Raw genomic sequence first — 57671 nt, 5'->3', positions numbered from 1 at the left:
TTTGAAATGAAAAATGGGGTTTCGGCCATTCTGAAAGTCGGCATGTAATTGAAATCGGCCGCTATATCTTCCTGAAATTCCTGATATTTTTCTATTGAAAATTGCTCGTTGAAAAGTTGTCTGTATTTAGGAATCATAGCGTTGACATTACAATAAAGTGAAACATTCGACAGCCATCGAAAAATGAAATTTAACTATGGAAAAGGAAATTAATTAGAAAGCATCTTCCTGGTCTTCATCAAATCATTGATGGCCATGCGAAGGAAATTCGGAATTAAAGTTTCGTTGGTTTTGTAGATTTTCTCTTCATCGAGCAAATCCTCAAGCATATTCCTGAATTTCTTTCTGCCTTTCATATTGATTATTTTCTCACGCGTTTCGGCTTTTTTGAGATTGGCGATAAAACTCAGTGGATCGGCTTCCGGATGGAATTGCGTTCCGACAAAATACTTCGTAAAACGAACCGCCATGATGGCTCTTTCAAACTGTACGTGATCACGAATTTTTTCCAAAGAAATAATCTTAGCACCTTTGTCAGCGAACACATTCAGATGCGGCTGCACTACTTGGTAATCGCGCGAATCAACAGCATAAAACGGATCATCAAGACCTTCAAGCAAAGGATCGTGGTTGCCTTCTTTGGTTTTATGAACGGTCATTACCCCGAAGGAAGTGTCGTTGCGTTTGGTGATTTCCGCCAAACCGAAATGTTTGCAGGCCATTTGAAACGAATGACAGATAAACAAAACGTGTTTTTTGATTTCGTTCTCGTTGTTCCAAGCGACCAATTCGTCGATGAAAGCGTAGTAACCCGTATCCCAAATGCCATCGCCTTCAAGCGGATTTCCGGGGCCGCCGGTAGAAATGTAGATATCAAAATCCTTCACCTTCGGCAATTCCGATTTTCTGCGGACGTCAAATATTTTGAAACTTACGATATTATTAAACCGGTTGACGATATCGATAATGCAGCGCATGCCTTGGTTCGGTTCGCCGTTATACATATCCAGAATGGCTATTTTTATAGTATGTTCGTTCATGATCTTGAGGTTAAAATCAGCATTTGGTCGTACAAATATATAATTATTCTGTTACAAACCTTTGGTAAATTCCGAGGTTATGAAATCGACCACTTTCGTCAGATCGTTTGTTTGGTTGAAAACACTGAGCTGTTTGTCGGCGCCGGTTCCGTTTTTCATGATCTCGTGCACATAATTGATTTGCTCCCGACTGCCCAATTCATCGACGACATCGTCAATAAAATCAAGCAATTCGCCAATCAGCAATTTGGTTTCGACTTCTTTCTGCAACCCGAAATCGATCATGTGATTGTCGATTCCGTAACGCGCGGCGCGGAATTTATTCTCTTTGATCAACGCCAAACGGTAAATGTTATAACTCATATTGTTTAAATTGAGTTTGTATAGTTTGGCCACAATCGCTTGAATGATCGCTACGATACACATCGTTTCATCAACCGTCAGACTCATATCGCAGATGCGGAATTCAATCGTATCATAAAACGGATGCAAACGCAAATCCCACCAGATTTTCTTCGGATTGTCAATGCAATTCGTTTTGACTAAAGTGTCAAGATAATTGTCGTACGAAGCTACCGAGTCAAAATATTCGGGCAAACCGGTTCTTGGAAACTTATCGAAAACTTTGGTTCGAAATGATTTGTAACCTGTTTGTCGGCCTTCCCAAAAAGGCGAGTTGGTCGATAACGCAAAAATATGCGGCAGAAAGTAACAAGCTTGGTTCATCAACTGCAAACCAATTTCGCGGTTTTCAATCCCGACGTGGCAATGCATTCCGAAAATTAGATTCGAACGTGCGGCGTCCTGCAATTCATTCACAATATTGTGATAGCGCGGATCATCAGTAATCGGCTGGTCTTGCCAACGCGAGAAAGGATGCGTTCCGGCACCGCCAACGACAAGGTTTTGCTTTGAAGCGAGTTCTACAATTTTACTGCGCAGGAACCTGATTTCATCCGAAGCTTCTTTGACATTCTTGCAGATGTTTGTGCCGACCTCGACAACCGATTGGTGCATTTCAGCCTTGACCTGTTCGTTCAGAATCACTTTCGCGCCATCGACAATTTTCGACAAATGCGAGCGTAGGTCACGGGTTTCAGGATCGATGATCTGATATTCTTCCTCAACGCCCAGCGTAAAAATGGGTAATTTTTTCATCACAATATTTTTTAGAAGCTAATCCGGCTATCATTCCAATCTTTTGCTTTTTAAAGAAAAAAGCAAAAGGATATTCCCTTCTATCCGGGCTAAACTCTGTCCTAAAATTTTAACTTTATCCTTAACATGAGCTTTTTTAAAACCGAATGTCCACTGGACATTCTCCTCTTAATATCAAATTATCGGGGCTAGAGCTATTCAATCTAAATCACATTTTTATTTTGCAGCGGCTGCGTCTTTTATAAACGTTCCCCAAGTTAGATTCATCTTACCCGGTTTCTGTTTCTTCGCAGCGGCTATGGCCATTTTGGCGGCGGCTTCTACGACCCATTCGAAATTGTCTGCTCCGACTGAAGTCAATTCAGCATCTGGCGCAGGGTTTCCGAAATCAATCGCGTAGGGTATACCGTCACGAACGGCGAATTCCACGGTATTAAAATCGTAACCTAAACCTTTACAAAGGCGCAGCGTATAATCTTTTACAGTCGCCAAGAGTTTTTTATCCACCGGTGGGCCGTCAATCACATAGCGCAAATGGTGCGGGTTTCTTGGCTCGTACTGCATAATATGGACGTCTTTTCCGCCCAGACAATACACACGGAAATATTCGGTGAATACGATTTCTTCCTGTAGTAACATTACAAGTTGTCCAGTTTCGCGGTGTTTTTCCCAGAATTCCTCTTTGTTTTCAAGACGGTAAACATTTTTCCAACCGCCGCCAGCATAAGGTTTCATATAAGCAGGAAAACCTACGTAGTCGAAAATACCGTCCCAATCCATCGGATATTTCAAATTGCGGAATGATTTTGAAGTCGTATCGGTCGGATGCTCCGCAGAAGGCAGGATTACCGTTTTCGGCAACGGAACGCCCAAAGTATCGGCGAGGCAATTGTTGAAGAACTTGTCATCAGCGCTCCACCAAAATGGATTGTTGATCACATTGGTTCCGGTCAGCGCAGCATTTTTAAGATAAGCGCGATAGAACGGAACATCCTGAGAAATCCTGTCGATGATGACGGCATATTCACCGCCTTTATTTTGCATCACTTTATCAATCGAGACGGCTTCGGCGATAATATCTTTTTCCTTTTTGGCATTGACCCTTTCAATAAAAGCTGCGGGGAAAGTGTCTTCCATTCCGAATAATATTCCTATTTTTTTCATATCGTTATTATTTTAGAAAAATTTGATTCTTGATAAATAATGCGGAAACATCTGACGCCAAACCGGCCAATCGTGTTGCTGATCCTGACGGATGTCGAGCCAATGCGGAATGTCGCGTTGTGCTAATACTCGGCTCAGCTTGAGATTCGAATCGAGACAAATATCCCAATTGGAAGTTCCGAGGATAATGTCCATATTCCATAATTCGTGGTCGTTGAGCCCGTGCAGGTAATCTTCAGGGCTATTATAAAACACGTTGTCGTCATGATAACCGTCCATAAAACTTTTGATATCGAAGGCGCCGCTCATCGAAAACATATGGCTCACATAACCCGGATGGCGAAACGCAAAATTGGCGGCATGATAACCGCCGAAACTGCAACCGGCTACGGCTACTTTTCCTGAATAAGTGTTGTTCTTAACGCGCTCCACAATTTCGTGGCAGATCATTTTGTCGTACCAAACGTGGTTCTGGATACGGTGGTAAGGATGTATATTTTTATTGTAGAAACTGTCTTTATCAATGCTGGCTGGGCAAAATATCTGAATCAAACCTTGCTCGATATACCAGCGCGCTGATTCAATTAAACCCTGATCTTTATTTTCGTGATAACTTCCCATGGAGGTCGGGAAAAGAATCACCGGATAACCCGAATGACCAAAAACAAGCATTTCAATTTCACGGCTAAGATTCGGTGAGTACCATTTGAAGTATTCTTCTTTCATAGATGGGCCTTTATGTATTTTTCTCCTGTGTTAATGTCAAAATTACGGTGGATAACTGAGCTACTTTTATAAAAACAAGTATAATAAAAATATTCAATAAATACGCCTGTTGGCGTGATTTTCTCAAACAATTACGAGAATACTTAATATAGTCTGAATAAATTAAGAAAACAGTAAAAAACAGTTTATATGACCAATCGGTTTTATGTAAACCTTAAAATGTAGCTGAAGTAAAATCGCTATAGGTGAAGCGAAAGGTTTAAGAAGCGGTATCAATAGCCTCAAAAAGTAACACTTGGCTCTTGAGACGCTCAATCAGCATGTTCATCATACGTTTGTTGAGCGAGGATGAATTCAATATATAAGTAGCATATTCGTCAATGGTAAACAATCCTATGACAATTCCTTTCAGCGCATTTCTGAATTTGATGTCTTTCTGAATCGTATTCTCAATGAACTGCAATTTCTTTGCTACGGAATAGTGATAAAAGTCGTTTTTGTGTTTGCTGATATGGTTTTTGAAAACTTCGACGAACAAATCGTTTTGCAGTTTCAGGATGGGGCGCAGGGTTTGGTTCTGGAATTTTTCGTCAGAGGATGAAGATTCACTTACTGATCCGATGGTTGTTCCTCTTAAGCTCGTAATAAAAGTATCGCGGGTTTCCATTTTTATTTTAAAGTTATAAAAAAACCTCTGCAACAATACAGAGGTTTTTTTTATTTATCAAGAATGAATTGTTAATTAGTCTTTCACTTTAAACGTTACTCTTCTTACGAGTCTTCTTGCATCTTTAGAGTCAACAGCCACTGATGCATCTTCACCCTCGCTGATGATATTCAGACGGGATTCAGGAATACCGGCTTTCATTAAAGTATTTTTTACCGTATTCGCTCTTGATGCTGCTAACTTATCATTGTAAGCCGATTTGCCAATTTCGTCAGCATGTCCAACGATATCGACAGAAGCGTTTGGATTGTTTTTGAGGTAAGTTCGAATGAAGTCGATGCCTTCGGTCGAAACATTCGTTGGTACTGTTTTGCCAGAATCGAAATAAGTCGTTACATAACCTTCATTAATCAATCGTTTGATCATGTCGGCATTGGCAGTTTCGAGGGTTTCTTTAATGTTGGATTTGTCAACATACGTGTTGGCCATAAATTTCTCCAATTCATCAGGAATTCCGTTTTTGTTGATGTCGACCATTCTTCCTTTAGTATCAACAGCAACTCCTGCGATAGAATTGTTCTCTACGTCAAGATAATCTGGAACGCCATCTTTATCAGTATCGTTCAACATACTTTCAAGATCACCAATTCTTTTGTCAAGTGCTTCAATTTCTTTAAGCTTACCTTCGTCAATGATTGCCCAATCACCATGAATGTTGTCATTACCAAAGGAATAAGTAAGACCCAATGTACTCATGATCATCTGACCTGACAAGTTATTGGCCTTGTCAGACACACGTCCGTCCCAGGTAAAATGCTGTCTGAAATTGGAAAGTGTACTGAAATCACCGATGATAGAGAATTTCTTAGAAACCCTAACTTCAGGGGAAATACCAAACATTACTCCCAGGTTTAATTCAGATTTGTTATAGAAATATCCTGGAACGCCTTCGTCCGGTTTGTATTTAGGAGTAGCTCTTGCCGCTTGTAAACCAGCGTGAATCAAAATACTTAATCTTCCGAGCTCTTGTTGGATGTTGAACAAACGGGATGCATTGACAACGCCTTGTAAACCGAATCGGTATTGCTGCAATTTAAAATCCTTACTGTCTGTATTTTTATTGTTGGTAAATAAATCTGAACTTATATCTGCTTTCAAACCAAATTTTGCACTAAACATATAACGCACACCGAGACTGAAAGTATTGAATTTAACAGAACCAAATAGTTTGTCAGGGTTACTTGAATAATAGCCTACGGTAAATGGCTTTGTACCTTTACTTTGTCCAGCCGTTAATTCGATAGTCCATTTATTGTAATCTTTCCTTTCACCGGTATCTTTTGCGTCTTTGATATCTTCCTGAGCATATCCAAAGTTAACCGTCAATAAAGTAAGGGATAACAGTAGTAAACAGTGTTTCATAGTTTTATAATTATTAACGTCTAATAGTCAGTTTTAACATATAATTTGCAAATATAGTAGTTTACTTTTAAAATTCAATCTTTATAAATAATAAATACTATTTTTACTTTTAATGAAATTTATTTAAGGCTTAAACATTTGTATCATGCGAGTTCCAACTGCTTTCGTTACTGTTGATGTACTGCTTTTTAAAGCGATTGAAAGTATCAATTATCTGCTGCTGATTGAAAGAAAGAACGAGCCCTTTAAAAACTGTTGGGCTTTACCTGGAGGCTTTGTAGAACAGCATGAAAATCTTGTGGATGCGGCCAAAAGAGAATTGCAAGAAGAAACCAATATAACGATTCATGACTTGCAACAACTAGGTGCGTTTGGAAAACCTTTTCGCGATCCTCGAGGCCATGTGATTTCCATCGCCTATTTTGGGTTTGTATCTAAAGAAACCGAAGCTGTTGCTGCTGACGATGCCAAAGCAGTCCGATGGTTTTCAGTGAATGAATTGCCTGAAATGGCTTTCGATCATTTGGAAATCATTAATTTAGCGCTGACAAAAATCTAACACGATGCGATTTCATACCAGAAAATGGGTTAAGCCCGAAGATTTAAACCCAAACAGCACTTTATTCGGCGGAAAATTATTAGCTTGGATTGACGAGGAAGTGGCACTTTATTCCATCATTCAACTTGAAAATTTCCGAATCGTGACCAAACACATGTCGGAAATCAATTTCAGGAGTTCAGCAAAACAGGGTGATATCGTTGAAATTGGTATTGATGTCGTGAAATTCGGACATACTTCATTGACAGTTCGCTGTGAAGCCCGCAACATCATGACACGTGAAACCATTATTACAATCGATTCGATTACGATGGTTAGCCTTGACATCAATGGTAAACCGCAACCGCACGGAAAAACGAAAGTAGAGTTTATCAACGACCGTTTTAAGACCTGAGTTATTGTTGGATTTCTTTTCCTGTAGACAATTCAAAAATTTCCAGATCGAAAAAGCCAATGGCTGCGATGATGTGGTCAAATATATCAGCCATGATGTATTCGTAATTCTCGAATTTCTTGTCTTTTGTAAAGGTGTAAATTTCTAAAGGAATGCCTTGAGCTGTCGGTTGTAATTGTCTGCAAAGCAATATCATATCTTTATTTAAACTAGGATAGTTTTCGAGATAACTTGTAATGTACTTTCGGTACAATCCGAAGTTGGTCAGGTTCCGTCCGTTAAGTGGCAACGACTTATCGATTTCGTGCATGTCATTGTATTGATCGATTTCCTTTTGGCGGCTGTCGATATAATCGCTGATGAGTTGAATCTGTTTCATTTTCTGCAGTTCTTCTGCATTCAGAAAACGGATGCTTTTCGCCCGGATCAACAGATGCCTTTTGATTCTTCGCCCATCGGAATTGAGCATGCCGCGCCAGTTTCGAAACGAATCTGATATCAAACTGTAAGTAGGAATCGTCGTGGTCGTATTGTCGAAATTGCGGACTTTCACTGTGGCGAGATTGATTTCAATGACATCACCGTCTGCACCAAACTTATCAAAGGTAATCCAGTCACCAATCCGAACCATATCATTTAACGAAACCTGAACGCTCGCCACGAAACCTAAAAGTGTATCGCGAAAAATCAAAAGTATAATCGCGGAAACGGCTCCCAATGTGGCTAACATCGTATTGGCTTTGACATCAAACACTTCCGAAATAATCACGGCAACTCCAATCATCCAAAGAATCAGCATGATAACCTGGATATAACTGTCTATCGGTTTGTCGCTGTATTCGGGTTTCATTTTGAGGTAATCGCGTAGCGCATTGAAGATGGTACGGACAATCCATAAAATCAACAGAATGATATAAACGCCGACAAGCTTACCGAAAACCGTTTCCCAATACACATAGTCATTGAGAATCACCGGAACCGATTTGTAGATAAAAAGCAACGGAATCAAATGAGAAATATATTTTGCTGTTTTATTGGAAATCAGCAAATCATCGAATTTCGTTCTGGTTTTTTTAGCCGCTACGGCCATTACTGTTACCAAAAAAAATCGGAAAATCATGTAAATGACATAAGTCAGAAAACTCAGTATTGCAACATTGATCAGTAAGCTCGAATAGGCCGCAATCGTGTCACCAATGCTCCATTTTCGGAACAAAGGATAACACCAGCCATATATATATTCGAGTGTTTTATGCATTTTTGAAATACTTTTTCTCAATGTAGAAGGTGCCGAAAGGAACTACCGAAGCCACACAAATCAAAACGAATTTTTTATTGTCCCATTGTTCTTCGATTTTGTTCATGATGGCCAATACAATATAGGTTATAAACAACAATCCATGCGCCATTCCGATGATTCTGACATAGATCGGAAGTTCAAAAATATATTTCATCGGCATAGCAAAAAACAACAATAGGAGTAAGGAGATTCCTTCTAAAAGGGCTATGGTTTTGAAAAATTTGATCATGTTTTGTGTGTTTTAAATTTGATTTGACTGTTGTGCCGCAAAATTAGCGAATCCGATTGATTATTATCCAAAAACTAAATTACTTTTGTTGTCATGAGCAAACGGGAATTAAAAAAATACCTTACCCAACTACCAAAAGAAGCTTTGGAAGAGCAAATCGTGGCTTTATACGAGAAGTTTGTTCCGGTGAAAACCTATTTCGATTTTGTGTTCAATCCGAAAGAAGAGCTGTTGGTCAACGATGCGAAAATGAAAATTTCGAATGAATATTTTCCTGTAAAACGCAAACGCCCTAAGTTGCGTCGTTCGATTGCTCAGAAATTCATCAAGCATTTTATGATTTTAGGTGTCGATGATTTTATAATCGCCGACCTTATGTTCTATGCGATTGAAGTTGCTCAGAAGTATTCGTCCAAAAGAAATGTCGTTTACGAATCGTTCTTCAAAAGCCTGTTGACTGCGTTCGATCAGGCCATTAAATTCATCATCGAGAAAGGAATTCACGCCGAATTTGAAAGTCGCGTCAATGCCATCAAGCAGGAAGTGATCCGTCAGGATTGGAGCAATAAGTTTGAATTCATCAATATTGCTGACCGGCTCGAATATTAAATTTTTCAAAAATGAACGGATAACTCTTTTTTAGGCGTACTTTTGCAAAATTCAAAAAAAGCAATATGTCCGAAAAGGAATCTGATATCGAAATCGAAGACAAAAAGGAGCTTTACAGCTACCAGCAAGGCGATATCAATGCTATTTTTGACCGCCTCGACAATGCGCCGCACAACCATCATTTGTTGTATCAGTTGCCGACAGGCGGAGGAAAAACCGTTATTTTTTCTGAAATCGTCCGCCGCTATTTATCCAAACACGACAAAAAAGTGTTGGTACTCACGCACCGCATTGAGCTTTGCAAGCAGACTTCAAAAATGCTCAAAGGCTTCGATGTCAAGAATAAAATCATCAACAGTAAAGTCAAGGAATTGCCGGACCAGAACGATTATTCGTGCTTTGTGGCGATGGTCGAAACCCTCAAAAACCGCATCAACGATAAGAAACTTCATTTAGACAATATTGGTTTGGTGATTATTGATGAAGCGCATTACAATTCATTTCGCAAGTTGTTGAGTTTCTTTAAGAACTCGTTTATTTTGGGCGTTACCGCAACGCCGTTGAGTTCCAATATCAAGCTGCCGATGAATGAAAACTACAACGAACTTATAGTAGGCGACACGATTTCTTCGCTAATTGAAAAAGGTTTTTTGGCTAAAGCCATTACTTATAGTTATGATGTTGGGTTGACTTCCTTAAAAGTGGGAATCAATGGCGATTATACCGTGAAATCTTCTGATGATTTGTATTCACAATTGGCGATGCAGGAGAAACTGATTCATGCCTACACCGAAAAATCGATGGGGAAGAAGACGCTGATTTTCAACAACGGAATCAATACTTCTTTATATGTCTATGAAACTTTTAGAGAAGCTGGAATTCCAATCCGACACCTGGATAATACGAGCAATCCTGAAGACCGCCGTGACATTTTGTCCTGGTTTAAACACACGCCAGACGCAGTATTAACTTCAGTAGGAATTCTAACCACCGGATTTGATGAACCTACTGTAGAAAGTATTATTCTGAATCGTGCCACGAAGTCCTTGACACTCTATTTTCAAATGATTGGACGTGGTTCCAGAAAACTACACAATAAAGACACTTTTACCGTTATCGATTTAGGTAATAATGCTGCACGTTTTGGCCTTTGGGACGAACCTGTTGATTGGCAGCACATCTTCAAATCACCGGAATATTACCTCGAGAACTTGCGTGATGATGCCGAGATCGAACTGCATTTTAAATATCAAATGCCGCCCGAATTACGCGCCAAATTTGCAAAAACCGAAGTCGTTACTTTCGATGTCGATGAAGCGCACAAACAAGCCATCGCCCAAAACTTAAGATCTAAAATTGTCATAGAGCGATCGCTCGAGCAACACGCGAATATGTGTGTCGATAATTCGGAAGATTTATACACGGCCAAACAACTCGCAAAAGAACTGCAGGAAGACATCGAATCGAGGATGAAACGCTATGCAAGTTGCCTGAGTCATTGCAGTAAAAACTACCGCGAATGGCTCATTGAAGATTACAAACTCAAACTGAATTTACTCATCGGAAAAAAGATCCGCGAAAAGTTGTTCTAGAATTCCCATATTTATTTTCAACTCGATGAAATACATCATTTTATCGATGTACTTTACTTCTTTTTTTTAACATTTTTTTTTGCCCGTCCGATATCGGTTAAAAAGTTGCACTTTATCGACTTTATGAGTGTCTACAACTGATTTCAGGCGTTTTTTTTTTTTATTAAACAAAGAGAAAATATCTTTGCTTCGAACAAATGTTAAAAAGTTAATGTTGTTTAATAGCTCCCAAAGCTTAAACCTTAAAAGATTATGATGAACAAATACGATGTAATGCTTATTTTAGAAGGTACGTACCCATTCAATGGCGGAGGCGTATCAACTTGGGCGCATATGCTTTGCAACAAAGTGAAGAATGTGAATTACACATTGTATTCTATCAACGCTGATTTTGAAGAAAAATCAAAATACGAATTAAGCGATAACGTTAAGAACGTAATTCAGGTTCCTTTATGGTCGCCTTTAGAACCGAAGGAATTATTGAGTTACGGAAAAAGATATTACAAAACGGTCAACAGGAAAGAGCAGGAAGACGAATCAGTAATCGCTGAGGAATTCATTCCTATTTTCAAAAGATTGTTGAACAGCATATACGATTCAAGCATGGACATTGAAGAAATTGATGATGTCATTTTCGACATGTGGCAGTTTTTTCAAAACCATGACTACAAAAAAACGATGAAAAGCCTTGTGGTTTGGAAATGTTTCTGTGAAACCGTTTCCGAAGTCATCAAAAAAGACAACCACTACGAAGCTACGTTATATGATTTTACAGTAGGTATGCGTTGGATTTATCGTTTTTTAATTCCGATTTCTATCGATGTTCCTAAAGTAGATGTTTCGCATCTGACACTTTCAGGTTTCCCCGTGATTCCTGCGTTGGTTTTGAAATACAAATACGGAACGCCGATCATTGCTACTGAGCACGGTGTTTTCATCAGAGAAAGACTCATTGCGATCAATTCGTCGGAATATTCGTTTTTCCTTAAAAACCTTTTGATTAAATTCTCAGAATGTATCACGAAATTGGTTTACTACAAATCAGATTTGATTTTATCGGTAAACAAATTCAACATGTCATGGGAAAAGAAATACGGCGCACATCCTAATAAAATTGATGTGATCTACAACGGTATCGATGCTGATTTATTTGTTCCGGGTAAAAAACCTGAGCATTTAGAAAACATCCCAACCGTAGTGGCAGCCGCAAGAATCTTTGAATTGAAAGATGTCATTACGATGATTAAATCATGCGAAGTGGCCAAAAGAAGTATTCCTAACGTACGTTATTTAGTATATGGCGATAACAAAGCCGTACCTACTTATACCAAAGAATGTATGGATTTGATCAAGGAATTGAAATTGGAAAACAATTTCTTCTTAGCCGGTTATCATGACAAACCACACCAGTTGTTCTGTGAAGGTGATATCTCGATACTGACTTCGATCTCTGAAGGTTTCCCGTATACCGTATTGGAATCTATGAGTTGTGGTGTTCCGGTGGTAGCTACCGATGTTGGTGGTGTGACCGAAGCACTAGACAATACTTGTGGTTTTATTTGCAAACCCAAAGATTTTGAATCTCTCGGACGTAGTGTTGTAACCCTACTGCAGGACGACGCCATGAGAGCCAGAATGGGAGCGAATGCCAGAAAGAAAGTCATCGACAATTTTACGATTGACAAATTTATCAAGGAATACGAAATGGCTTATGAGTTTATCATGAACAAAAAAGCCCAGGATCCTATATATTTGAATTCACATATGGAACAGGAAGCTATGGAAGCATCATAAATGTTCTTTACTTAACCAAAAATAGACCCCCAATCTACAATGGAAAATCACTTTACCAACATCAAGTCCTTAATTGAAAAGACCAAGGACAAAATCGGAAAGCCCGTCAGCAGTGAAGTTGTCGAGGCGACCATCGAATCTTTAGGCATCCGTGAAAAGGACACCAAAGACGATTTCGGTTTTAACTCTATCAAAGATTTAGCGGAACTCGTGTTCTACGAACTAACCACCGACAAATATTATATCGGCGCTAAAAACGAAAAAGAAATCGAGGTCGAAAGAACCCAGCCTAAAATTATTCAGCTTAAGGATTATTTGCGGGTGAAGACTCAGATTTTCTTCCAATACTATTCTTTGGGTATTTTTCACTTACTTCCCGTACTGATACAAATCGCAGCGATTGTTGTTTTCGGATACTCCTTATGGACGTTTGTCGGTTTTAATGAAATCCAGTCAACCGCTGTCGTTTTGGGCGTTGTCATTGGTCTGGTTTCTACGGGCGGCTTTGTACAAGTCATCGGAAAACAAGCCTCGTTTTATTGGAACTACGAAGATTACAGAATGACCAACAAAACGATAAACTATCTACACAAAGTGGGAATGTTGTCGATCTTCTTTGTACTGACTACAATCTTTTTGGTGAATTTCTTTTTTCACATTTATCCTTATGAAATTCTTTTTGTAGTATTTGCCTACGCCTTTTTGGTAGGAATGCTTTTATTGATGCTGGCGCCTTTACACACCATCAAACAACGTTGGGTCATCACTTTTTCTATATTTTTAGGAACTGCTGTAGCGATTTATCTCAAAGAAACTACACCTTTACTCATATTCGTAACACACTGGATCGGAATTGCCGTTGCCATTATCATCGCTAAACTATTTTTAGTAGCGTACTTTTGGCGACTGACCAAAAACAAAAAGTCGATTAGTGGCAACAACATCAAGGTTCCGGTATTGCTTTACCACAACTACCAGTATTTCTTTTACGGGATATTCATCTACGTTTTTATCTTCATCGATAGAATTCTGGCGTGGTCTTCAGGAATTGATAAAAACCTGCCTTTTTTAGTTTATTTTGAAAAAAATTATGAATTAGGGATGGATTTAGCTATTTTAGTTTTTTTATTGCTCGCTGGAGTCCTGGAATATAGTATAGCATCGTTTACAAGATTTATTGATATTGGACAAAAAATTACCGACCATAAAACACCCGAAGTGTTTAACAATCAACTCCGTAAGATGTATTGGCAACAGGTTTTATTACTGTTTGTTACCAGTGCATTCGCATTCGTATTGATCTATTATATCATCAATGCGTCCTGGGGATTTGAAGGTCAGTTCAACCAAACATTAGTTCAATTGAGTATTAAAGTTTGTGTAATCGGCGGAATAGGTTATGTTTTATTAGCCTGGGGAATGCTCAACTCATTGTATTTGTTTACTTTGGGCCAAGCTAAAAAACCTTTGAAAGCCATTATATATGCTTGTTTGCTGAATATATTTTTAGGTTTTATTTTAAGTAGGTTTTTTGCTTACGAATACAGCGTAGTGGGAATGCTTTTCGGGGCAGCTCTTTTTGTAGCGCTGACTCTGAAAGCGAACATCAACTATTTTAAAAACCTAGATTACTATTATTATGCAGCGTATTAAAATACTGTTTATAATTCTCCCACTCATTTTACTGTTTAATTCTTTTCAAGGCGATATGAAAAAAAGTACCGTGTTATTTTGCTATGGAAAAACCAACCCGGCACAAATAAAAGGTTATAAGTATGTCATTGTCGAATCAAAGCATTATACAGCAAAAGACGTTCGAGCTTTAAAATCGCAAAACGAGAAGGTATTTGCCTATATTAGCCTTGGCGAAATCAATGAGACTTCCATTCATTTTAAAGATTTTAAAAAACATACTTTGGGTAAAAATGACATTTGGAACAGCCACTATCTGGATTTGACCTCGAAGAAAACCAAAACATTGGTTGTTGAAATGGTTGATGAGATCTTTACACACGGATACGACGGTTTGTTTTTAGACAACATCGATAATTTCACCAGTTTCGGCCCGCAAAAAGAGCAAAAGGAAAAAGTGGTTGAGCTCATACAGATGATTAAGGAAAAATATCCTAAAAAGATGTTCATTCAGAATGCCGGGCTTGAGATGGCCGAAGAAACCTCAAAATATGTAGATGTCATTGCTGTCGAATCGGTGGCTTCTTCCTATAGCTTTAAAGATAAAAAGTACAGTTTAAGAGACAAAAAAGATTATGATTCCTATATGGAGCGCATCCACACGATCAGTGATACTTATTCCATTCCTTTTCTACTGGTGGAGTATGCCGATTCAAAAGCATTGGTAGATCAGATTGAAAAAAGAATCGACAGTTCGAAGTTTGATTATTTTATCGGCAATATCAACTTACAAACCGTACCGCAATTTAATTAGTACCGATTATGATGTTTTTAACAAGTTCAATATTATTAGGTTTTATAAGGCTATGCGTTATATTGCTGTTTTTATTCTACTTGAATAGAAAATTCATCAATGTATCCAATCATGTCAATTTCCTGGATTTCATTGTCACCAATTGGTTCCGTTATGCGGGCGTTTTGGTCGTGGTTATTTTCGCTTTGGTCGAATCCGATACTTACAACCTGTTCAACTGTTTTTTCATCTTCACCATACTCATTGGGATTGATGTGATTGGCATTGACAACCTTAAAAGACCAAAAGAATATTTCAGGACGCATATCCGCGCGAGCCTGTTGAATTTTTTGAGAAATATTGAAAATAAAAAATCATTCTGGTTCTGGTTTTCGTTAGACCGAAGCAAGAAAAACAAAAAGAAAAAAAACAATACTTTTATCTTGTTGCTTACGGTTATCCTTGGAGGAATCACGTTTTTGAGCCGTTATTATTTCATCATTTATGACAATTATTCGTTATCTGATGCTTGGATTAATGACCTCAATAAAGTGATTCAATTCGACAATCAATATTGGTTTACAATTGAATTGGCGACTGATGCCGAATTGGCCATTGTCAATTTCTACGGAAAAATAACCGATGTGAGTCCGGAAATTGCACTCCAGGTAATCGCGATTTTAGAATCGACCTTGCTGGCCATTATCATTTTCTGGGTCATCAACAAACTCACACCATCCAAATTTATTGCGCCCACGATTGCGGCACTCTTTTTTAGTTTGGTATACGTGCTGACGCCTTTGAATGTGTATTTTCTACTCAAAGGAAATCCTACTTTTCTGGCCTTGACTTTCGCGTTGCCTGCTTTTGCTTTTTTCATCAAGCCAACGATTTTGAAGCTTAATAAGACCAGTTACTTTTTTAGTTTTTTATTCATTTTCGTGACGATTGGGCTCACCGATTTGTTTACACTTTGCGTGCTGATTCCGCCATTTTTGATCATCGCTTTCGTGTTTACAAAAATGAAGTACAAAAAGCAAAACCTGTCGTTCATTTTGTCTTATTTGCTGGCTCTAGCCATATTATACGCAATTTATAGTTATGCCTGTTATTACCAAAGGGCCGATTTGCTAGAGTATATGCAGAACAATTTGCTTTCAGTAAGTTCTTATACTTATGTGCCGCAATTGGTGTTGCCTTACAGCGAAATTATCCGTTATGCTCAAATTTCTACAGGAGTTGGTTTTATATTGGTCATGCTCTTATTGATTTTCAAAAAAGAGAACTGGCGTGCGACCATCATTTTCTTTACTTATTTCAACTTTCTGATTCTGCTGACTTTCGTAAAAAGCGAATGGCTTGATATCGATATGCTCAACAATTCCATTTCTGTATTTTTACCCATCATTATTGGATTGAATGCGGCGATTGTGATGCGGATCTTAAATTTCGGATTGCACAGATTCGAGAGATTTAGCCCGGTTAGTGTATCTGTTTTGTTCATAGCGATGATTTACGCTTCGATTTATTACCAACAGAAAAGCATCAATTCGCTGACGGTTTCAGATCAGACGCCAAAACACATTCTCAATGCGTACGATAAAATCTCGCAAACCTTTTTCCGCCATTCTTATTGTGTCGTGAACGATCCGGCAACTCAGGTCATCAGTAACAATTCGCATTTTTTTATGAATTATGATTTTTTCATCAATGAATATCCAAAAATTGATTCTATCAATACCAAGCATCTCAAAGATCCGAATTTCCTGGTCAAAAACCCGCAATACTCTATTTCTAAAAGTGTTCTGATTTTTGTTCTAAAAGACGATGGTCCGGTGGAAAACAATATTTTTGCAGAAAATAAGCATTATCAGAAAGATTTGGTAAAGAAAATTAAACTCTTCAGAAAAAGAGGGCGAAAAGTCAATCTGTTTTATGACACCAGTGTTCTTAAAGTCTATGAAATCGTTAACAACCCAAGAGAAAGTAAAGTTTCTGATCTAATATTCTAAGTATGAAAATGATACAGACATCCAGATATATATACTATGGATTGGCAATAGTCCTTTCATGCTTCCTATTGAGTTGTGAAGGTTTGGACGATTGGTCTGATTTAAAAAGTATCGATTTATTCAACAACAAAGACGACGCTTCAAAACTCAAAGGTTTCAAACGCTATGAAACGCCTACGATGAGTTCGCAGCCTATTGTGCAATCGGTTTATGATCCTAATTCAAAATTTAGCAAGCTATACAATGCCGAAATCAGAAAAGTATGCGATTACACGAAGTTGCCTTTCTACTGTATGACCGTCACCACTTGGAATGCAACTTTAAAAATTGCCCCTTCCACAAGAGTGTTGATGCTTTATGACACCACAAAACTAAACGATGCATCGATAGAAGTTTTAATAGATTTCGCATCCAAAGGCGGAACCATTTTTATTCCATTTGCCAACGAAGACAAAAGAATGGGGTTTTTATATGGGTTTAAACCTGAAGCGGAATATGCTACGGATTCTAAATCTATCGGATGGTATTTTAATAAGCCAGTAATTCCTAATTTTAAAGGAAACGCTTATTCCCTGAAAATAAAATTCTTCGGATTTGCCGCCCAGAATTTCACCAATAAAATTAGAGTATTTGCGACCGCTTCCAACAATCCTAATTATCCGTCAATTATTGAAAACCCTATAGGAAACGGAAAAGTGCTGTTGTACAACACCTCCGGAGATTTCACCAAAATGGACCGCGGATTTCTTTTCTCGGGCATCTTAAAAGGATTGGAAGGAATCCCTTATCCGATCGCCAACACGGCTACGATTTTCCTCGATGACTTTCCGTCACCGCAGTATGATATCGTAGCAGAACCTATCAAAACCGAAATGAACATCACCACGGCTGAGTTTGTTCAAAAGTATTGGTGGCCCGATATGCGCGAGCTGGCTAAGGAATTTAAAATCCCATACGCGGCGATGTTGACTTTTGATTATCGCAACAAAATCATTCCTCCGTTTACGTTAGACCAATGGAATTCCAAAAAAATAAAATTCAAAGATAAAGTAATGCCGATGCCGGATTGGTTGGTGGAAGATGTCCGTAAAAATGGGCATGAGTTGGCTTTTCATGGCTACAATCACGTTTCCCTTCTCAAAGGATTATGGAAAAATCCTAAGTTTATCAGCACTTCGATGAACACCATTAAGAAGAAATGGGAAATCAGCAACTATGGGAAATTGCCGGTTACTTATGTTCCGCCATCGAATGATATCGATAGAATGGGGCTCAGAGAATTGCAACAAGCGATGCCTTCGATCAAATACATCTGTAGTTTGTATTTAGGACAGTTGGAAGATGGTGGAGACCGCGAATTCGATTACGATCCTTTTGAGAAGAACTTTTTCGATTACCCTAGAATTTCCAGCGGATTTAGTTTGAGCGATAATGATAAATACGCCATCCAATCGCTGTATTTATACACCGGAATCTGGACGCATTTCGTACACCCCGATGACGTTTACCAAATTCCAACTACGGGTGGAAAAACTGCAGGTGATTATCATTTGAGAAACGAATTGGGCTTAGGTTGGAGGAAATCAACCAATTCTAGCAAAGCCATGTTTCCCGATTTTAGAAACTTTGTCAAACAGTTTACTACTGCATATCCGCAAATGCGTTTTGTAAATGGTGATGTCGGCGGCAATATTGTTATGAATTGGCGCGCCTCGCGTTACAACCACAAAGCGGAAAAAGGATTGTATACCGTAAGTGAAATTAATCCATCAAACGACGGCAAGAAATATTGGTTCATGTATGGCAGCGCCGCCAATGCGGATAGGATAGAAGCTCAATTGAGAAGCCAAATGGTGTTGTTTTCCAAAACGCCTTTCATTGACGGATATCTCTATTCTGTTTATTCGAGCAAACCAAAACTGACGGTCATCGATTTGAACTATAAATCACCCAAAGAAAGAGCCCAACAGGCCGCCATCACTAATTTGGTCAGAGCGGATTTCGCTAAATTTAAAATTGATGTTCAGAATTTTCTTAAAGGAGGCATTCCGACTGAAGATCCGGATGTAAAGTTCAGAAAAGAAATGGAAGTTCTGAAAAACAAATTGCTCACCACGGCAGAAATCAATCCTGAAGATTGGAACAGATACGCCAAGTACATGGAATCGGAAGACAAAGTCGCCGAATTGTGGAAAATGTACGAAGCGCATGTTGCCAAATACAACACAAAGAACAACATCATGTATTCTAAAGAGTTAGACCGCATGATCGGTTATCTGGATGACGGCGAAAAGGAAAAATGGATGAGCGAACAAATCCGTGTTTCCCCAAAAGACAAGGCATTGTTGACAAGTTATTACAAGAATTTCGATTCTGAAGAATACAAAGACAAAATCAAGAACGTGCTCAAAACGCTGTATGAAATCGATCCTTCGGTTCAGAACTATAAAAATTACATCAAGCACCTGATTCAGTATTTCCCCGAGGAAGCGTTGGTGGAACTGAAAGACAAAAAACCGACAAAAGATCTTGCCGATATCGCCACTTCAATCGTTTGGCTGTTTGCCGATAACGCCGATTATAAGAAAGCCATTGAATGGTCAGATTACAGCACTGAAATCGATTTTGTGACTAAAATGAACTGGTATATTGAATCCGGTCAGTCGCAAGAACTCGAAGTAGTTTATAAAAAGTATATCGCCGAACACCCGGAAGATGAAATCGCCACGGTGCTCATGAGTAATGTTTATCACGAACAGGGAAGATTTAAGGATTCATGGGTATTGGCGAATTCGCTGAGCAACATCTATGAAAAAGAAGAACTCAGAAAAACCCTCAACCGCGATGTGCTTTATGAAAGTATTGATCTGCAGCAGGATCTGATTGCAAACCATTCCGAATTGTTCTATCCGGATGTGCTTGCAAAATTGAAGAAAGACATTCGTTTGGCGATTGGTGATTTCATCGATTTCAAAACCTATCTTGAAACCAACCAGAAAAATCCGGCCTTTCAGAAAAATGAAGTATCTTATAATCTATTCGATAAGAAAGGTTTTATTCATGGTATTGGCTTTACTTTTTCTAAGTATTATGAACTTGAAACAACCAATAAAGCTTATAAAGACAATGCTGACAATTATACCTTTGGATTGGAATATAAAATTACTTCACCAGCCAAAGAAAACAAACCGCAATATTGGAGTAGGGCAAGGGTAGAGCTTGACAAAGTCAACAATCCTTATTATCAGTTTGGTATCGGTATGAGTCGTTCGAATGAGAAAAATTTCAGATCCGCTGCCATCAACTTATATCCTGTAGAAACTGCTCCGGGTCTGAATCAGGGTATTTACCGATTGAAGACGAATCTTTATCAGGATTACCGCATCACTAAAAGGATCAATTCGAGCGTTTCGATTGAGGGCAGTTATTACACAGAAGGTTTCCTTTCGCGCGATACCATTGGGCCGGATATCAACCCTAATCGAATGGCGCGAACCGTATATACGGAACTCGCCAATGGCACTTTGCAGGTTGACGATATAGACGATGCCTATGATGTAGCACTAACATTGCGATTGATGCTTGATAAAGGTGACATAAAAAAATCGAAATTCATTCCTTTTGTCGAATCCCAGATTTCCTATGGTTCACATGATTTATCGGTTGGATATCCGTACTGGATTATCCGTCATCGATTATACGGTGGTGGAGGACTTGCCTGGCAATTTAACACGCCAATTTTCAATACCAGGATTGAAGCTGGTGCGTTCCTCGATGATTTCAGTGGCCATTTTGAACGTGTGAATGCGGAACTTTCGTACCAATTGTTTGACTTTACGGCATTGACCCTGAATTTAGAAATGTTTGAACAATCGAAGTTTTATTCGAATTCTATTCAGTTTGGCATCAAACACAATTTCAAAAAGAAATATATCAAAAGAAAATAAACCCAATAAAAATGGATGTTGAATTTCAGCATCCATTTTTTATTTAGGAATTCAATCAAGATTGTTTATTTCAAGTGAAGGTGATAAACGAAAATTATCAAAGGTTTACTTAAAACAAAACGGGATATTGAAAATTCAATATCCCGTTTTTATATTAATACATGCTAAGATTAATGTCTCACAAGAAATTTACGGGTGTCTTTAACCGGACCTTTTGTGAAATCTACGAAATAAAGTCCGTCGCTTAAAGTGCTTGTGTTGAAAGAAACTTTATTAAATTCTTTTGAAACAGCAGCAACTTTAATCTTTTGCCCGATAGCATTATAAAGCGTAATTTGATAGTCGTCAATATTATCCAATTCGATATTCAATTCGTCATTGGCCGGAACAGGAAAAATGGACATATTTAATTTTGCATTTTCAACAGTAGCCAAAGCAGCTGTTGTTACATTGAGTGTATGGTTTAAACTGTTATATCCGGTGATGTTTTCCCATACACTTTCGTTGGCAAAACGAATGGCATAATCCGGTCTTCCTGCTAACGTTGGAGCGCTATCCGGTAAATGCAAATACATTTTATAATTTCCTGTTGTAAGGTTTGCCGGCAATGTGAGGTTCTCTGTAATCGTAATTTCATTAGGACCAAGCCATAATCTCGGATCAGTGCTCATCAGGATTGGATATACCTGATTGGTGGCGAGGTTTTTCAAAACGATATAGGCTTTTCTTTGATTAAAAGGAGCTGCAAAACCTTGATTTACAATTTTTAAAGTAACCAGTAATGTACTTCCCAAGGCTACCGAAGTTGGTAGAGTAGCGGTTTTCAATTCGAAGCGATAACCTAGTTTTTTTTGAATATCTACAAAGCAATTTTGGGTTTGGAAACCATTAATAACATCCGGATAGTAATCAAGATTCATATACGACCAGTGAAATTTATTCATTTCAAACAAGGCGGTCGTACAATCTGTTCTTGGCGCATTAATGTCGCAGGTTTCTCCACCCATAGGCAAATATTTGGTTTCCTGAGCCAAGTATGGATATTCAGTAGTGACATTGTCATAAGTACCATTATCATCTGTTGTCGCAAGAAAACAGTCATTATGATGACCAAGTCGTGCTAAATTAGACTGACTAAATGCTTGTGAACTTGTCAAGGCCGTAGTACCATATAAATCCTGTTTGAAGGCGGGTTTTCTGAGCTGAATGGTTCTGTTTGCTGGCAAAGCTGCCAAAAAAGCATTGACCACTTCTTTTCGGTTGTTAAGATTGGTTGCGGTCAAATTGGTTTGATTGTAACCCCATCCACCAAATTCCTCCTGATCCGTATAAAACCATTCTCCCCAGGTTCCGATAAAACCAGCTTGAGCCGCCGCAATAACATCAGCGTTGAGCGTGAAAAGAGGTTTTAGTTGTGAGATATGGCCTAATATAATGGCTTTGGAAGCATCTTTTGGAGAATCCCCAGTATTATTAGAATAGGTGAAACGAATGATACATTTTATTCCCGCATTTCTCATTTTGTCGAAATCACTTTGCATGTTTGACAGATATGCGGCTGAAATCGGACCGGTTTTAAAATCATCCAATTTGAAGTTTCTGTAAATCAACGTAATATTGTTATTAAGTCGATAATTGGTGAGCTCCGTCTGATTTAGTGTAGAACTTGTGGAAGTATGCTTGTAAAATCCTCTTTCCGGATTAGAGATTACAGCACTCGAAGCTGTATAACTAATGGTTGTCGTTTGGGCACTTGCATATACATAAAGAAGTAATCCCAATAATGTTATATATTTCTTCATAGTTTTGTAGGTTATGCTTTTTTTAATTTCTTTTGAGTTTTTAAAGATGTTTAGTTTTGGGTCTTGACACGAACATCGCAAATTTATATAGATAAACGACACAAAACACCGTTTAAAATGTTAAATTAAGTAATTTCATCGACGAAATGCATTAATAGGCTTTTTTTGTAAGAAAATTTAGTTTAAATTATATGTATTTGTACGATTAAGTGTATTTTTAGTAAAATAAACTTTTTAACAATCTGCATTTTAGATGTTTATAACTATAATAATTACGGCAATCTTAATCCTTATTTTGTTTTTAGATATTATATTTAGAACCATTTATCGATGGTGTTGAATGGTTTATTTTAATACAAACCCAATTATATTATTAGAACTATAATTTATATTATGTAAAATAGAAAATTCGCGAAGATTAAAATGAACGCATCATATTTCCTGAATTTATAATCGCAATAAAAGATTTAATTTTTACTGCAAACGTAACAGTCTGCAACAATACGTTTCTTATTTTTGCAATACTTTATAGACAGTTAAGCTTAAAACCATATTATTATGAATGTTATCGCAGAACGTATTGCCGAATTCCTTAAAGAATATCCGCCTTTCAACAATCTGTCGATTGATGAATTGAAAATTGTAGCCACAAGCATTCGCGTCATTAATCTGGAAAAACATAAAGTATTGTTCAAGATTGACGATCCGTTGCATGATAGCTTCTATATGGTAGCTTCCGGTGTCATAAACTTATCGGTCATTTCCGATGCCGAGGAAACTTTACTCAACAAATGTGTTGAAGGCGACGTTTTTGGTTTGCGACCATTTTTTGCCAAGAACAATTACATGATGACCGCCAAAGCCCGCGAAGAATGCGTAATCTATGCTATTCCGATCGCTACTTTTCGCCCATTTGTGGTCCAAAATCCGGAAGTTTTGAATTTCTTATTGGAAAGTTTTGCCAACAATTCAAACAATCCAAATGATCAGAATCGTGGGAAATTATTGTCAGATAATGTTGTTTACACAGGGCAACAATCTGAAATTCAGTATTTTCAATCCTTATCATATAATAAAACGCCGCTAAAAGCAGCTCCTGCAAGCCTTGTTAAAGATGTCGCTCAAATGATGACTGACAATCTTACCAATAGCGTCATCATTACTGAAAATAACTTTCCTATTGGTATTGTGACCGATACCGATATGCGCTCCAAAATCGCCACGGGCCGCTTCCCGCTTTCCTCGACAATAGATAAAATTATGGCCACGCCGGTCATTACAGTTCCAGAAAACGTTTCACTCGCCGAAGCGCAATTATTGATGCTCAAAGGAAACGTCAGCCATCTTTGTGTCACTCAGGATGGTTCTGAAAAATCGGATATTAAAGGCGTTATTGCAGAACACGACCTGATTGTAGCCCAAGCAAGTAATCCCGGCATTTTGATTAAGGAGATCAAACGTTCTCAGGATGCTAAGGATTTAAAGAAAGTCAGGACAAAGCTGGCTGATATGATTCAGACTTCGATGGCTAAAAATATCCCCTTGACGCATATCAACAATATCGCAGGGGAAATCAATCTCGCTATTATCAAACGTTCCGTGGAGTTATCGATACTCGAGTTGGGTTCGCCTCCTGCCCGCTTTGCCTGGTTATCCATAGGCAGTCAGGGAAGAAAAGAACAATTATTGCTCACGGATCAGGACAGCATATTGGTCTTTGAAGATGTCGCCACCGAAAAATACCGTGAAGTCAAAGATTATTTCCTGAAACTGGCTAAGAAAACCATCAATAATCTTGAAAAGGTAGGTTATTTGCCTTGTCCAAACGGGCACATCGCCAGTAACATGCTTTGGTGTAAATCACTGACCGACTGGACCAAACAATACGAAAACTGGATGAACACGCCAGGGGAAGTCAGCAACGAAATCAGCAGTATTTTCTTTGATTACGAAATTGCTTTTGGGGAATCTAAAATTGAGGAAGCCATTACCAATGTCATCTTCAAAAATGTCAAAAAGAACAATTTGTTTTTCGATTATTTAGGAAACGATGCTTTAAGAAAACCGCCGCCATTGAGTTTCTTTAAAAAATTCAACCTTGAGGAAGATGGGATTAACAAGGATAAATTCGATATCAAGACGCGTGCACTGATGCCCTTAATCGATGGCGCAAGATTATTCACGATGAGCAATAATATCAAAGGGATTAATAATACTTACCTACGCTTTAAGCAATTGGCGATGGTCGACCCCAAGCATTCGGAAGTGTTTTTGAATTGTGCCGAAGCCTTTCTCGTACTGAGTAAATTCCGCGTCATGGAAGGTTTGAAGAACGACAACTCCGGACAATACATTAACATTGAGGAATTATCTAAAGCCGACCGAGAAATCCTTAAAAATGCCTTGAATCCGTTCAGAGATCTTGAGGAACTCATCAAAGATACTTTTCAACTGACCCAATTTTCTTAGATTATGTTCGATTGGATTAAAAATATCAATAAGGAATATCCCGAATTTTGGAAAAATTATGTTTCAAAGTTCGAGAAAAGAACCTCGCGCTTTGTCGTCATCAGTACAGAAACTACGGGTTTAAACCCATCTAAAGACGTGATTTTGTCGATTGGTGCCCTGGCGGTCGAGAACAACAGCATCGTCGTTCAGGATTATTTTGAAGTCGTTTTATTGCAATACAAATACCTTCACGACAACGGATTATCCAACGAATTCATCATCGAAAGTAGCCTTCCGAAACTTGGCGAACCTGAAGCCATGCAAGCGTTCATAGATTTTATAGGCAATGCGATTTTGGTCGGTCACCGCATTCATTTTGATGTAGAGATGATCAATGAAGCGTTGTATAAAATGGGTTGCAGCCGGCTTAAAAATGAAGCGCTCGATATCGAAATTATGTACCGTAAACTCAACGATATCACCGACAAACAATTCTCTGTCGATGATTTGTGTAAAATATTCAAAGTCACCAAAAGCGACCGTCATGCCTCGTCTGAAGATGCGTACACAATTGCACTGCTATTCCTCAAATTGAAATCCAGACTCAACATCAACATTTAATCTGGATGTATTTTTCAAAACGTCCGTGATGGGTTTTTGAAACCGGATTATTATTCTGATGATGAAATGGAAATCCATTGATATCCTTTGCAACATCGATAGCATTTACAGTTTGAATGTGATTGAAATCCTCTGGATAAACTACAGCCGTACTATAAATATATTCCGAAGTAACCTCTGTTTTGGTGTAATATACATTTCCATAGACCGTCACTTTTCCATAACCATCGATAGTTGAGCAGCCTAAGCATTCGAGTTGTTTCGGAATAAATGCCCTGATCTTGGTCTGGCGGTTGTAAATTTTATAAGCGGCTTCTTTTCTGCTCCATAAATTCCAAATCATGATTTCAGCATCATCAGCTTGCCAAATGAATTTTTGCTCTAAAGGCGTAAAGAGTTTTTCCAGAAAACCTTTGCGTTTCCAGTTGCTTTCCTTTCTTGCCAAAGCCAAGTCGATGATGTCATTGCCTATCATTGCTGCTGCAGTTTGTCTTTGATGATGTTCAATGTAGCTTCTACAGTCAGCATTTTAGCCATTGATTCGTTGTCTATATCGATTTTAAATTCCTCTTCAACATCAAGCACAATATCCACAAGATTGGCCGAATTGATTTTGAGATCATTGATGAAATCCGTGTTTTCGTTTAGGTTTTCCATCGCATCGGCATCATTCACATAAGGTTTGATGATGCGTTTGAGCTTTTCAGTAATTTCAGTATTTTCCATATTTTACTTGTATTTTTTTAAAATGATGCAACCGTTGACATCGCCAAAACCAAAACTGGCTTTCGCTATAATGTTGAGTTCTTTTTCAATCAATTTTTGCGGAATTTTATGGATGTCAACCAACGAAGCGATCTCAGGATGAAGGTCTTCGCAATTGATGTTCGGGAATATAAATCCATGATGCAGCTGCAGTACTGACGCCACACTTTCAATACTTCCTGCTCCTGACAAACAATGCCCAACCATCGATTTCAGCGAATTGATATAAGGAAAGTCTTTCTCTTTTCTGCCCAAAGCCTTCGTCCAGTTTGAGATTTCCAATCCGTCTTTTGCCGTTGCTGTCAAATGCCCATTGATAACATCGATTTCCGAAGCCGATATTCCTGCATTTTTGAGCGCATCCTGAATACATTTCTGCACCGCAATGGAATTCGGAGCGGTCATCGTGCCCTCGCCTCTTTGCCCACCGGAATTGCAGTTTCCGCCCAAAACTTCCGCATAAATTGTAGCATTTCGACCTAAGGCTGTTTCCAAATCTTCTAGCAACAATGCTCCTGCCCCACTTCCGGGAACGAATCCAGAAGCACTTGCACTCATGGGTCTCGAGCCTTTTTCGGGTTGCTCGTTATGTCTGAACGTACAGACTTTCATCGCGTCGAATCCGCCCCAGATGTAAGGTCCGGAATCGCTTGTACTTCCGGCCAATATTCGTTTGGCTTGGCCTGAAACAATACGGTCATAAGCCATAAGAATGCTCTCTGCTCCTGTAGTGCAGGCTGATGAATTGGTTGTGACCTGATTGCCCAGTCCGAGTTTGCCGCCCAAATAAGCGCTCACGCCACTGTTCATGGTCTGTGCCACAGCGGTACTGCCAAGTTTCCTAGTCTGAAAATCGTCAATCTTATAAATGCTTTCGCGGAATTTTTCGATGCCCGAAGTGCCGGTTCCGAATATGGTTCCTGAATCCCAATCGGGTTCGTTATTGTTTTCTATTGATAATCCTGCGTCTTTCCAGGCTTCCATTCCGGCCATGACGCCGTATAAAATTCCTGTCGAATTGAAATTTCGCAATTCCAGAGGTGTAAAATACTCTTCCTTCATCAACTCGGAAATCTCAGGCGTTCCGGATATCTGACACGAAAATTGCAATCGTTCGAGTTCCGGATTGAATTTGATTCCCGAAATCCCGTTTCGTATCGCATTCAAAAAAGCGGCAACTCCTACTCCATTCGGAGCAACAACGCCTAATCCGGTAATGACGACTCTTTTTTTCATGCTACTTATTCAAAATCATTCCTGCTATTGTGCCGCTGCAAACTATTTCATTGCACTGGTTTTTCATCATCACTTTACATTTTAATTTACCAAATCTGAAGTAGATTTTCTCTGAAATTACGGTTACTTTTTCGTTAGGAAAAACAGGTTTTGTAAATTCTATATCCGTTGACGTTAAGCTAATTAAACTATTTGAAGTCAATGTATCATTCATTAAATAAACACCCAAACAAACCAAACCAATCTGCGCCATAACTTCCGTCAAAATTACTCCGGGCGTCATTGGATTGTCTTTGAAATGGCCTTGATAAAAATCTAAATTCTCATCAAAGGTAAAGTGGCCTTCCACCCCATCTTCATCGATATAAATGAGTTCATCGACAAACAGAAACGGTTTGGAATAAGGCAATTTTGCTAAAATGTCATTCTTATCCATAAAAAAACAAACCTTAATTTATATAATTTATCCGCGAAATCTGTCAAATCCGCGTGCCATTAAAATTCCAACAATATCCGCTGCGCTGAAAATCCCGGCCCGAAACTCAGCATCAATCCTTTTTCTCCGGGTTTCGGCTTGTTATCCATAATGGCTTCAAGTACGTATAACACCGTCGCGCTCGACATATTGCCGTAAGATCGCAAAACCTCTTTGGTCGCATCAATGTTTTTGCCCAATCCTGAAAAAAGTGCTTCCACGGTTTGTATGATTTTTTTTCCACCGGGATGAAAAATCAGATGGTCAATCGCTTCGATATTCAAATTATTCTTCGCCAAAAAAGGATGGATGATATCGGGAAAATGCGCCGCAATCGTATTAGGAACTTCAATGTCAAGAATCATTTGCAATCCCGAATTGGTCAGTTTGAAACCCATCATATGCTCGTTGTCATAAAAGTGATACATTTCATCATCAATGATTTTTGGTCCATGATCCACATCGACTGATGAAACCAAAATACATGCGGCACCATCGCCAAAAATAGCGGCACTCACGATATTCGCCATTGAGAAATCGTCAAGCTGAAACGTAGCTGTTGGTGCTTCTACGGCAATCACGGCGGCGCGTTTTCCGGGATTCGCTTTTAGAAAATTTCTGGCGTAAATAATTCCTGAAATTCCCGCGGCACAACCCATTTCAGTGACTGGCAACCTCACGATATCTTGTCTAAGTTTCAATTTATTAATCAGATAAGCATCAAGCGACGGAATCATAATACCTGTGCAGCTTACCGTAATAATATAATCCAGATTTTCAGGTTTCCAATGGGCTTTATCAAGTGCTTTTTGCAACACTTTTTCACCCAAATCTATGACTTCACGAACATAAATATCATTCTTATCCTGAAACGAAGTCGCGGTAAAAACTTCAATAGGATCCATAATCGAGTAACGTTTATCAACCGCCGCACCTTCGAAAATTTTTTTCACTTTTCGGATGAAACGCTCGTCCTGCCCGAGGAGCCATTGGTCTAAAAACGGAATGATCTCAGCGGTTTCCCTCGAATATTTCGGCAATTGCTTAGCAACAGTAATAATTTTTACGCTCATGGTTTGTAAATGATCCATTGGTAGCGGAAGGCCCATTTCCAATCGATGGTATAGTGGGTTAGATTTAATTGTTTTGAAAACGCGACCAATTCTTCTTTTTTGAAACCTCTTAAAATGGAAGTCAATCCGTCTTCTTTGGACATCGGATTGAGTCGGAATAAAAAGCAAATCAGTTGAAACAGCCGGTAAGCTATTTTGCTGCGATGCAAATCATTGACAACAATTCCGATTTTCGCATTTTGATTCAGGGTTTGCATCAGTTGCAGGATTTCTTGGTCTTTAAAATGATGCAAAGTCAACGTACACAAAACAATATCAATCGGATCCTTTTTATAATCAAAGCTAAAAATATCTTCGGTAAGATACTCGATATCGGGATCGTTTTTCGAAGATTCTTTTGCATAATTCACGGTAAACGGATTGGCGTCAATACCTATTAATCGAAAGTTTCTTTGGTTTTTCTTGGCATAATCTGCAAGACTTCTGAGCATATCGCCATTCCCGCAGCCCAAATCGACAATACAAATTTGCGTTTCTTTTGGAATATGCCGAATCAATGTTTCGACGCCTTTTAAAGTCAACGCATTGCCGCCAAGCCATTGGTTGATTTTGGCAATTTTATCCAAAGCGTCCGATAACTGCTGACCTTCCAAAGAAAAATCATCCATAATTTCGGGCGCGTCTGTTCTTTGCTTTGTGTTTAGACTCATGTTGTTACTACTATATTTTTTCCATGCGTTCGGCGGATAATTCCTGAAAACAACGAAGGAAACATCATCAAGATACGGATTAAATACTCTGAAAGGTTTTGCCGCTGTAAAATGGCACCTAAAATTCTTCCGGTACGCAATCGGTTTTTAAAATTCCGGTTCCAATGGTTGGTGTATGCTATTTCAAGTTCTTTTCTGGTTTTGATCATGCCTTTCGAATAATCGTCGACCAATTCCGAAACGATTTTAGCACTTCGGATGGCCATAGCCATGCCATTGCCGCATAACGGATGGATGAGTCCTGCGCTGTCGCCAATCATCAGGACGTGGTTGTCAACAGGTTTCTTTTCATCGAAACTGATCTGGCTGATGGTCAATGGCTTTTCAAAAACGGGTGTCACATTCTTGAAGATAGATTGCAAGAATGGGTTTTGACAGACGACCTTGGTTTGGTATTCCTCAATATTTTTGTATTGCTTGAAAGTTTCATAATCCGCCAAATAACAGATGTTGATGGTATTGTTTTCCACTTTTGAAACGCCACAATAGCCGCCTTTAAAATTGTACAATCCCACCAAATTATTGGGATAATCGCCTTTGTAATGCGCTTTTACGGCAAGCCAAGGCGATTTTTTTTGCATGAAACTTCTTTCCAATTGCTGATCGAGATTAGAACGTTTGCCAAAGGCGCCGATGACAATATCAGCCGTAATGGTTTCATTATTGGTCAGGTTGATGGTGAAAGCATCATTTTCATAATGAAGATAAGAAACCGTTTCATGAATGACTTTGCATTGTTGGTCCATCGCTTTTTGATATAAGTAGAAATCAAGTGCATAGCGGCTGACACCAAATCCGCCCATAGGCAATGGAGCGCTTATGGTTTTTCCTTTTGCTGTCGAAAAAACTACCGAATCAATAGAAGTCGACTTCAATAAACTGGGATTAATGTCAAGCCAATCAAGATAAGGCAACACTTCATTCGAAATATATTCGCCGCAAACTTTATGTTTTGGAAAACTGTTTTTCTCGATGATGATGATCGAATAACCCAATTTCGACAAGTGAATAGCTGCTGTTAAGCCAGCCAAGCCAGCACCAACAATAACTATTTTTGTGTTTGTTTTCATAGAGAAGTAAATCTATACAATTTACGTTCAGTGAAAGACTAATCAACCGTTAAAAATTTATATAATTCACAGGTTAAAAAAAAAGCCGCTTCAAATTGAAACGGCTTCTGGGTTTATAATTTCCCTTCTTTAATTTCCTCGACAATTTCAGGATTTAGCAGTGTGGTAATGTCGCCAAAATTCGAGAAGTCACCTTCAGCGATTTTCCTTAAAATACGCCGCATGATTTTACCCGAACGTGTTTTGGGCAAGCCCGATACGAATTGGATTTTATCGAGTTTGGCAATCGGGCCGATCTGGTCAGAAATCAATTGGTTGATCTCGACCGAAAGGTTGTTTCTGTCACGGCCTTCTCCACTTTCTTTCAAAATGATATAGCCGTAAAGCGCATTGCCTTTAATGTCGTGAGGGAAACCAACAATCGCACTTTCCGCCACAGCCGGATGTTCGTTAATGGCATCTTCAATCGGAGCGGTTCCTAAGTTATGTCCTGAAACAATGACAACATCATCAACGCGGCCTGTAATTCTATAGTACCCGACTTCATCGCGTAAAGCACCGTCGCCAGTGAAATACTTGCCCGGAAAAGTAGAAAAATAAGTATCCTTATATCGTTGGTGATCACCCCAAATCGTTCTCGCAATGGACGGCCAAGGAAATTTGATGCACAAACTTCCGGTAACCTGATTCCCTTCAATTTCGTTGCGTTTTTCATCCATCAAAACGGGCTGAATTCCCGGTAATGGCAATGAAGCATAGGTTGGTTTTGTAGGTGTAACAAAGGCTATCGGCGAAATCAAAATGCCTCCGGTTTCGGTTTGCCACCAAGTATCTACGAGCGGGCAGCGTTTCCCTCCTACGTGGTCATTATACCAGTGCCAGGCTTCCTCATTAATCGGTTCACCCACAGATCCAATGACTTTCAAAGAACTCAAAGGAAAGCGTTGCACATAATCTAAACTTTCTTTGGCTAAGGCACGAATGGCAGTTGGTGCAGTATAAAATTGGGTAACGTTATGTTTCTCGATGACTTCCCAAAAACGGCTGAAATCAGGATATGAAGGAACACCTTCGAAAATGACTGTGGTTGCGCCATTCAATAACGGGCCATAAAGAATGTAAGAATGTCCGGTAATCCAACCGATATCGGCCGTACACCAGAAAATATCGTTCTCTTCATAATTGAACACGTTTTTGAAAGTATACGCCGTGTAAACCATATAACCTGCTGTTGTATGCACCATACCTTTTGGTTTTCCGGTCGAACCTGAAGTGTAAAGGATGAATAACGGATCTTCAGCATCCATGATTTCCGCGATGTTGTTGTCTGAAGCTTCGTCAACAAGCGGTTGCAGCCATTGGTCGCGTCCGGTTTTCATATTGACGTTGGTGTTGGTTCTTTTGACGACAAGAACATTCTCGACAGAAGGGCATTTCTCTAAAGCTTCATCAACAATTCCTTTTAAGTCGATGGATTTGTTGCCGCGATAACCGCCGTCGGAAGTAATGACCATTTTACATTCGCTGTCATTGATTCTAGAAGCGACTGCTGAAGCTGAAAACCCCGCAAAAATTACGGAATGAATCGCTCCTATTCTTGCGCAGGCCAAAACAGAAACCGCCAATTCGGGAATCATTGGTAAATAAATACAGACGCGATCGCCTTTTTTGATGCCTTGCTCACGTAAAACATTCGCGAGTTTGGAAACGCGTTGGTGCAAATCATTGTAAGTGATGTGTTGTGCTTCCTCTTTCGGATCATTCGGTTCGAAAATAATCGCAGTTTTATTGCCACGGCGCGCTAAATGACGGTCGATGCAGTTCTTGACGATGTTGACTTTAGCTTCGGTAAACCATTTGATTTCGGCTTCGGCCATGTTGAAATCCATGACTTTGTCCCAATGTTGGTACCAGGTGAAGTTTTCCTCAGCGATTTTCCCCCAGAATTTTCTAGGCTCGCGAATCGATTTGTTATAGTGTTTGAAGTATTGCTCCAAATTGTCAATTTTATAGTAACTCATAATCGGTATTTAAATGTTTTGTAATGTAAATATAAACAACATACATAAACGATTTCATGTATATATGCAAAAATAATATAGACGCTATTTCGCTTTTCCCATTGCGTATTTTTCAAGTGTTTCTTTGATTTCATCAATGATTGTCTCGTCATCAATGGTAGATGGAATCTGGAAAGCAATGCCGTCAGCTATGCTTCTCAACAACTTTCTTAGCGTTTTACCTGAACGTGTTTTAGGCAATCGATTAACGATGACCACGTTTCGCATCGCCGCCACGGCACCAATTTGTTGACGTACCAATTGCACAACTTCTTGTTCCAATTGAAAATGCTCAATAGTTTCTCCTGATTTCGTTACCACTAAAGCTAACGGCGCTTGTCCCTTGAGTTCGTCATTCACACCAATCACGGCACATTCTGCTACAGAATGATGTGACGCAACAATCTCCTCCATTTCTGCCGTAGATAAGCGATGTCCAGCTACATTGATTACATCGTCTACTCTACCTGTGATGTATACAAATCCATCTTCATCGATGAATCCACCGTCGCCTGAAAAGTAATATCCTGCGAATTTATTGAGATAATCTGCTTTGAAGCGTTGGTTTTCCTGCCACAAATCGAGTAAAGTTCCCGGAGGTAATGGCAACTGTACGACTACGTAACCTTCTTCATTGGCTTGGAGCTCACTTCCGTCTTCACCAAAAATCTTGATGTTAAAACCACAAACTGATTTTCCTACCGAACCCGGTTTTATTCTTGGTTCTTCAACGCCCATCATATTCGAGATCATCGGCCAACCGGATTCAGTCTGCCACCAATGGTCTATGGCAGGAATCGGAATATGTTCTCGATACCATTCTAAAGTCGCTACATCGCAGCGTTCGCCGGCTAAGAATTGGGTGCGTAATGAACTCAAATCATATTGCTTGATGAAATTCCCGTTAGGATCTTCTTTCTTAATCGCTCGGATTGCTGTTGGCGCGGTAAACATCACATTCACTTTGTGTTCATTAATCACACGCCAAAACGTTGAAGCATCGGGCGTTCTTATTGGTTTACCTTCAAAAATAATCGTGGTATTTCTGTTGATTAAAGGTCCATAAACAATAAAACTATGACCGACAACCCAGCCGACATCGGAAGCCGCCCAAAATACTTCATCGGGTTTGACGCCGTAAATGTAAGTCATCGAGAACTTCAAAGCCGTCGCATAACCGCCCGTATCGCGAACGATTCCTTTAGGTTTTCCTGTTGTTCCCGAAGTGTGTAATACATAAAGTGGATGCGTCGCATTGACCGGAACACAAGTTGTTTCTTCAGAGCCATAAACTAGCGCATCGTAATCAACGTCGTATTTTTTGAAAGGCACTCTGGCGCCCAATTTTCTGTTGAAAACGATGACTTTTTTAGGTTTGTGTGCCGACAGTTCAATCGCTTCATCAACTAAAGGTTTGTATGCGATGAGTCGGTCGATTTCAATTCCGGAAGAAGCTGTGATGATGGCTCTTGGTTTGCAATCATCAATTCGGATGGCAAGTTCGTGTGGCGCAAAACCTCCAAAAACAACCGCGTGCGTTACACCTATTCTCGCGCAGGCCAACATAGCAAAAGCCGCTTGGGGAATCATCGGCATGTAAATTACCGCCGTGTCGCCTTTTTTCAGTCCCAATGAAATCATCCCGCCAGCCAATCTTGCGACTTCAGATTTGACTTCATTGAAAGTGTATTTTTTTACATTTTGCGTTACCGGAGAATCGTAAATCAATGCGATGTTGTCTCCGAAACCATCCTGAATGTGCTTGTCTAAAGCCAAATAGCAAACGTTGAGTTCGCCATCCTCAAACCACAAAGGATAACCGTTTTGATCTTTTGACAAGATGATTTCGGGTTGGTTATACCATTCGATGGCATGCGATTGCTGTTCCCAAAAGCGCTCCGGTTCGTTGATGCTTTGGGTGTAAAATTCGTTATAGTTCATAATTTGGTGTCTTTTTTAAATCGCTTCCTGCATAAAAACCTGGACTTGTTCGACGAGTTTTTTGACCGAAAACGGTTTGGTCATATACGCGTCCGCGCCAAGGTTCATTCCTTTTTCGATATCGCTTTCCTTGTTTTTTGCCGATAGGAAAATGACTTTGCAGGTTTGCAATTGGGGTTCTTTTTTAATGAATTCGATGGTGGCGTAACCATCCACGTTGGGCATCATAATATCGAGGATGATCACATTCGGCGTTTCGACCTGAAGGATATCCAGGGCTTCTTTTCCGTCGCGGGCGATGAACACTTCGAAGTTGTTTTTCTTGAACGTGTATTCCAATGACATGACGATATTGGGTTCATCATCTACAATTAAAATTTTCTTCATGATATTATGATTTTGGTAAGGTAAAAGTAAATGTCACGCCTTCAGTGTTATGGTTCGTCGCCCAGATCTTGCCTTGGTGCAGCTCGACAATTTGTCTTGAAATCGCTAAACCTAAACCACTTCCGATCGGTTTTTTGATGTTCTGGTTTTGCGATTGGTAGAACTTGTCAAAGATAGTTTCCAAATCTTCCGCGGCTACATTTTTTCCGTTGTTGTAGACGTGAATGCTCACCTGTTCTGGTTTTTCTTCAACTTTGATGCTGATGATTCCGTCACAAAACTTAATCGCATTCGACACCAGATTGGTGACGACCTGAATAATCCGTTCTTCATCGTAAAGGCATTTTACCTTTTGTTCATTACCGATAAAAGTAAAAGAAATATTTTTATTCGATAACAATTGTTGCAACGGATTTACCGCGTTCTGTATGGTTTGTACGATGTTGCGTTCAGTAACGTAGATTTTCTGCTTTCCGGTTTCGAGTTTTTCCAAATCCAAAATCTTATCAATCAAACGGTTGAGTCGGTCCGATTCTGAAATGATGTTCTGTAAAAACTGCTTTCGGAGTTCTTCGGGAATTTCGTCATCGTCGTGCAGAATTTCACTCGCGGCACGGATTGCGGTGATGGGCGTTCTCAATTCATGTGTCACGGTATCGAGGAATTCGTCTTTCTGTTTGTCCTTCATCATCAAGGCTTCGTTGGCGTTTTTGAGTTGGTTCGAGATCAATTTCAGTTCGTTCGAGGTGGCGATGAGTTTCTTGTTGATGACAATGTTTTCCTTAGATTCCTCAAGAATACGAAGCACTTCGGGCAAACTGATCTTGTCTTCTTTGGTCACGCCTTCAATTAAAATTTTAGCGGAAGCCGTACCGATATGACCAGTCAATAAATTCTCAGCAAACTTGATCAATCGTGCATCAGCCATTGTAGTATCTTTATCGATATTGTATTTGAGCTTGAAGATTTTCATCGCACGGTTGGTTCTTTCAACGCCTAAAAAGCGGTTCAACACTTTCTCGATGTCTTTGATGTACGCCGTTCCTTTCCATACGAAAGCATTCTCGTGGTTGGTGATGTAACGGTTGATGTCGACGTACATTTCGGCGTAGTTCCGCTCGCGGTAATTCCCTTTAAAACTCACGGAAACAATTAAGTAAGCCATGAAATTAAAAAGTAAACTCCAAAACAAAGCGTGCGGCACTGGTTCGAGATAATCCAATCCGAACAACTGGAAGGGTTTCAACAGATCGATCCCGAAAATCCCTTCCTTAAAGAAATGACTGTTCGGGTTGATCGAACTCATCAAAAACGGTAACACCAAAGTATAAAAACACACCACCATTCCTGTAATAATTCCTGCCAATGCGCCATTGAGCGAACCTCTTTTCCAGAAAATAGCGCCAAAAAATGCAGGGCCAAGTTGTGCGATAATGACAAAGGAAATCATTCCGACGGAAACCAAAGAGAAGTCTAAAATGAAAAAACGGTAATAGATATACGCAAAGATGATTGTCAAGAATATCCCAATCCTTCTGATGCGAACGATGCGGTCATTGTTCTTGATTTGATTTTCCGTTTGTAACGAACCCAAAAATCCGTACGGAATCAATAAGTTGTTGCTCAGCATGGTCGCTAGCGCAATCGACGACACGATAATCATAGAAATCGCGGCTGAAAATCCGCCAAAGAATACCAAAACCGTCATCGCATTGTTGTTGAAGAATTGCGGAATCAACAGCGAATACATATCCGAATTGAAACCTTTTCCCTGAAACAAAATATTACCGCCCCAAGCAATCGGATAAACGAAAATATTGAACAGCAATAAATACAATGGAAACAACCAAATGGCCGTGCGCACGTGTCTTTCACGGTTATTTTCCACGACCGACATATGGAATTGTCTCGGCAAAAGGAAAATGGCGAACAACGAAAGCACGCAATACATTAGCCAATTCATGCCGCCTTCAAGTCCGTGTACGGTGTTTTTTTCTTTGAAACCTTCGATGAGCGAAGCTTGGTTGTATATATCCTGAAATCCGTCGAAAACAAAATACGTCACATAAATCCCGAGTAGCAAAAAGAAAAACAATTTGATCGCGGATTCTAAAGCTACTGCGGTGACGATTCCTTTCCTTTTTTCGGTCGCATCGACGTATCGCGTTCCATAAAATGACGCAAACAAAGCCAAAACCAAAGCGACATAAGTCGAAGAATCCAGAAATACGTTGTGGCTGTTGGTCGTTTTAGTGACGACGTGAAAGGTTTCTGAAATCGCTTTCAACTGTAAACCGATGTAAGGCAGAATCGCAATAATCGAAATCACGGTCACCAATGCGCCTAAAAACCTGCTGTTGCCATAACGCAACGAAATGAAATCGGCGATACTCGAAATCTTATTCACACGTGAAATGCGGATGATTTTCTTGAGAATCATAATCCACGCTGGGAAAGCAAGGACCGGTCCTAAATAAATCGGAATGTAATTGAGTCCCGAATTTGCCGCCACGCCAATGCTTCCGTAATACGTCCAAGTAGTGCAATAGACCGCCAATGATAATGAATACACATACGGATTGTTTGTCCATTTGGAATTTCCCTTTTTCTCAGCCCATTGCGCGACGAAAAAAAGCGAGCCCAAATAGAGCAGCAAAAGCAAAAGCAATCCTAAACTACTCATTGTATTTTTTGAAGATGAGGAACGAAATTAACGCAGAAGCCAACCATACTGAAAACACATAAAAAAGAATCACGGGAATTCCAAAAACCGCCTGCGCTGAATTGAACAGCAACAAGATCGGAATGTTGAACGCGATCAGCAGGAACAAACTTAACAGCAGTAATTTCTGGATGTGTCTCTTTTTCATGAGTGGTATTAAAAAATGCAATCCCTGTGGCGCCACAGAGATTGCAAGTTTAAATCAAATTTATCGTTTCGATTTGTCGTATTCGCCCATTAAGGCATAATACCCGAAGGTTCCTAATCCCATGACGATTAGCGGCGTGAGGACGAAAAGAATGATGATCCCGAAAACCAAATCATCCTGTTTGCCCGACATGAATTTCGGCAACCCGAACTGAAATATACAAAAGTAAGCGGCCGCCAATGCCAAGGCCAACCATACCATCCCTAAAGCTCTTTTTAACTGGTCCATAATTAATTTATTTAGACGTGAGTATTTTTATTTTTATTCTGGATGTAGATCATCCCGATGACGAAACAGACCGAAGCAATCACAATCGGATACCATAAGCCCTCAAGATAGAATTCCGGATCGCCGGCATCTTTGGCATGCGTCACAAAATAGGTTGAAATCGCCGGAAGCAAGCCACCGAAGATACCATTTCCGACGTGATAAGGCAGCGACATCGAAGTGTAACGGATTTTCGCCGGGAACATTTCCACAAGGAACGCCGCAATCGGGCCATACACCATCGTTACAAAAATCACCTGGATGAAAATCAGGAAGATCAGCATCCATCGGTCATGATCATTGATGGTTACGGTCGTTTTGGTTTCCACTTTTGGTTTTCCGTCAACCACCATTGCTTTTCCGTTCTCTAAAGATACGGTTTTGACTTCAAGAAAAGTCGTTCCGTCAGTATACGATTTGTTGGTCGTGTAAATCGAGTCCATCGTTTGCTTCTTGTTTTCTTTGAGCTCGGCTAAAAGTGTGGTTTTGTCCGTGAGTTCCGTTTTGGTTTTGACGTCGGTCGTCTGATACATGGTTTTGTAGATAGGTCTGTAAAGCAAAATCGCCAATAGCATCCCGCCCATCATGATGTATTTTCTACCGACTTTATCGCTGAGCCAACCGAAGACAATGAAGAACGGTGTTCCCATAATCAACGCGATTCCAAGTAAAGTATCCACTTGTGACGAATCGATGGACATCACGGTTTTCATAAAACTCATCGCGTAGAATTGACCCGTATACCAAACGACACCTTGTCCCATGGTCGCTCCGAACAATGCGAGCAAGACAAATTTCAAATTATAACGGTGACCGAAACTTTCTTTTAACGGATTGGTACTTGTATTTCCTTCCGATTTCGCTTTGGCAAACACAGGAGATTCCGACATGTTTTTACGGATCAGGTACGAAACACCGACCATGATAATCGAAACCCAAAATGGAACCCTCCATCCCCACGCGTCGAATTCTTCAGCAGATAAAATGTTTTTGGTCGCTAAAATCACCATCAAGGAAATGAACAATCCGACAGTTGCTGTCGTTTGAATCCATGAAGTCCAGTAACCGCGTTGTCCTACCGGTGCGTGTTCGGCTACATAAGTTGCAGCTCCGCCGTATTCACCACCAAGTGCTAAACCTTGCAGCAAACGAAGCACTAACACTAAAAGCGGTGCCATGAATCCGATGGTTTCGTAACTAGGAATGCATCCGATTAAGAATGTTGCGCCACCCATGAGTAAAAGCGTCACCATGAACGTATATTTTCTTCCAATCAAATCGCCCAATCTTCCGAAGAACAATGCGCCAAACGGACGCACTACGAATCCTGCGGCAAAGGTTGCCAGTGTTGATAAAAACGCTGCCGTCGGGTTGTCAGAAGGGAAAAATTTTGTGGAGATGACCACGGCCAAACTTCCGAAAATGTAGAAGTCGTACCATTCGATCATCGTTCCCATCGAAGAAGCGGAAATCACTTTCCAAATTCCTTTTGTAGATCTGTTTGTCATAAATTTTGGTTTTAAGTTAGTTTGTTAAAAGGAATAAGAACATGAAATCATGGTTCTAAAATTACCTAAATCTTTTTTATTGGTGTCGGCGGTGGCGTTACTTTTTACCAAATCGCCCCAAGTGGCCACAGTATATTCGATTTCCGGAGAAATCCTGAATTTGTTTTGTTTGAAATCGACTCTACCGGAAGCGCGCCATACTTTATCGACGACTCTGTTTCCGCTTACACCGCGCGAATAGTTTGCGAAAGTAGCGGTCGAGTTATCGTCACTTGAACCATTGTTTTTGGTGTAACCGAAGAAAACGCCAGGCGCAATCTTTTTCCCATTACTCGCGATATCGAACCAGAAAGCCGTGGTTTTGATTGGGTCATAAGTTTCGACTTTGCCAGTTTCTGTTTTTCCGGTGAATCCGCCGAGCATTACCAAATTGGCTAAGTTGCCACCTGTGATGGCGTAGGCTTTTATCGAGATTTTTTCATTGGAATATTTACCGTATCCGAAAAAGGATGTGCTGTTTACTTTCTCTTTAGAGACTAATAAATTAGTGGTGCTGCCATTAGAAGTTAAAGGCTGAAGCGATTTGAATTCACCGCCAACGCCAAGAATAACGCTTTTGTTTTTATACTGAAATTGACCGTGAAGTGTTGGTAAAACTGAATTCAATGAGGCTGAATTCTGGCTACCCGTCGCTGCAGTCTGTGTCGTGAATTCCCTTTCTTTGTAAGCTACTGCCGTGAATGAAATGTCTTTTGTTAGCATTTGTTTTACTTTAACTTGTGTTGCCCAACCAAATGGGTTGAACATGATTCCGGTGTTGAAATTCGCCACGCCCGGAAACACTTCAGGAATGAATTGCGGATACCAGGTTTGCCCCATCGTCAGCGAGGTTTTGGCCCAATCGAGATTCACGTAACCGTGTCGCAAACGAAACAAACCTACCGTTGAGCCTTCAAAATTTCCGAAGAAATCGCCTTCGATCACGCCTGTTGTTTTGGCTCCCCAAACATTCGGACCTTTCACTTTTACACCCAATCTGGAAGTAACCGCTAAAAAATTCGACTGTGGCGCCTTATTGATATCATTACCATTTACATCCAAAGCTTCATCCAACGGATAAAGATTGAGGTTGTCTTCACGAACCTGAAACGACTTGCGGGTGTCCCAAATATAATCGGTTCTGATGAAACCGTAGAGACTCACGTCCCATTCTTTCTCAACCGGAACCGGCGCCACTGTTGCGGTTTGAGAGAATCCTTTGCCTATCGTCAAACCCAGCAAAAGAAGTACATAGTTTTTTTTCATAATAAATTGGTTTTTGGTTTTGTTGGAACCAAATTCTAATTTATTGCACCAGAAAAAAATTATGGTATATCTTTTTGTAAACTACTATAGCTAATCTTTGAAACGTTCCCATTTTATAAGCATAAATTTATCGCCTAACTCGGTGATGATCATGCCGGCACCCGATAATAATTCTTTGTTTTTTAGATATTCTACCAGTTCTAAATGGTTAAAAATCTTATAAGTAGGATGATAATCGGCATGCGATGGCTTTTTGATTTTATACTCCTTAACCCAGTTGCTTACCGTTACGTGCGAAACCCCGATAATGCGCTCTATTTCACGAAAACTTAGACCTTCAAGATACAGTTGCAAAGCCTTGGTGACATAGTAATCATCAATCTTTTTCCCTAATTTATTGACCGTGAAATAATACTTGCATTTTTTGCACAAATACCTTTGCCTGTCTTTGATGACACCGCTTTTTACGACTGCATTGTTTTTACATTTCGGACAGGCTAGAACTTCCATATATATAAATTTTGCATAAATATACTAATTTAGCAATTATATTAAAATGCATCATGCAAAAATTTCAGGAAATAATTTCCGACTCCCTATTTTTATCGCATGATAATTACATTCTGAATATAAAACACGTGAATTTAGAAAAATAAACGGTTTTGAGCAGGTTGTGTTTAGAAAAATACCAAACCTCAGAAATTTAAAAAAGATACATTTTATAAATACGTATTATTTCACGTTATTTGTGGGAGTCAACACCAAACTGATATGCAACTCGATCCTCACGAAATGGACCAAAAATCCATCTATAAATTACTTACCGGTACGATTATTCCACGCCCTATCGGCTGGATTTCATCCATCAGTGAAGACGGTATATACAATCTGGCACCTTTTTCTTATTTCAACGCCGTTGGTGACGATCCGCCGCATGTGATGTTTTCAGCTTCGCGAAGCAACAATAACATTAAAGACACGCTCAACAATGTCCTAGCAACGAAACAATTTGTAGTGAATATGGTTACGGAAGATTTGGCCGATCAGATGAATGAAACCGCACATCCGATTCCGCCGCATGAAAGCGAATTCGATTTTGCAAAACTGACCCCAATCCCATCCATAAAAGTAAAACCTCCAAGAGTAAAAGGCAGTCCAGTCGCTATGGAATGTGAGCTTGTGCATCATTATACTTTAGAAAATCACAAGAACGGAGGCTCAACAATTCTTGTCGGAAGGGTCGTGATGTTTCATATTGATGATGCCATTTTGCTTGATGACACCAAAATCAACTTGGAAGTTTACAAGCCTGTGTCTAGGCTCGCAGGTTCTAATTATGCAAAATTAGGGGAAATTTTCTCCATTAAAAGATAAGTGATGAAAGTAACAGTTATTGGAGGTGGTCCCGGTGGTTTGTATTTTTCTATTCTGTTGAAAAAAGCCCTACCCGATTGTCAGATCGACCTTTACGAACGCAACAAACCTGATGACAGTTTTGGTTTCGGCGTCGTTTTTTCTGATGAGACTTTGAGTGAATTTTTATCGCGTGATCCTAAGTCATACGAACTGATCCGCAGCAAATTCGCCTATTGGGATGACCTCGATATCGTCCGTGATGGAGAAGCGGTGCGCATTTCAGGCAACGGATTTTGCGGCTGTTCGCGAAAAACACTTTTGCAGTTGTTGCAGCAGCGTTGTAAAGAAGAAGGTGTCAATCTTCATTTTGAACACAATGTAGAAGACTTATCACAGTTCAAAGATTCAACTTATATTGTTGCTTGTGACGGAATCAATAGCCCGATTCGCGAGGAATTCTCTAAACAATTCGGCACGAACATCACTCTTAAGAAGAACAAATTTGTCTGGTTGGGTTCGACAAAACCTCTGGATGCGTTCACTTATTTTTTCAAAACGACCATTCACGGCACTTTCATCGCACATACTTACCAATACGAAAAAGGCATGAGCACCTGGATTTTCGAATGTACCGAAAACACTTGGAACAACGCCGATTTTGAGACGACCGATGAGAAAGACACCATTAAAAAACTGACTGAGATTTTCGCCGAAGAACTCGATGGTCATGCTTTAATTTCCAACAAATCGCATTGGCGTCAATTCCCGCACATTACCAACGAGAAATGGGATTACAAAAACATCGTATTGTTAGGCGATGCAAAAGCGACCGCCCACTACTCTATCGGTTCCGGAACCAAACTCGCCATGGAATGTGCGATTGCTTTAGCCGATTCTATTATAGAACACAAAACCAACACTAAAAAAGCTTTTGAAAAATACAACCAATTGCGTCGCAACCGCGTTGAAATGATTCAGCATGCGGCCAATGTTTCGTTGGATTGGTTTGAAAACATCGAACGCCACATGCAGCACGATTACATGCAGTTTGCTTTTGGCGTGATGACCAGATCCAAGAAAGTCACTTATGAGAATTTGGCTTTGCGCGACGCTACTTTCACGGATAAAGTGCTGACGGAATTCAATTGTAGCATTGGGAATTTTAAAGTAAAAACACCTGCTGCATTTACAGAATTTTCGCTTCGCGATATGCAACTTAAAAACAGGATCGTCATGTCGCCTATGGGACAATATGCCGCAGAAAACGGATTGGTTTCCAACTGGCATTTGGTGCATTATGGCGCCAGAGCAACTGGTGGCGTCGGATTGATCCTAACCGAAATGACCGCGGTTTCAAAAACAGGTCGCATCACTTTAGGTTGTGCCGGAATCTGGTCTGAAGAACAAATGCTTAAGTGGAAAAAAATCGTGAATTACGTTCACAAATATAGTAAGTCTAAAATAGGCATTCAACTTGGGCATTCGGGGCGAAAAGGTTCGGTGAATGTGCCTTCGGTCGGCAACAATATTCCATTGGCAAAACATGGTTGGGATTTGATTTCAGCCTCGCCGATTCCATTTAATGAAGCGATGGCCATTCCAAAAGAAATGACTGTTTCTGACATGGACAATATCATCTCAGAATTCGTCAATGCGACCATTTTTGCTGAAGAAGCCGGTTTCGATATGATTGAATTGCAAGCACATCACGGATTCCTATTGGCTTCATTCCTTTCTCCGTTGACCAACATCAGAAAAGACGAATTTGGAGGCTCGATCCAAAACAGGATCAAATTCCCATTGAAGGTATTTGAAGCCATGCGCGAAGTTTTCCCAGAAAATAAACCGATGTCCGTGAGGATTTCGGCTTCAGATTGGGCTGAAAACGGGATTTCAGAACAAGAGGTCTTATTCATTTGCGAAGCTTTCAAAAATGCAGGCGCTGATATCATCAATGTTTCCACAGGAAATACTGTTGCAGACCAAAAACCTCAAACCGGCAGGATGTGGCAAACGCCTTTTTCTGATTTGATTCGAAATACGATTCATGTTCCGACAATTACCACAGGTTATATCCAAGACATCGATCAGATCAATACGATTTTGTTGAATGGCAGGGCTGATCTTGTTGCTTTAGGCCGACCGTTATTGTTAGATCCGAATTTTGTGCGTCATGCTCAGGCATACGAACAATATGAACCTTCTGATATTCCTAATCAATACAAAGCGGGGATTTCACACCTCTATCCGTTGATGCATTCTGAAAGAAAGCAGGTTGAAGGCATGAAAAAAGCATTGAAACCTGAAAGCCATAAATAGTATGAAATATTGGAGTTGCTTATTCTTGATGCTACACGCTTTGATGTTCTCCCAAACAGAGCAAACCATCAACAGCGGAAATTCAAAATTACATTACCGAACTTTTGGTGAAGGGAAACCCATGCTGATTATCAATGGCGGGCCGGGCATGAACAGCAACGGATTCACCTATATCGCCGAAGCACTTTCAAAATACCATTACCAAACGATTACTTACGACCAACGCGGCACCGGAAAATCTCAAGTCGAAGCATTAAATACCAAAACCATCACGATGGATTTGATGGTTCAGGACATCGAAAATCTGAGGACGCACCTTGAGATCGATCAATGGGCAATTCTCGGCCATTCTTTCGGCGGCATTCTCGCTAGTTATTACGCTTTGAAACATCCCGAACATGTTGATCGGCTGATTATGTCGAGCTCTGGCGGCATCAATATGGATTTCACATCCTATGTCTATAGCCGTCAACGTGCGAATCTGACTGAAATCCAAAAAGACAGTCTTGCGTATTTCGAAAAGAAACAAAACAACGGCGATACTTCGTTTGAAATCAGAAAAGGAAGAGCAAAATATCTCGCTTTTGCTTATGTTTTTGATAAATCGAAAGCACCAATCATTGCTGAGCGATTATTGCAATTCAGCCCTGAAATCAATACTTTGGTGATTCAGAATTTGTTTAAATTGAAATACGATTGTTCCAAAAAGTTCAAAGATTTTACGAAGCCTGTTTTAATCTTTCAAGGGGAAAACGATATCATCACTGTTGAAACCGCTATGGAAATTGAAAAAGCTTTCCCGAATTCTAAACTGGTACTGATGAAAAATTGCGGGCATTATGGTTGGCTCGATGCGCCTGAAGTCTATTTCTCCAACATCAAAAGTTTTTTAAATAGTTAAATCATGAAGCATTACGAAGATAATTTCGCCCATGATCATTTGCCTGCGTTGGAATTGCAACCCGATTACATATACGATTTACTGCAGTTCCAGCAACCTGAAATGTTGAATTGTGTCGAACGGCTGCTTGACTATCACATCGCATCGGGTCGCGGAAATGCTATTTGCCTGCGCACCGCTGAAACCACATGGACATATCAGGAACTTTTCGAAAAAACCAATCAAATCGCACATGTTTTAATTGATGATTTAGGATTGAAATCGGGCAACCGCGTCCTAATCCGTTCAGCAAACAATCCGATGATGGTTGCTTGTTGGTACGCAGTCATTAAAGCTGGCGGTATTGTCGTAGCCACGATGCCGTTGTTGCGTGCTAAAGAGATTACGACTTTCATTGATTGTGCCGAAATATCACACGCGCTTTGCGACAGCGCTTTGGAGGAAGAAATGAAACATGTAGAAAGTACTTTTCTAAAAACGAGTTGCTACTTTGACGGTTCAGAAACAAATCCTTCAGAATTAGAAAATCTGATCGAAAGCAAACCGAAATTGTTTTCTAATTTTCATTCAAAATCTGACAGCATTGCCTTAATAGGTTTCACTTCAGGAACGACCGGTTTGCCTAAGATGACGGCGCATTACCACAAGGACATTCTCAATATTTGCGAGTCATTTCCGAACTATTCTTTGCAACCGACAGCCGATGATATTTTTACAGGAAGTCCACCAATAGGATTCACTTTCGGACTTGGCGGCTTGGTTTTGTTTCCGATGTATTTCGGCGCATCGACCTTTCTGATTGAAAAACCGTCGCCCGATTTGTTGCTCGAAGCGATTCAAAATCACAAAATCACGATTTGTTTTACAGCGCCAACGGCTTGGAGAATTATCACTACTAAAGTCAATGATTACGATATTTCAAGCCTAAGACGATGTGTTTCCGCTGGTGAAACTTTACCGCTGAAAGTCTGGCAGGATTGGTATGACGCTACAGGATTGAAGATCATCGACGGTATCGGTGCTACGGAAATGCTGCATATTTTCATTTCTTCTAACGAATCCAATATGAAACCCGGCGCTACTGGTATTGCCATTACAGGTTACGAAGCTAAAATCATCGACAGCGACGGAAATGAATTGCCCAGAAATGAGCCTGGACGCCTTGTTGTCAGAGGCATTACCGGTTGTAAATACCTCAATCGCATCGAAAAACAAATGGAATATGTCGAAAACGGCTGGAATGTTACCGGTGATATTTTCCGCCAGGACGAAGACGGTTATTTCTGGTTCGTAGCGCGCGGCGATGATATGATCATTTCGTCAGGTTATAACATTGGTGCTATTGAAGTTGAAAGTGTGCTGTTGACGCACGATGAAGTGCTCGAATGTGCGGTCGTCGGATTGCCTCATCAAGAACGCGGCATGGTCGTTTGCGCGCACATCGTACTCAAAGAAAAAAGTAAAGCATCAGATGATTTAGTAAAATCTATACAGCTGTGGTTTAAAGAAGTAGCAGCACCATACAAATATCCAAGAGTGATTTATTTCGTAGAACATTTACCCAAAACAGAAACCGGAAAAATCCAAAGGTTCAAGTTAAAACAATAGCATTCCATGAGAAAAGCATTCCTAGTTTTTACAATCACTTCGCTGGCCATTGTCGGATTGCTTTATTACGTCAATTGGAAATTTCTGTTCCTTTTATTGATTTTGGTTCCGTTGATTCTATTGGGAATTTACGATATGTTTCAATCCAAACGAACCATCCGCAGAAACTTTCCGTTATTAGGCAGATTGCGTTATTTGCTTGAATCTATGGGCCCGGAGATGCGACAGTATTTTATAGAAACCGATCTCGAGGGAAAACCGTTCAACCGCCTGCAACGCAACATCGTCTACCAACGCAGCAAAAAAGAAAACGACACCAATCCTTTCGGGACGCAACTCGATGTTTATAAGGAAGGTTACGAATGGATCAACCACAGCATCCGCGCGATTCCTTTTGTAGAAGTCGATGAAAACCCGAGAGTCAGGATCGGTTCCTCACAATGTGAAAAACCTTATGAAGCGAGCCTGTTCAACATCAGCGCAATGAGTTATGGTTCGTTGAGCAAAAATGCGATTCTGGCTTTGAATGCTGGTGCGCAACAAGGCGGATTTTACCACAACACTGGTGAAGGCGGTTTGTCAAAATACCATTTAACCGGCGGCGATGTCGTCTGGAATATCGGAACCGGTTATTTCAGCTGTCGCAATGAAGACGGGACATTTTCGTATGATGCTTTTACGATTAGAGCAAATTATGACGCTGTAAAAATGATTGAAATCAAGTTCTCACAAGGCGCGAAACCAGGTCACGGCGGTATACTACCCAAAGAAAAGGTCACGGATGAAATCGCCGAAATACGTTTGGTTTCCAAAGGCCACGATATTCTTTCACCGCCAAGCCATTCGGCATTCACAACGCCTTTAGAATTAATGGATTTTGTAAAACTATTGCGTAAAGGTTCAGGCGGAAAACCCATCGGAATGAAAATCTGCATCGGCAACAAATCAGAATTCCTCTCGATATGCAAAGCGATGGTCGAAACCAAAACCTACCTCGATTTTATAACGGTTGATGGCGGTGAAGGCGGAACCGGTGCGGCGCCACAAGAATATTCCGATCACGTAGGAATGCCATTACGCGATGCGCTCGCTTTCGTGTATGATGCTTTGAACGGATTCGATCTCAAAGACCAGATTAAAATCATTTGCAGCGGAAAAGTTATTACTGGCTTTGACATCATCAGAAACTTATCGCTAGGTGCCGATTTGTGCAATTCCGCACGCGGGATGATGTTCGCACTCGGTTGCATTCAGGCTTTGGAATGTCACGCCAACACTTGCCCGACTGGTGTGGCAACGCAAGATCCAGAACTTATGAAAGGATTGGTACCCGAAGAAAAAAGCGTCCGTGTCGCACGATATCAGCATGAAACGGTAAAAAGCGCCATGGATTTAATGGCATCGGCAGGAATCAAACACCCCGACGATGTCGACAGAACTGTTGTAAGTACGCGTGTCGACAGAACTAAAGTGCAGACGTTTTATGAAATTTATCCCGAATTAGACAAAGGATGTTTGTTGTATGAAAGCACGGTTCCTAAGGAATTTTTGTACTTTTGGAAGAAAGCTTCCGCAGCCAAATTTTAACCCCAAATCATCGAACAATAATGAACGAAATTTTCCTCAAAACCGAAAAAATTAAATTCAAACACGTAGACTACGCCGGCATCGTATTTTATCCGAGGTTTCTTGAAATGCTCAACGATTTGGTCGAAGACTGGTTCGAAGAAGCACTCGGCCGCCCGTTTCATAAAATGCATGAAACCAATGGCATTCCAACGGTCGATTTGAAAGTACAATTCAAAAACCCGGCGCGTTTAGGACAAGTATTGATGAAGAAATTATGGGTCAAAAATTTAGGCTTCGCTTCCGTTTTATGCGGATTTGAATTTGTCGATGAATCCGGTAAAACGACACTTTCAGGCGAAGTTACTTTAGTCAACGTAGCTTTCAATGAAGAACGAAATGACATCAAAGCCGAACCTTTTTCAGAAGAAATGAAATCAAGAATTTCAAAATATATTGCAGCGTAATCTCATTCAAAATTCAAAATTTAAAATTCAAAATTTCATAATGGAGTTTCCAAAATTTAAAGCCGCCACAGTTCAGACTTCCCCCGTTTTTCTCAACGTATCAAAAACAGTTGATAAAGCCATCTCATTCATCAAAGAAGCCAGTCAAAACGGCGCGCAACTCATTGCTTTTCCTGAAGTGTTTATCGCCGGTTATCCTTATTGGAACTGGATTATGACGCCGGTTCAGGGCAGCAAATGGTACGAAGAATTGTATAAAAATTCCGTAACCGTCGAGGATGCCGATATGAAACGATTGTTTCAAGCCGCCAAAGACCACAACATTCATATCGTCATTGGAATCAACGAACGCGGTGATAGTTACGGCGAAATCTATAACACCAATCTGATTATCGACAACCAAGGAAATCTTACAGGAAAACACCGAAAACTCGTCCCAACTTGGGCGGAAAAACTCACCTGGACTTCAGGCGATGGTTCTTCATTAAAAGTATACAAAACCGAAATCGGCCCGATTGGCACTTTGGCTTGCGGCGAAAACACTAATACTTTGGCGCGTTTTACATTGTTATCGCAAGGAGAATTGATCCATATCGCGAATTACATTTCATTGCCTGTGGCGCCTCCCGATTACAATATGGCCGAAGCAATTAAAATCCGCGCAGCCGCGCATTCGTTTGAAGGGAAACTGTTTACGATCGTTTCTTGTTCGACCATTTCAAAAGAAATCATGGACGCTTTGAAAAACGATGTTCCTAATGTGGAAGAACTTTTGACCAGAAAAAATTCCGCATTTTCAGGATTTATTGGCCCGAACGGAGCCGTAATTGGCGAACCGTTGATTGATGATGAAGGCATGGTTTACGCTGACATCGATTTGGAGAAATGCATACAACCTAAACAAATGCACGATATTCTCGGGCATTATAACCGGTTTGACATTTTTGATTTGAGAGTGAATGTCGCTCCTACAAGGAAAATAACATTCATAGACAATCACGAGGAATTCAATAAGAAATAAATGGAACGCTGATGACGCTGATTTAGCAGATTCGCACGGATTTAAAATAAAATAAAATGGATACAAAACATTCCGACGACGTCATAGGCCGCGCCCGGGTTCAGGACACACCAGAACTAGAAGCTTATTATAAAGAACTCGAAGCACTTGGAGCCGGCGCCTTATGGACGGTCGCCAACGACATCGAACCTTGGGAACCCCGCTCCTCTTCCGTTCCGATGCTTTGGAAATACGAAGATTTACGGGATTTGGTTCTAAAATCATCCGAACTCGTCACGCCAGAACAAGCCGGACGTCGCGTAGTTTATTTAGTCAATGACAAACGCAAAGATGTTAGCGCCGCAGTCGGTTGGCTATATACAGGAATACAAGTTACACGCCCAGGCGAAAGCACTTCAGCCCACCGACACAAAGCTTCCGCATTGCGTTTCATCATGGAAGGCTCAAAAGGTTACACCGTAGTCGATGGCAATAAAATCATGCTTGAAGTCAATGATTTTGTGATCACACCTAATTCTACTTGGCACGAACACGGCGTGGAAGCTGACGGACAAACCTGCATCTGGCAAGACGGACTTGATATTCCGCTCGTCAACGCTTTAGAAGCTAATGATTACGCAGTCTATGACGGAAAACAACCGCTTGTGGCGCCAGTTAATCATTTGCCGATGTCATTTAGTGCTGCAGGTATGATTTCACCAGATATTACTTGGGACAAACCGTATTCGCCTTTGTTCAAATATTCCTGGAAACTGGTTTATCCTGCTTTACTTCAAGCCGCGATGGTCAATGAAGGTTCGCCTTACGACGGCATCATCATGAATTACACCAATCCGTTAACTGGCGGTCACGTGATGCAAACCATGGGCGCTTCGATGCAATTGCTTCGTGCAGGCGAACACACCAAAGCGCACAAACATACGGGTTCGTTCGTCTACCAATGCGCCAAAGGACAAGGCTACTCGATCATCAACGGTCAGCGCTTCGATTGGAAGGAACGCGATATTTTCTGCGTACCTTCGTGGGCTTGGCACGAACATGTGAATCTTTCGGATACCGAAGACGCCTGCCTGTTCTCGTTCAACGATTTGCCGACGATCGAAAAACTGGGCTTGTATCAGGAAAAAGCTTACGAAGAAAATAATGGTTACCAGATTTTAACTTAGGAGCCGGTTCCCGCTCTCCAATGCAATCTTTGCCGCCGAACACCGTCGCCAAAGGATTTCCATTACGATCGGGGCTAGGCATCGAATCATATAAAATATCACAGTAAATTAGTAACACTCAAATAACACAACATTGCGATCTTTGCGCTTAAACCCTCAGAGCCTTAGTTCCTCAGCACCTTAGAACCTTAAAAAAAAATGAAACTACTCACCTACCAGACCCAAAATTCAGAACCGCGCCTAGGATTCATCCATAACGACAAAGTCATCGATATGGCCAATTTCGGCGATGTGATGCAATTTCCGTTGCCATCCACCATGCTCGGATTCATCGATATGGGCGATCTGATCATTCCGGAAATCCATTCGCTGATGCAGCGCTGCGACCCGGCCGATTTGATCGCAATCTCTTTTGCGATGAATGAAATCAAAATCCTCGCGCCGATTCCAAAACCGCGAAAAAACATCATCGGCATCGGATTGAACTTCACCGAACACGTAGCAGAAAGCGCCAGAACTTTAGATACTTCAAAAGAATTGCCGCAACAACCCATCATCTTTTCCAAACCACCGACGGCAGTAACCGGAACCAATACTGAAATTTTGCTCAACCCAAAACTCACTCAACAACTTGATTGGGAAGTTGAATTGGCTGTTGTCATTGGCAAACCCGGAAAATACGTTGACAAGAAAGACGCGCTCGATTATGTTTTCGGTTATACTGTAATCAACGACATTTCAGCCCGTGATTGCCGCCGCGCCGGACAATGGATTGTTTCCAAAGGGCAAGATACTTTCGCTCCGATGGGACCAATTCTCGTTACTAAAGATGAAATCGCTGATCCGCACAACCTCAATCTTTCGCTAAAAGTCAATGGCGTTGAGAAACAGAATTCTAATACGAAATTCATGCTATTCAACATCCACGAACTAATTGAAGATTTAAGTACCGTTTTCACGCTAGAACCCGGCGATATCATAGCTACAGGAACACCAGCGGGTGTTGGCGCAGGAAGAAGTCCGCAGGAATGGCTTTGGAACGGCGACGTCGTGGAAGCTACTGTAGAAGGTATCGGAACTATTGTGAATACGGTCAAGGAAATATGATGCATACAAAACAACTTTTACAGATCGGATTTTTGTTAGTCTTCTGTATAGCAAATGCCCAAAAGAAACCCGTCAAATACACAGGCGAGCAAAAAATAGTCAATACCGTTTTTGAAAATTACCGACAAGCCTTGACCGATAGCAAAGGAACAGAAGCGGTGAAATTCGTTGACACCCAAACCATTGCTTATTTCAGCAACATTTTGGATTATGTTAAATCCGCTGATTCGACTCAACTGGCCACCAAATCACCGTACGAAAGACTATTGACCTTGGTCGTTCGCCAACAGGCTTCCAAAGAGGCTATCGCATCATTCAATGGGGAAACCCTGATGGCGCATTGCATCAGTTCCGGACTGGTGGGAAAGGCACCGATCGCAGGCAGTACCATTACTAATATTCAAGTACAAAACCATACAGCCAAAGCCGAACTGGTCGTCTTTAGTAAGCCACAGAATTTTTTTCTCAGCTTTTTTAAAGAAAATGATTGGAAGATTAACCTGGCTGCAATTTATTCCGATGCGGACAAAAAGTTGCACATGATGGCTGAGGAACAGCAGAAAACAGAAACGCAACTGATACTTGCCGTTATTGCAAAGAATTTTAAGAGACCTGTCAGACCAGACATTTGGAAACCGATAAACTAAAAAATATGAAAACATATAGAATCGGCCAGATTGTGCCTTCATCGAATGTGACGATGGAAACCGAAATCCCGGCTATTTTCCATTCGAGAGAAACCATTTTTCCAGAACGTTTTACGTTTCATTCGAGTAGGATGCGCATGAAAAAAGTCACCAAAGAAGAACTCGAAGCGATGGATGCGATGAGTTTGAAATGCGCTCAGGAACTCTCCGATGCACATGTTGACGTGATGGGTTACGCTTGCCTTGTGGCGATTATGAGCATGGGACGCGGCTATCATTGCGTTTCGGAAGTCAATCTGCATCAGGAAACTGTTGCGAATGATTTCCCTACGCCTATTGTAACGAGTGCCGGTGCATTGATTAACGGATTAAAAGTTCTAGGCGCCAAAAAAGTCGCGATCATTACACCTTATATGCGACCGTTGACCGATATGGTCGTTGATTATATCGAACATCAGGGTTTTGAAGTCGTCGATTCGATTGCATTGGAAATTCCGGACAACTTGGAAGTCGCCGCTCAGAATCCGATGAACTTATTGGAAATCTACAAACGGTTGAATCTAAAAGATGTCGATGTCATCGTAGCTTCGGCCTGCGTGCAGATGCCTTCGTTAGCTGCTATTGATTTGATTCAAAAAGAAGTCGGCATTCCCGTGACTTCTGCCGCAGTTTGTACGACCTACGAAATGATGAAAAAGTTGGGTATCGAAGCCAAGTCAGCTATAGGCGGCGAATTGTTGAGTGGAAAATACTAATCCGATGCTATTTTTTCGTAAATTAGAGCCACTTTTTTCTAACAATTAAATAAACAACCACTATGAAAAGAAATGCTACCGCCGTTTGGAACGGCACAGGAAAAGAAGGCAAAGGACATCTGACGACGCAGAGTACCGTACTCAACAAAACCCAATATTCGTTCGGTTCACGCTTTGAAGATGGGGTCGGAACCAATCCTGAAGAACTTATCGCCGCAGCGCATTCCGGATGTTTTACGATGAAACTGAGTTTCAATCTGAGCGGTGCCGGATATACCCCTGAAGAACTCGAAACCAGATGCGACATCACTTTCGAGGACGGCAAGATTACAAAATCACACTTGACTTTGAAAGCAAAAGTCAGTAACATTTCGGAACAGGAATTTGCTGATCTGGTTAAAGATGCTGAGAAAAACTGCCCGATTTCACAGTTGTTGAATACTGAGATTTCAGTAGAATATCAATTGAACTAAATTTTAATTTTACAAAAAATAACTAAAGCACTCCGGTGCTTTTTTTTTAAATACGACACCCAATGCTGATACATTATAACAGGAATCAAAATCATTTTGAAGTGACGGTTAAGGCTTCGGCTTCAAAAGTATGGCAGACCTTATGGGACGACGGCTCGTATATGCAATGGACGAGCGTTTTTCATGCAGGCTCTTACGCCAAGTCGGATTGGAAACAAGGGAGTAAAATCCAGTTTCTCGGGCCTGGCGGTAATGGCATGTATAGCGAGATTGAATTGTTGGAGCCTGAGAAAAAAATGGTGTTCAAGCATCTAAGTGAAATCAAAGATTATCAGGAGCAACCGATTGAAACCAGTGCTTCATGGTCTGGATCGAAAGAAAGTTATACGCTGACAGAAAGTGATGGACAGACTAAAATCACCGTGAGTGTTGATTTTCCAAATGAAATGGAAGCTTATTTCAAAGAAACCTTTCCGAAAGCATTAGCGATTGTAAAAGAACTTTCCGAAAAGAATTACATCACGGTCATGACTTCGGTGCATGCGGATATCGAAAAAGTCTGGAATTACTGGATTGACCCAAAACATATCGTCCAATGGAACCATGCTTCTGACGATTGGCATACACCCAAAGCGACCAACCATGTGAAAGTCGGCGCGCATTTCACTTACACTATGGCAGCCAAAGACGGCAGTGCAAGTTTTGATTTTGAAGGCACTTACATCGATGTCAAGCTGCATGAGAAAATCAGTTATGCGATTGTGGGCGGCAGGAAGGTTTTCATCTTGTTTGCTCCCATCGATGGCCAGATCAGGATTGTGGAAACATTTGAGGCTGAAAACCAAAATCCCTTGAAAATGCAAAAAACGGGTTGGCAAAGCATCCTCGACAATTTCAAAAAACATGTAGAAAGTGATGATTAGCGTGAAGACATTTTCTGAAGCCAAAGAAAAATAAACTTATGAAAGTTGATTTTAAATCTGTTGATGACTATCTCGAGACTTTCCCAAACGAAACTAAATTGCTGTTGGTTAAGGTTCGCGAAACAATCCTAAAAAATGCCCCTAAAGCGACTGAAAGCATTTCCTACGGAATGCCTGCTTATAAAACCAATGGAAAGCCGTTGGTCTATTTCGCAGCGTTTAAAAATCACATAGGTTTTTACGCAACGCCTTCTGGGCATGAAGCGTTTGCGGAGGCGCTTTCTAAATACAAACAAGGAAAAGGCTCGGTTCAATTTCCGCTTCACGAACCTATCCCATATGATTTAATTGAACGTATCGTTAAATTTAGAGTAACAGAAAACGAGCAAAAAAAATAGAATAGATTTTCAATAAAAAAAGCTTCCGTAATGGGAAGCTTTTTTGTTTATCGCTTAAGTGCAAAGTGCGCTTTGAAGTTTTTAGGTTGGCCGTTTTCTTCGTAGTCAACGCTGAACCAATAATCGTCTGCCGGTAATGGGCGTCCGTTGAAAGTTCCGTTCCAGCCATCGCCCGACGGATTGATTTGTTTGAGCAATTTTCCGTAACGGTCGAAGATGAATATTTTAGCATTCAGTTGTTCTTGCAATCCTGAAATGTTCCAGGTATTGTTATAGCCATCTTCATTCGGAGTAAAGAATTTCGGATAATTGATCACCAAGACATCTCTTGTCAAAGGACTCGAACATCCATTGGCATCAACCACTTTGATGACGTGTGTTCCGGAACCTACATACTGAAATACGTTACTTTGCTGCAACGGGCCATAATCCAACTGATACAAATAATTGCCCGGATCCGTAGCCAAAACGGTGATAATTTGGTTCTCGTCAAAATAATTAGTGACGATGCCATCGATAGCGATTAGAGTATATTGGTTGATGGTCACATTGATTGTTTGTGGTATCGCGCACTCTCCGGCATCTGGTGTAAAAACATAAGGTTTGCCAATAATATTATCAATTGTATTTGGTAACCAAGATCCTGAAATTCCAATAGGTGATATTGTTGGCAATGGCGGTGTGATGCTTCCCGTACAAAACGCAAGATCCGGGAATCCGGGTGAAACAGGTTCTTTAACATTGATGTATAAGCTAGCGGCCGTAGCACATTCGTTTGCTGCTGGGGTGAAATCATATTGAAAAATTCCGCTTACCGTATTATCAACAGTTGGTTGATTCCAGGTTCCTGTAATTCCGTTGGGTGAAGTCAGAGGCAAAATCGGAGCCGTGCTGTCTTTACAAAACGGCGGAACTATTGCAAAATCGGGAACTGTTCTTGGTGTAATGCCTACATTCAAAGTCTGTTGCACCGCACACTGATTTGAATTGGGCATAAATGAATAATTCCCTGAAAGCGTATTGCTGATAATTGAAGGCGTCCAAATACCTTCCACTCCATTCGGAGAAGTATTCGATAATGTAGGCACCGGCTTACCATCGCAATAAGGAGGCGGTGGAATCAACACGAAGTTTGGCGTCAAGACTGGAACAACAGTTAAGGACAACTGCGTTAAAGTATTCGAGGTGCATTGTCCTGGCGTTGGGTTAAAAGTATATTGTGTAGTTCCTAAATTGGTAGTGCTTACTGTTGGCGGATTCCAAGT

52 protein-coding genes (2 of these 52 running past the window's edge) are annotated in these 57671 nt (G+C 40.4%); 25 read left to right on the top strand and 27 right to left on the bottom strand.

What is annotated here, in order from left to right; translation table 11 throughout:
• The 7 genes from Q0058_RS09660 to Q0058_RS09630 form a co-directional block, all read right to left on the bottom strand.
• Positions 1-137 carry the 5' end (the start) of a hypothetical protein gene (locus Q0058_RS09660; protein WP_298223327.1) on the bottom strand. 1054 nt of this gene lie to the left of the window's left edge, so 137 of the gene's 1191 nt are visible here — the first part of the coding sequence; its start codon is at positions 135-137; its stop codon lies beyond the left edge, outside the window.
• A 72-nt stretch (positions 138-209) separates the two neighbouring features.
• Positions 210-1040 (bottom strand): homoserine O-succinyltransferase, encoded by an 831-nt coding sequence (locus Q0058_RS09655; RefSeq protein WP_298223325.1) that lies wholly within the window; start codon positions 1038-1040, stop codon positions 210-212.
• Positions 1041-1091: 51 nt separating this feature from the next.
• Positions 1092-2198 (bottom strand): carboxylate-amine ligase, encoded by a 1107-nt coding sequence (locus tag Q0058_RS09650; protein WP_298223324.1) that lies wholly within the window; start codon positions 2196-2198, stop codon positions 1092-1094.
• Between the two features lie 216 nt (positions 2199-2414).
• Positions 2415-3362: a hypothetical protein gene (locus Q0058_RS09645; RefSeq protein ID WP_298223322.1), complete on the bottom strand. Its 948-nt coding sequence runs from the start codon at positions 3360-3362 to the stop codon at positions 2415-2417.
• A 12-nt stretch (positions 3363-3374) separates the two neighbouring features.
• Complete coding sequence (locus Q0058_RS09640) at positions 3375-4088, bottom strand: alpha/beta hydrolase-fold protein (RefSeq protein WP_298223320.1); 714 nt, start codon at positions 4086-4088, stop codon at positions 3375-3377.
• A gap of 259 nt (positions 4089-4347) precedes the next feature.
• Positions 4348-4755: a glyoxalase gene (locus tag Q0058_RS09635; protein ID WP_298223318.1), complete on the bottom strand. Its 408-nt coding sequence runs from the start codon at positions 4753-4755 to the stop codon at positions 4348-4350.
• Positions 4756-4830: 75 nt separating this feature from the next.
• A complete protein-coding gene (locus Q0058_RS09630) occupies positions 4831-6177 on the bottom strand; it encodes an OmpA family protein (protein WP_298223316.1) in 1347 nt (448 codons plus the stop codon).
• 145 nt (positions 6178-6322) lie between these two features.
• Here Q0058_RS09630 and Q0058_RS09625 point away from each other — a divergent pair, with 145 nt between their 5' ends.
• Positions 6323-6736 (top strand): NUDIX hydrolase, encoded by a 414-nt coding sequence (locus tag Q0058_RS09625; protein WP_298223314.1) that lies wholly within the window; start codon positions 6323-6325, stop codon positions 6734-6736.
• A gap of 4 nt (positions 6737-6740) precedes the next feature.
• A complete protein-coding gene (locus tag Q0058_RS09620; protein ID WP_298223312.1) occupies positions 6741-7130 on the top strand; it encodes a hotdog domain-containing protein in 390 nt (129 codons plus the stop codon).
• A 1-nt stretch (position 7131) separates the two neighbouring features.
• Here the strand turns inward: Q0058_RS09620 and Q0058_RS09615 are convergent, their stop codons facing one another.
• Positions 7132-8388, bottom strand: a complete 1257-nt coding sequence (locus tag Q0058_RS09615) for a mechanosensitive ion channel family protein (RefSeq protein WP_298223310.1) — start codon at positions 8386-8388, stop codon at positions 7132-7134.
• On the bottom strand, positions 8381-8659 hold the full coding sequence (locus tag Q0058_RS09610; RefSeq protein ID WP_298223308.1) for a DUF3817 domain-containing protein: 279 nt from the start codon (positions 8657-8659) through the stop codon (positions 8381-8383). Before Q0058_RS09610 ends, Q0058_RS09615 begins: the two co-directional genes overlap by 8 nt.
• A gap of 93 nt (positions 8660-8752) precedes the next feature.
• On the opposite strand from Q0058_RS09610, the gene Q0058_RS09605 reads away from it, so the two are divergent.
• From Q0058_RS09605 to Q0058_RS09575, 7 genes are all read left to right on the top strand, one after another.
• Positions 8753-9268 (top strand): DUF6155 family protein, encoded by a 516-nt coding sequence (locus tag Q0058_RS09605; RefSeq protein WP_298223306.1) that lies wholly within the window; start codon positions 8753-8755, stop codon positions 9266-9268.
• A 65-nt stretch (positions 9269-9333) separates the two neighbouring features.
• Positions 9334-10860, top strand: a complete 1527-nt coding sequence (locus Q0058_RS09600; protein WP_298223304.1) for a DEAD/DEAH box helicase family protein — start codon at positions 9334-9336, stop codon at positions 10858-10860.
• Between the two features lie 252 nt (positions 10861-11112).
• Positions 11113-12654 (top strand): GT4 family glycosyltransferase PelF, encoded by a 1542-nt coding sequence (gene pelF, locus Q0058_RS09595; RefSeq protein ID WP_298223303.1) that lies wholly within the window; start codon positions 11113-11115, stop codon positions 12652-12654.
• A gap of 39 nt (positions 12655-12693) precedes the next feature.
• The gene (locus Q0058_RS09590; RefSeq protein WP_298223301.1) at positions 12694-14307 is read left to right on the top strand and encodes a hypothetical protein; all 1614 of its coding nucleotides are present in this window, start codon (positions 12694-12696) and stop codon (positions 14305-14307) included.
• Between the two features lie 55 nt (positions 14308-14362).
• Positions 14363-15100 carry an endo alpha-1,4 polygalactosaminidase gene (locus tag Q0058_RS09585; protein WP_298223299.1) on the top strand — a complete coding sequence of 246 codons (738 nt, stop codon included), beginning with the start codon at positions 14363-14365 and terminating at the stop codon, positions 15098-15100.
• Positions 15101-15180: 80 nt separating this feature from the next.
• Positions 15181-17091 (top strand): hypothetical protein, encoded by a 1911-nt coding sequence (locus tag Q0058_RS09580; protein ID WP_298223297.1) that lies wholly within the window; start codon positions 15181-15183, stop codon positions 17089-17091.
• A gap of 2 nt (positions 17092-17093) precedes the next feature.
• Positions 17094-21038 (top strand): DUF2194 domain-containing protein, encoded by a 3945-nt coding sequence (locus Q0058_RS09575; RefSeq protein ID WP_298223295.1) that lies wholly within the window; start codon positions 17094-17096, stop codon positions 21036-21038.
• 170 nt (positions 21039-21208) lie between these two features.
• Here the strand turns inward: Q0058_RS09575 and Q0058_RS09570 are convergent, their stop codons facing one another.
• Positions 21209-22840 (bottom strand): DUF4832 domain-containing protein, encoded by a 1632-nt coding sequence (locus Q0058_RS09570; RefSeq protein ID WP_298223293.1) that lies wholly within the window; start codon positions 22838-22840, stop codon positions 21209-21211.
• A 558-nt stretch (positions 22841-23398) separates the two neighbouring features.
• Here Q0058_RS09570 and Q0058_RS09565 point away from each other — a divergent pair.
• Entirely contained in the window at positions 23399-25309 is a 1911-nt protein-coding gene (locus Q0058_RS09565; RefSeq protein WP_298223291.1) for a DUF294 nucleotidyltransferase-like domain-containing protein, read from the top strand.
• A gap of 3 nt (positions 25310-25312) precedes the next feature.
• Complete coding sequence (locus Q0058_RS09560; protein WP_298223289.1) at positions 25313-25912, top strand: 3'-5' exonuclease; 600 nt, start codon at positions 25313-25315, stop codon at positions 25910-25912.
• Here Q0058_RS09560 and Q0058_RS09555 read toward each other — a convergent pair.
• The 16 genes from Q0058_RS09555 to Q0058_RS09480 all read right to left on the bottom strand — a co-directional run bounded on the left by Q0058_RS09555 (position 25902) and on the right by Q0058_RS09480 (position 42209).
• A complete protein-coding gene (locus Q0058_RS09555) occupies positions 25902-26387 on the bottom strand; it encodes a 4'-phosphopantetheinyl transferase superfamily protein (protein WP_298223287.1) in 486 nt (161 codons plus the stop codon). The genes Q0058_RS09560 and Q0058_RS09555 overlap by 11 nt on opposite strands.
• Positions 26384-26638 carry a phosphopantetheine-binding protein gene (locus Q0058_RS09550; protein WP_298223285.1) on the bottom strand — a complete coding sequence of 85 codons (255 nt, stop codon included), beginning with the start codon at positions 26636-26638 and terminating at the stop codon, positions 26384-26386. Before Q0058_RS09550 ends, Q0058_RS09555 begins: the two co-directional genes overlap by 4 nt.
• Positions 26639-26641: 3 nt before the next feature.
• Positions 26642-27913, bottom strand: a complete 1272-nt coding sequence (locus Q0058_RS09545) for a beta-ketoacyl-[acyl-carrier-protein] synthase family protein (protein ID WP_298223283.1) — start codon at positions 27911-27913, stop codon at positions 26642-26644.
• 1 nt (position 27914) lies between these two features.
• Entirely contained in the window at positions 27915-28349 is a 435-nt protein-coding gene (locus tag Q0058_RS09540; protein WP_298223281.1) for a 3-hydroxyacyl-ACP dehydratase FabZ family protein, read from the bottom strand.
• Between the two features lie 59 nt (positions 28350-28408).
• Positions 28409-29461, bottom strand: coding sequence for a type III polyketide synthase (locus tag Q0058_RS09535; RefSeq protein ID WP_298223279.1), 1053 nt, complete (start codon positions 29459-29461; stop codon positions 28409-28411).
• On the bottom strand, positions 29458-30171 hold the full coding sequence (locus tag Q0058_RS09530; RefSeq protein ID WP_298223277.1) for a methyltransferase domain-containing protein: 714 nt from the start codon (positions 30169-30171) through the stop codon (positions 29458-29460). Before Q0058_RS09530 ends, Q0058_RS09535 begins: the two co-directional genes overlap by 4 nt.
• Entirely contained in the window at positions 30168-31301 is a 1134-nt protein-coding gene (locus Q0058_RS09525) for an NAD(P)/FAD-dependent oxidoreductase (protein ID WP_298223275.1), read from the bottom strand. Before Q0058_RS09525 ends, Q0058_RS09530 begins: the two co-directional genes overlap by 4 nt.
• Before the next feature lie 113 nt (positions 31302-31414).
• Positions 31415-33322, bottom strand: a complete 1908-nt coding sequence (gene acs, locus Q0058_RS09520) for an acetate--CoA ligase (RefSeq protein ID WP_298223273.1) — start codon at positions 33320-33322, stop codon at positions 31415-31417.
• A gap of 84 nt (positions 33323-33406) precedes the next feature.
• Complete coding sequence (locus tag Q0058_RS09515) at positions 33407-35302, bottom strand: AMP-binding protein (protein ID WP_298223271.1); 1896 nt, start codon at positions 35300-35302, stop codon at positions 33407-33409.
• Between the two features lie 15 nt (positions 35303-35317).
• Complete coding sequence (locus tag Q0058_RS09510; RefSeq protein ID WP_298223269.1) at positions 35318-35689, bottom strand: response regulator; 372 nt, start codon at positions 35687-35689, stop codon at positions 35318-35320.
• Between the two features lie 4 nt (positions 35690-35693).
• Positions 35694-38372 carry a sensor histidine kinase gene (locus Q0058_RS09505; RefSeq protein ID WP_298223267.1) on the bottom strand — a complete coding sequence of 893 codons (2679 nt, stop codon included), beginning with the start codon at positions 38370-38372 and terminating at the stop codon, positions 35694-35696.
• Complete coding sequence (locus tag Q0058_RS09500; RefSeq protein ID WP_298223265.1) at positions 38365-38559, bottom strand: hypothetical protein; 195 nt, start codon at positions 38557-38559, stop codon at positions 38365-38367. The genes Q0058_RS09505 and Q0058_RS09500 overlap by 8 nt, the downstream gene beginning before the upstream one ends.
• A 60-nt stretch (positions 38560-38619) precedes the next feature.
• Positions 38620-38847 (bottom strand): DUF6814 family protein, encoded by a 228-nt coding sequence (locus Q0058_RS09495; protein ID WP_298223263.1) that lies wholly within the window; start codon positions 38845-38847, stop codon positions 38620-38622.
• An 11-nt stretch (positions 38848-38858) separates the two neighbouring features.
• Positions 38859-40394 carry an MFS transporter gene (locus tag Q0058_RS09490; protein WP_298223261.1) on the bottom strand — a complete coding sequence of 512 codons (1536 nt, stop codon included), beginning with the start codon at positions 40392-40394 and terminating at the stop codon, positions 38859-38861.
• 24 nt (positions 40395-40418) lie between these two features.
• Entirely contained in the window at positions 40419-41699 is a 1281-nt protein-coding gene (locus Q0058_RS09485) for a DcaP family trimeric outer membrane transporter (RefSeq protein ID WP_298223259.1), read from the bottom strand.
• Positions 41700-41789: 90 nt separating this feature from the next.
• The gene (locus tag Q0058_RS09480; RefSeq protein ID WP_298223257.1) at positions 41790-42209 is read right to left on the bottom strand and encodes a helix-turn-helix domain-containing protein; all 420 of its coding nucleotides are present in this window, start codon (positions 42207-42209) and stop codon (positions 41790-41792) included.
• Between the two features lie 261 nt (positions 42210-42470).
• Here Q0058_RS09480 and Q0058_RS09475 point away from each other — a divergent pair, with 261 nt between their 5' ends.
• The 14 genes from Q0058_RS09475 to Q0058_RS09410 all read left to right on the top strand — a co-directional run bounded on the left by Q0058_RS09475 (position 42471) and on the right by Q0058_RS09410 (position 56406).
• Positions 42471-43073, top strand: coding sequence for a flavin reductase family protein (locus Q0058_RS09475; protein WP_298223255.1), 603 nt, complete (start codon positions 42471-42473; stop codon positions 43071-43073).
• Between the two features lie 3 nt (positions 43074-43076).
• Positions 43077-45374, top strand: coding sequence for an FAD-dependent monooxygenase (locus Q0058_RS09470; protein ID WP_298223253.1), 2298 nt, complete (start codon positions 43077-43079; stop codon positions 45372-45374).
• A gap of 1 nt (position 45375) precedes the next feature.
• Complete coding sequence (locus Q0058_RS09465) at positions 45376-46275, top strand: alpha/beta fold hydrolase (RefSeq protein ID WP_298223251.1); 900 nt, start codon at positions 45376-45378, stop codon at positions 46273-46275.
• A 3-nt stretch (positions 46276-46278) separates the two neighbouring features.
• Complete coding sequence (locus tag Q0058_RS09460) at positions 46279-47883, top strand: AMP-binding protein (protein WP_298223248.1); 1605 nt, start codon at positions 46279-46281, stop codon at positions 47881-47883.
• A gap of 6 nt (positions 47884-47889) precedes the next feature.
• On the top strand, positions 47890-49470 hold the full coding sequence (locus Q0058_RS09455; protein ID WP_298223246.1) for an FMN-binding glutamate synthase family protein: 1581 nt from the start codon (positions 47890-47892) through the stop codon (positions 49468-49470).
• A gap of 20 nt (positions 49471-49490) precedes the next feature.
• On the top strand, positions 49491-49916 hold the full coding sequence (locus Q0058_RS09450; protein WP_298223244.1) for a thioesterase family protein: 426 nt from the start codon (positions 49491-49493) through the stop codon (positions 49914-49916).
• 40 nt (positions 49917-49956) lie between these two features.
• The gene (locus Q0058_RS09445; RefSeq protein ID WP_298223242.1) at positions 49957-50937 is read left to right on the top strand and encodes a carbon-nitrogen hydrolase family protein; all 981 of its coding nucleotides are present in this window, start codon (positions 49957-49959) and stop codon (positions 50935-50937) included.
• Positions 50938-50993: 56 nt separating this feature from the next.
• On the top strand, positions 50994-52103 hold the full coding sequence (locus Q0058_RS09440; RefSeq protein WP_298223240.1) for a cupin domain-containing protein: 1110 nt from the start codon (positions 50994-50996) through the stop codon (positions 52101-52103).
• Positions 52104-52301: 198 nt separating this feature from the next.
• Positions 52302-53210: a fumarylacetoacetate hydrolase family protein gene (locus Q0058_RS09435; RefSeq protein WP_298223238.1), complete on the top strand. Its 909-nt coding sequence runs from the start codon at positions 52302-52304 to the stop codon at positions 53208-53210.
• A complete protein-coding gene (locus Q0058_RS09430; RefSeq protein ID WP_298223236.1) occupies positions 53207-53857 on the top strand; it encodes a hypothetical protein in 651 nt (216 codons plus the stop codon). Before Q0058_RS09435 ends, Q0058_RS09430 begins: the two co-directional genes overlap by 4 nt.
• Before the next feature lie 5 nt (positions 53858-53862).
• Entirely contained in the window at positions 53863-54612 is a 750-nt protein-coding gene (locus tag Q0058_RS09425; RefSeq protein ID WP_298223234.1) for an Asp/Glu racemase, read from the top strand.
• A gap of 62 nt (positions 54613-54674) precedes the next feature.
• Positions 54675-55085 (top strand): OsmC family protein, encoded by a 411-nt coding sequence (locus Q0058_RS09420; protein WP_298223232.1) that lies wholly within the window; start codon positions 54675-54677, stop codon positions 55083-55085.
• Between the two features lie 62 nt (positions 55086-55147).
• A complete protein-coding gene (locus Q0058_RS09415; RefSeq protein WP_298223230.1) occupies positions 55148-56008 on the top strand; it encodes an SRPBCC family protein in 861 nt (286 codons plus the stop codon).
• A 38-nt stretch (positions 56009-56046) separates the two neighbouring features.
• A complete protein-coding gene (locus Q0058_RS09410; protein WP_298223228.1) occupies positions 56047-56406 on the top strand; it encodes a DUF1801 domain-containing protein in 360 nt (119 codons plus the stop codon).
• Between the two features lie 47 nt (positions 56407-56453).
• On the opposite strand, the gene Q0058_RS09405 is transcribed toward Q0058_RS09410, so the two are convergent.
• Positions 56454-57671, bottom strand: partial view of a T9SS type B sorting domain-containing protein gene (locus Q0058_RS09405; RefSeq protein ID WP_298223226.1) — the end only. It continues 3906 nt past the right edge of the window; 1218 of the gene's 5124 nt are visible here — the last part of the coding sequence; the start codon falls outside the window, past its right edge; its stop codon occupies positions 56454-56456.

Source organism: Flavobacterium sp., from assembly GCF_027484705.1.
Classification (GTDB): Bacteria; Bacteroidota; Bacteroidia; order Flavobacteriales; family Flavobacteriaceae; genus Flavobacterium.
Note: the sequence above shows the minus strand (reverse complement) of the source record. Positions and strands in the feature narration are given on the sequence as shown.

Excerpts from the sequence above, each read along its gene's own strand:
- Q0058_RS09555 (WP_298223287.1), bottom strand. The coding sequence starts at position 26,387 with ATGATAGGCAATGACATCATCGACTTGGCTTTGGCAAGAAAGGAAAGC.
- Q0058_RS09420 (WP_298223232.1), top strand. The coding sequence starts at position 54,675 with ATGAAAAGAAATGCTACCGCCGTTTGGAACGGCACAGGAAAAGAAGGC.
- Q0058_RS09625 (WP_298223314.1), top strand. The coding sequence starts at position 6,323 with ATGCGAGTTCCAACTGCTTTCGTTACTGTTGATGTACTGCTTTTTAAA.
- Q0058_RS09425 (WP_298223234.1), top strand. The coding sequence starts at position 53,863 with ATGAAAACATATAGAATCGGCCAGATTGTGCCTTCATCGAATGTGACG.
- Q0058_RS09550 (WP_298223285.1), bottom strand. The coding sequence starts at position 26,638 with ATGGAAAATACTGAAATTACTGAAAAGCTCAAACGCATCATCAAACCT.
- Q0058_RS09440 (WP_298223240.1), top strand. The coding sequence starts at position 50,994 with ATGGATACAAAACATTCCGACGACGTCATAGGCCGCGCCCGGGTTCAG.
- Q0058_RS09415 (WP_298223230.1), top strand. The coding sequence starts at position 55,148 with ATGCTGATACATTATAACAGGAATCAAAATCATTTTGAAGTGACGGTT.
- Q0058_RS09575 (WP_298223295.1), top strand. The coding sequence starts at position 17,094 with ATGAAAATGATACAGACATCCAGATATATATACTATGGATTGGCAATA.
- acs (WP_298223273.1), bottom strand. The coding sequence starts at position 33,322 with ATGAGTTACTATAAAATTGACAATTTGGAGCAATACTTCAAACACTAT.
- Q0058_RS09585 (WP_298223299.1), top strand. The coding sequence starts at position 14,363 with ATGAAAAAAAGTACCGTGTTATTTTGCTATGGAAAAACCAACCCGGCA.
- Q0058_RS09630 (WP_298223316.1), bottom strand. The coding sequence starts at position 6,177 with ATGAAACACTGTTTACTACTGTTATCCCTTACTTTATTGACGGTTAAC.
- Q0058_RS09500 (WP_298223265.1), bottom strand. The coding sequence starts at position 38,559 with ATGAAAAAGAGACACATCCAGAAATTACTGCTGTTAAGTTTGTTCCTG.
- Q0058_RS09510 (WP_298223269.1), bottom strand. The coding sequence starts at position 35,689 with ATGAAGAAAATTTTAATTGTAGATGATGAACCCAATATCGTCATGTCA.
- Q0058_RS09525 (WP_298223275.1), bottom strand. The coding sequence starts at position 31,301 with ATGAAAACAAACACAAAAATAGTTATTGTTGGTGCTGGCTTGGCTGGC.
- Q0058_RS09605 (WP_298223306.1), top strand. The coding sequence starts at position 8,753 with ATGAGCAAACGGGAATTAAAAAAATACCTTACCCAACTACCAAAAGAA.
- Q0058_RS09590 (WP_298223301.1), top strand. The coding sequence starts at position 12,694 with ATGGAAAATCACTTTACCAACATCAAGTCCTTAATTGAAAAGACCAAG.
- Q0058_RS09495 (WP_298223263.1), bottom strand. The coding sequence starts at position 38,847 with ATGGACCAGTTAAAAAGAGCTTTAGGGATGGTATGGTTGGCCTTGGCA.
- Q0058_RS09545 (WP_298223283.1), bottom strand. The coding sequence starts at position 27,913 with ATGAAAAAAAGAGTCGTCATTACCGGATTAGGCGTTGTTGCTCCGAAT.
- Q0058_RS09470 (WP_298223253.1), top strand. The coding sequence starts at position 43,077 with ATGAAAGTAACAGTTATTGGAGGTGGTCCCGGTGGTTTGTATTTTTCT.
- Q0058_RS09535 (WP_298223279.1), bottom strand. The coding sequence starts at position 29,461 with ATGAGCGTAAAAATTATTACTGTTGCTAAGCAATTGCCGAAATATTCG.
- Q0058_RS09640 (WP_298223320.1), bottom strand. The coding sequence starts at position 4,088 with ATGAAAGAAGAATACTTCAAATGGTACTCACCGAATCTTAGCCGTGAA.
- Q0058_RS09600 (WP_298223304.1), top strand. The coding sequence starts at position 9,334 with ATGTCCGAAAAGGAATCTGATATCGAAATCGAAGACAAAAAGGAGCTT.
- Q0058_RS09460 (WP_298223248.1), top strand. The coding sequence starts at position 46,279 with ATGAAGCATTACGAAGATAATTTCGCCCATGATCATTTGCCTGCGTTG.
- Q0058_RS09570 (WP_298223293.1), bottom strand. The coding sequence starts at position 22,840 with ATGAAGAAATATATAACATTATTGGGATTACTTCTTTATGTATATGCA.
- Q0058_RS09515 (WP_298223271.1), bottom strand. The coding sequence starts at position 35,302 with ATGAACTATAACGAATTTTACACCCAAAGCATCAACGAACCGGAGCGC.
- Q0058_RS09620 (WP_298223312.1), top strand. The coding sequence starts at position 6,741 with ATGCGATTTCATACCAGAAAATGGGTTAAGCCCGAAGATTTAAACCCA.
- Q0058_RS09560 (WP_298223289.1), top strand. The coding sequence starts at position 25,313 with ATGTTCGATTGGATTAAAAATATCAATAAGGAATATCCCGAATTTTGG.
- Q0058_RS09650 (WP_298223324.1), bottom strand. The coding sequence starts at position 2,198 with ATGAAAAAATTACCCATTTTTACGCTGGGCGTTGAGGAAGAATATCAG.
- Q0058_RS09635 (WP_298223318.1), bottom strand. The coding sequence starts at position 4,755 with ATGGAAACCCGCGATACTTTTATTACGAGCTTAAGAGGAACAACCATC.
- Q0058_RS09485 (WP_298223259.1), bottom strand. The coding sequence starts at position 41,699 with ATGAAAAAAAACTATGTACTTCTTTTGCTGGGTTTGACGATAGGCAAA.
- Q0058_RS09480 (WP_298223257.1), bottom strand. The coding sequence starts at position 42,209 with ATGGAAGTTCTAGCCTGTCCGAAATGTAAAAACAATGCAGTCGTAAAA.
- Q0058_RS09505 (WP_298223267.1), bottom strand. The coding sequence starts at position 38,372 with ATGAGTAGTTTAGGATTGCTTTTGCTTTTGCTGCTCTATTTGGGCTCG.
- Q0058_RS09530 (WP_298223277.1), bottom strand. The coding sequence starts at position 30,171 with ATGAGTCTAAACACAAAGCAAAGAACAGACGCGCCCGAAATTATGGAT.
- Q0058_RS09490 (WP_298223261.1), bottom strand. The coding sequence starts at position 40,394 with ATGACAAACAGATCTACAAAAGGAATTTGGAAAGTGATTTCCGCTTCT.
- Q0058_RS09430 (WP_298223236.1), top strand. The coding sequence starts at position 53,207 with ATGATGCATACAAAACAACTTTTACAGATCGGATTTTTGTTAGTCTTC.
- Q0058_RS09475 (WP_298223255.1), top strand. The coding sequence starts at position 42,471 with ATGCAACTCGATCCTCACGAAATGGACCAAAAATCCATCTATAAATTA.
- Q0058_RS09410 (WP_298223228.1), top strand. The coding sequence starts at position 56,047 with ATGAAAGTTGATTTTAAATCTGTTGATGACTATCTCGAGACTTTCCCA.
- Q0058_RS09565 (WP_298223291.1), top strand. The coding sequence starts at position 23,399 with ATGAATGTTATCGCAGAACGTATTGCCGAATTCCTTAAAGAATATCCG.
- Q0058_RS09610 (WP_298223308.1), bottom strand. The coding sequence starts at position 8,659 with ATGATCAAATTTTTCAAAACCATAGCCCTTTTAGAAGGAATCTCCTTA.
- Q0058_RS09655 (WP_298223325.1), bottom strand. The coding sequence starts at position 1,040 with ATGAACGAACATACTATAAAAATAGCCATTCTGGATATGTATAACGGC.
- Q0058_RS09540 (WP_298223281.1), bottom strand. The coding sequence starts at position 28,349 with ATGGATAAGAATGACATTTTAGCAAAATTGCCTTATTCCAAACCGTTT.
- Q0058_RS09465 (WP_298223251.1), top strand. The coding sequence starts at position 45,376 with ATGAAATATTGGAGTTGCTTATTCTTGATGCTACACGCTTTGATGTTC.
- Q0058_RS09445 (WP_298223242.1), top strand. The coding sequence starts at position 49,957 with ATGGAGTTTCCAAAATTTAAAGCCGCCACAGTTCAGACTTCCCCCGTT.
- Q0058_RS09450 (WP_298223244.1), top strand. The coding sequence starts at position 49,491 with ATGAACGAAATTTTCCTCAAAACCGAAAAAATTAAATTCAAACACGTA.
- pelF (WP_298223303.1), top strand. The coding sequence starts at position 11,113 with ATGATGAACAAATACGATGTAATGCTTATTTTAGAAGGTACGTACCCA.
- Q0058_RS09435 (WP_298223238.1), top strand. The coding sequence starts at position 52,302 with ATGAAACTACTCACCTACCAGACCCAAAATTCAGAACCGCGCCTAGGA.
- Q0058_RS09455 (WP_298223246.1), top strand. The coding sequence starts at position 47,890 with ATGAGAAAAGCATTCCTAGTTTTTACAATCACTTCGCTGGCCATTGTC.
- Q0058_RS09615 (WP_298223310.1), bottom strand. The coding sequence starts at position 8,388 with ATGCATAAAACACTCGAATATATATATGGCTGGTGTTATCCTTTGTTC.
- Q0058_RS09645 (WP_298223322.1), bottom strand. The coding sequence starts at position 3,362 with ATGAAAAAAATAGGAATATTATTCGGAATGGAAGACACTTTCCCCGCA.